Annotated in this window: 42 protein-coding genes, 2 tRNA genes and 1 other RNA gene; 21 read left to right on the top strand and 24 right to left on the bottom strand. The window is 57.3% G+C overall.

The annotated features are described in order from the left end of the window. Window positions 1–112: 112 nt before the first annotated feature. A complete protein-coding gene (locus AC4PR2_RS22855; protein WP_025303057.1) occupies window positions 113–766 on the bottom strand; it encodes an epoxyqueuosine reductase QueH in 654 nt (217 codons plus the stop codon). Window positions 767–941: 175 nt separating this feature from the next. Here AC4PR2_RS22855 and AC4PR2_RS22850 point away from each other — a divergent pair, with 175 nt between their 5' ends. Then, window positions 942–1,238 carry a YciI family protein gene (locus AC4PR2_RS22850; RefSeq protein WP_033634770.1) on the top strand — a complete coding sequence of 99 codons (297 nt, stop codon included), beginning with the start codon at window positions 942–944 and terminating at the stop codon, window positions 1,236–1,238. A gap of 71 nt (window positions 1,239–1,309) precedes the next feature. Here AC4PR2_RS22850 and AC4PR2_RS22845 read toward each other — a convergent pair whose 3' ends face one another. Beyond that, window positions 1,310–1,750, bottom strand: a complete 441-nt coding sequence (locus AC4PR2_RS22845) for a hypothetical protein (RefSeq protein WP_049199081.1) — start codon at window positions 1,748–1,750, stop codon at window positions 1,310–1,312. 391 nt (window positions 1,751–2,141) lie between these two features. Between AC4PR2_RS22845 and AC4PR2_RS22840 the strand changes: the two genes are divergently transcribed. Beyond that, window positions 2,142–2,405, top strand: coding sequence for a hypothetical protein (locus AC4PR2_RS22840; RefSeq protein WP_019452732.1), 264 nt, complete (start codon window positions 2,142–2,144; stop codon window positions 2,403–2,405). 46 nt (window positions 2,406–2,451) lie between these two features. On the opposite strand, the gene AC4PR2_RS22835 is transcribed toward AC4PR2_RS22840, so the two are convergent. Further along, window positions 2,452–3,003, bottom strand: a complete 552-nt coding sequence (locus tag AC4PR2_RS22835; RefSeq protein ID WP_060439804.1) for a TetR/AcrR family transcriptional regulator — start codon at window positions 3,001–3,003, stop codon at window positions 2,452–2,454. Window positions 3,004–3,129: 126 nt separating this feature from the next. Here AC4PR2_RS22835 and smfY point away from each other — a divergent pair, with 126 nt between their 5' ends. Together smfY and AC4PR2_RS22825 are read left to right on the top strand one after the other, a co-directional pair. Next, window positions 3,130–4,602, top strand: coding sequence for a multidrug efflux MFS transporter SmfY (gene smfY, locus AC4PR2_RS22830; RefSeq protein WP_038877262.1), 1,473 nt, complete (start codon window positions 3,130–3,132; stop codon window positions 4,600–4,602). A 200-nt stretch (window positions 4,603–4,802) separates the two neighbouring features. After that, a complete protein-coding gene (locus AC4PR2_RS22825; RefSeq protein ID WP_039565820.1) occupies window positions 4,803–5,294 on the top strand; it encodes a Dps family protein in 492 nt (163 codons plus the stop codon). Between the two features lie 45 nt (window positions 5,295–5,339). On the opposite strand, the gene AC4PR2_RS22820 is transcribed toward AC4PR2_RS22825, so the two are convergent. Beyond that, a complete protein-coding gene (locus AC4PR2_RS22820) occupies window positions 5,340–5,516 on the bottom strand; it encodes a YciY family protein (RefSeq protein WP_025159792.1) in 177 nt (58 codons plus the stop codon). A 242-nt stretch (window positions 5,517–5,758) separates the two neighbouring features. Between AC4PR2_RS22820 and cls the strand changes: the two genes are divergently transcribed. Together cls and AC4PR2_RS22810 are read left to right on the top strand one after the other, a co-directional pair. Continuing rightward, on the top strand, window positions 5,759–7,219 hold the full coding sequence (cls, locus tag AC4PR2_RS22815) for a cardiolipin synthase (RefSeq protein ID WP_038877257.1): 1,461 nt from the start codon (window positions 5,759–5,761) through the stop codon (window positions 7,217–7,219). Between the two features lie 56 nt (window positions 7,220–7,275). After that, the gene (locus tag AC4PR2_RS22810; RefSeq protein WP_004932139.1) at window positions 7,276–7,599 is read left to right on the top strand and encodes an HI1450 family dsDNA-mimic protein; all 324 of its coding nucleotides are present in this window, start codon (window positions 7,276–7,278) and stop codon (window positions 7,597–7,599) included. 73 nt (window positions 7,600–7,672) lie between these two features. Here AC4PR2_RS22810 and oppF read toward each other — a convergent pair whose 3' ends face one another. From oppF to AC4PR2_RS22775, 7 genes are all read right to left on the bottom strand, one after another. Further along, window positions 7,673–8,674 carry a murein tripeptide/oligopeptide ABC transporter ATP binding protein OppF gene (oppF, locus tag AC4PR2_RS22805; protein ID WP_025303071.1) on the bottom strand — a complete coding sequence of 334 codons (1,002 nt, stop codon included), beginning with the start codon at window positions 8,672–8,674 and terminating at the stop codon, window positions 7,673–7,675. After that, the gene (locus tag AC4PR2_RS22800; RefSeq protein WP_033634782.1) at window positions 8,671–9,687 is read right to left on the bottom strand and encodes an ABC transporter ATP-binding protein; all 1,017 of its coding nucleotides are present in this window, start codon (window positions 9,685–9,687) and stop codon (window positions 8,671–8,673) included. Before AC4PR2_RS22800 ends, oppF begins: the two co-directional genes overlap by 4 nt. A gap of 11 nt (window positions 9,688–9,698) precedes the next feature. Continuing rightward, entirely contained in the window at window positions 9,699–10,607 is a 909-nt protein-coding gene (gene oppC, locus AC4PR2_RS22795) for an oligopeptide ABC transporter permease OppC (protein WP_049199092.1), read from the bottom strand. Window positions 10,608–10,621: 14 nt separating this feature from the next. Continuing rightward, the gene (gene oppB, locus AC4PR2_RS22790) at window positions 10,622–11,542 is read right to left on the bottom strand and encodes an oligopeptide ABC transporter permease OppB (protein ID WP_004932150.1); all 921 of its coding nucleotides are present in this window, start codon (window positions 11,540–11,542) and stop codon (window positions 10,622–10,624) included. An 83-nt stretch (window positions 11,543–11,625) separates the two neighbouring features. Beyond that, window positions 11,626–13,263, bottom strand: coding sequence for an oligopeptide ABC transporter substrate-binding protein OppA (gene oppA / locus AC4PR2_RS22785; protein ID WP_049199093.1), 1,638 nt, complete (start codon window positions 13,261–13,263; stop codon window positions 11,626–11,628). A gap of 148 nt (window positions 13,264–13,411) precedes the next feature. Beyond that, window positions 13,412–15,049: an ABC transporter substrate-binding protein gene (locus AC4PR2_RS22780; protein ID WP_060439801.1), complete on the bottom strand. Its 1,638-nt coding sequence runs from the start codon at window positions 15,047–15,049 to the stop codon at window positions 13,412–13,414. A 696-nt stretch (window positions 15,050–15,745) separates the two neighbouring features. Then, complete coding sequence (locus AC4PR2_RS22775) at window positions 15,746–16,390, bottom strand: YchE family NAAT transporter (protein WP_015378089.1); 645 nt, start codon at window positions 16,388–16,390, stop codon at window positions 15,746–15,748. A gap of 531 nt (window positions 16,391–16,921) precedes the next feature. Between AC4PR2_RS22775 and adhE the strand changes: the two genes are divergently transcribed. Further along, window positions 16,922–19,594 carry a bifunctional acetaldehyde-CoA/alcohol dehydrogenase gene (adhE, locus tag AC4PR2_RS22770; protein ID WP_492175507.1) on the top strand — a complete coding sequence of 891 codons (2,673 nt, stop codon included), beginning with the start codon at window positions 16,922–16,924 and terminating at the stop codon, window positions 19,592–19,594. A gap of 119 nt (window positions 19,595–19,713) precedes the next feature. Here the strand turns inward: adhE and AC4PR2_RS22765 are convergent, their stop codons facing one another. Then, window positions 19,714–20,298, bottom strand: coding sequence for a thymidine kinase (locus tag AC4PR2_RS22765; RefSeq protein WP_492175506.1), 585 nt, complete (start codon window positions 20,296–20,298; stop codon window positions 19,714–19,716). Window positions 20,299–21,001: 703 nt separating this feature from the next. On the opposite strand from AC4PR2_RS22765, the gene hns reads away from it, so the two are divergent. Next, the gene (gene hns, locus AC4PR2_RS22760; RefSeq protein ID WP_004932170.1) at window positions 21,002–21,409 is read left to right on the top strand and encodes a histone-like nucleoid-structuring protein H-NS; all 408 of its coding nucleotides are present in this window, start codon (window positions 21,002–21,004) and stop codon (window positions 21,407–21,409) included. Window positions 21,410–21,589: 180 nt separating this feature from the next. On the opposite strand, the gene AC4PR2_RS22755 is transcribed toward hns, so the two are convergent. From AC4PR2_RS22755 to rssA, 5 genes are all read right to left on the bottom strand, one after another. Next, window positions 21,590–22,603: an NAD-dependent epimerase gene (locus tag AC4PR2_RS22755; protein WP_492175505.1), complete on the bottom strand. Its 1,014-nt coding sequence runs from the start codon at window positions 22,601–22,603 to the stop codon at window positions 21,590–21,592. Window positions 22,604–22,612: 9 nt separating this feature from the next. Then, window positions 22,613–23,956, bottom strand: coding sequence for a UDP-glucose dehydrogenase family protein (locus AC4PR2_RS22750; protein ID WP_038877243.1), 1,344 nt, complete (start codon window positions 23,954–23,956; stop codon window positions 22,613–22,615). Between the two features lie 43 nt (window positions 23,957–23,999). Beyond that, window positions 24,000–24,917, bottom strand: a complete 918-nt coding sequence (galU, locus tag AC4PR2_RS22745; protein ID WP_055312650.1) for a UTP--glucose-1-phosphate uridylyltransferase GalU — start codon at window positions 24,915–24,917, stop codon at window positions 24,000–24,002. Window positions 24,918–25,131: 214 nt separating this feature from the next. Continuing rightward, window positions 25,132–26,145, bottom strand: coding sequence for a two-component system response regulator RssB (gene rssB, locus AC4PR2_RS22740; protein WP_038877239.1), 1,014 nt, complete (start codon window positions 26,143–26,145; stop codon window positions 25,132–25,134). Between the two features lie 103 nt (window positions 26,146–26,248). Further along, window positions 26,249–27,151, bottom strand: coding sequence for a patatin-like phospholipase RssA (gene rssA, locus AC4PR2_RS22735; RefSeq protein WP_047730554.1), 903 nt, complete (start codon window positions 27,149–27,151; stop codon window positions 26,249–26,251). A 118-nt stretch (window positions 27,152–27,269) separates the two neighbouring features. On the opposite strand from rssA, the gene AC4PR2_RS22730 reads away from it, so the two are divergent. The 8 genes from AC4PR2_RS22730 to AC4PR2_RS22695 all read left to right on the top strand — a co-directional run bounded on the left by AC4PR2_RS22730 (window position 27,270) and on the right by AC4PR2_RS22695 (window position 31,506). Then, window positions 27,270–27,734, top strand: coding sequence for a YchJ family protein (locus tag AC4PR2_RS22730; RefSeq protein ID WP_084827712.1), 465 nt, complete (start codon window positions 27,270–27,272; stop codon window positions 27,732–27,734). Between the two features lie 68 nt (window positions 27,735–27,802). Then, on the top strand, window positions 27,803–28,651 hold the full coding sequence (purU, locus tag AC4PR2_RS22725; RefSeq protein WP_060423821.1) for a formyltetrahydrofolate deformylase: 849 nt from the start codon (window positions 27,803–27,805) through the stop codon (window positions 28,649–28,651). Between the two features lie 176 nt (window positions 28,652–28,827). Beyond that, window positions 28,828–28,912 (top strand) — tRNA-Tyr (locus tag AC4PR2_RS22720). 213 nt (window positions 28,913–29,125) lie between these two features. Next, window positions 29,126–29,210 (top strand) — tRNA-Tyr (locus AC4PR2_RS22715). 47 nt (window positions 29,211–29,257) lie between these two features. Then, window positions 29,258–29,385, top strand: a non-coding RNA gene (locus tag AC4PR2_RS22710) — RtT sRNA. 194 nt (window positions 29,386–29,579) lie between these two features. Continuing rightward, window positions 29,580–30,152, top strand: coding sequence for an LOG family protein (locus AC4PR2_RS22705; RefSeq protein WP_033647601.1), 573 nt, complete (start codon window positions 29,580–29,582; stop codon window positions 30,150–30,152). Window positions 30,153–30,253: 101 nt separating this feature from the next. Then, window positions 30,254–31,060 (top strand): exodeoxyribonuclease III, encoded by an 807-nt coding sequence (gene xthA / locus AC4PR2_RS22700; protein WP_033634797.1) that lies wholly within the window; start codon window positions 30,254–30,256, stop codon window positions 31,058–31,060. Between the two features lie 44 nt (window positions 31,061–31,104). Next, on the top strand, window positions 31,105–31,506 hold the full coding sequence (locus tag AC4PR2_RS22695) for a pyrimidine (deoxy)nucleoside triphosphate diphosphatase (RefSeq protein ID WP_492175510.1): 402 nt from the start codon (window positions 31,105–31,107) through the stop codon (window positions 31,504–31,506). Window positions 31,507–31,527: 21 nt separating this feature from the next. On the opposite strand, the gene AC4PR2_RS22690 is transcribed toward AC4PR2_RS22695, so the two are convergent. From AC4PR2_RS22690 to AC4PR2_RS22670, 5 genes are all read right to left on the bottom strand, one after another. Then, window positions 31,528–31,824 (bottom strand): YnjH family protein, encoded by a 297-nt coding sequence (locus AC4PR2_RS22690; protein WP_049271911.1) that lies wholly within the window; start codon window positions 31,822–31,824, stop codon window positions 31,528–31,530. Continuing rightward, window positions 31,821–33,746 (bottom strand): DNA topoisomerase III, encoded by a 1,926-nt coding sequence (locus AC4PR2_RS22685; RefSeq protein WP_084827711.1) that lies wholly within the window; start codon window positions 33,744–33,746, stop codon window positions 31,821–31,823. Before AC4PR2_RS22685 ends, AC4PR2_RS22690 begins: the two co-directional genes overlap by 4 nt. Then, a complete protein-coding gene (mnmH, locus tag AC4PR2_RS22680; RefSeq protein WP_077267504.1) occupies window positions 33,746–34,864 on the bottom strand; it encodes a tRNA 2-selenouridine(34) synthase MnmH in 1,119 nt (372 codons plus the stop codon). Before mnmH ends, AC4PR2_RS22685 begins: the two co-directional genes overlap by 1 nt. Then, a complete protein-coding gene (gene selD / locus AC4PR2_RS22675; protein WP_060439797.1) occupies window positions 34,864–35,907 on the bottom strand; it encodes a selenide, water dikinase SelD in 1,044 nt (347 codons plus the stop codon). The genes mnmH and selD overlap by 1 nt, the downstream gene beginning before the upstream one ends. Before the next feature lie 157 nt (window positions 35,908–36,064). Further along, on the bottom strand, window positions 36,065–36,616 hold the full coding sequence (locus AC4PR2_RS22670; RefSeq protein WP_060423835.1) for an NAD(P)H nitroreductase: 552 nt from the start codon (window positions 36,614–36,616) through the stop codon (window positions 36,065–36,067). Window positions 36,617–36,776: 160 nt separating this feature from the next. Here AC4PR2_RS22670 and sppA point away from each other — a divergent pair, with 160 nt between their 5' ends. The 4 genes from sppA to chiD all read left to right on the top strand — a co-directional run bounded on the left by sppA (window position 36,777) and on the right by chiD (window position 41,908). Beyond that, window positions 36,777–38,633, top strand: coding sequence for a signal peptide peptidase SppA (sppA, locus tag AC4PR2_RS22665; RefSeq protein WP_060439795.1), 1,857 nt, complete (start codon window positions 36,777–36,779; stop codon window positions 38,631–38,633). Between the two features lie 93 nt (window positions 38,634–38,726). Continuing rightward, window positions 38,727–39,743 carry an asparaginase gene (ansA, locus tag AC4PR2_RS22660; RefSeq protein ID WP_492175502.1) on the top strand — a complete coding sequence of 339 codons (1,017 nt, stop codon included), beginning with the start codon at window positions 38,727–38,729 and terminating at the stop codon, window positions 39,741–39,743. A gap of 22 nt (window positions 39,744–39,765) precedes the next feature. After that, a complete protein-coding gene (pncA, locus tag AC4PR2_RS22655) occupies window positions 39,766–40,398 on the top strand; it encodes a bifunctional nicotinamidase/pyrazinamidase (protein ID WP_492175501.1) in 633 nt (210 codons plus the stop codon). A 232-nt stretch (window positions 40,399–40,630) separates the two neighbouring features. Beyond that, the gene (gene chiD / locus AC4PR2_RS22650; protein ID WP_492175500.1) at window positions 40,631–41,908 is read left to right on the top strand and encodes a chitinase ChiD; all 1,278 of its coding nucleotides are present in this window, start codon (window positions 40,631–40,633) and stop codon (window positions 41,906–41,908) included. A 42-nt stretch (window positions 41,909–41,950) separates the two neighbouring features. On the opposite strand, the gene AC4PR2_RS22645 is transcribed toward chiD, so the two are convergent. Beyond that, a complete protein-coding gene (locus AC4PR2_RS22645; protein WP_033634809.1) occupies window positions 41,951–42,223 on the bottom strand; it encodes a YeaC family protein in 273 nt (90 codons plus the stop codon). 63 nt (window positions 42,224–42,286) lie between these two features. Next, entirely contained in the window at window positions 42,287–42,700 is a 414-nt protein-coding gene (gene msrB, locus AC4PR2_RS22640) for a peptide-methionine (R)-S-oxide reductase MsrB (protein WP_004932219.1), read from the bottom strand. A 348-nt stretch (window positions 42,701–43,048) separates the two neighbouring features. Between msrB and gapA the strand changes: the two genes are divergently transcribed. After that, window positions 43,049–44,044 carry a glyceraldehyde-3-phosphate dehydrogenase gene (gene gapA, locus AC4PR2_RS22635; RefSeq protein ID WP_004932222.1) on the top strand — a complete coding sequence of 332 codons (996 nt, stop codon included), beginning with the start codon at window positions 43,049–43,051 and terminating at the stop codon, window positions 44,042–44,044. Window positions 44,045–44,167: the final 123 nt, after the last annotated feature.

Genomic DNA, 44,167 nt, shown 5'->3' with positions numbered 1-44,167 from the left:
GCAGGTTTTTACAGGCAGAGCCAAAACCGAGTCGATAACCACGTCCACAGGACGTGGTTTTAAGTTAGGAATAAAAAACCCGCCGTAGCGGGTTGATTGCGGTGATTAAGCGTTATTCTTCATCACCATAGTAAAGCACGCCCAGCTTAATCAGCGGCCGCCCTTGCGCCTTGCGGTGCAGGTTGGTGTCGCGCAGCGAATAGACGCAGCCGCAGTATTCCTGCTGATAGAAGCGTTCGCGCTTGCTGATCTCTATCATGCGCGACGAACCGCCCTTCTTGCGCCAGTTGTAATCCCAGTACACCAAATCGGGATATTTTTCCGCCGCCCGGATGCCGCAGTCGGTGATCTGCTGCATGTTCTTCCAGCGCGAAATGCCCAACGAGCTGGAGATGGTGTCGTAACCGTGCTCATGCGCATACAGCGCCGTGCGCTCGAAACGCATGTCAAAACACATGGTGCAACGAATCCCGCGCTCCGGCTCATTCTCCATCCCCTTGGCGCGGGCGAACCAGTTGTCGGTGTCGTAATCGGCATCGATGATCGGCACCCCGTGCTGCTCGGCGAAGCGGATGTTCTCTTCCTTGCGCAGCAGATACTCTTTTTGCGGGTGAATGTTGGGGTTATAGAAGAAAATGGCGTACTCGATCCCGGAGGCCTGGATCGCTTCCATCACCTCGCCGGAACAGGGCGCGCAGCAAGAGTGCAGCAGCAGTTTACTTTTGCCCGCCGGCAAATCGAGTTTTTCCCTTACCAGTTCCGTCATATCCTCACCTCAATGGCATATCAGTTTAAGCGCGCCGCACTATACGAATAAAAAGTAGCGGCTTCAAGGCATAAGCGCCAATCCGCCGGGAAATTCGCCGCGCACCGTTCCCCTGCCGCGCCTTTTGCGCTACCTTGGTAGCACCGTTTTATTGCCATGATTTTAAAGGTGAAACATGCTTTATCTGATCTACGCGCAAGACGTCCCCAACTCACTGGAAAACCGTCTGGCGGTGCGCCCGGCACACCTGGCGCGCCTGCAGGCGCTGCGCGATGCCGGCCGCCTGGTGGTCGCCGGCCCTAACCCGGCCATCGACAGCAACGATCCCGGCGCCGCCGGCTTTACCGGTTCGACGGTGATCGCCGAATTCGAGTCGCTGGCGCAAGCCCAGGCCTGGGCGCAGCAGGATCCCTATATCGCCGCCGGCGTCTATGCCGACGTGACGGTGAAGCCGTTCAAGCAGGTGTTCTAATCTCCAGCCCTCCCAATACCGGGAACGCCCGTTCGCGCGCCGTTCCCGGTTTAATCGTGCGGCAAGCTCGCTCAACGCGCGGGATGTGCGATATTGGCGGCCCACAGCTTGATGCGGCCATCGATCACCAACGTAAAACCCGATTTCAAATGCGTATACAAACGGTTGACCACTTCACTCTCATGCAGCGTATAACTCACCACGCTGTGTTCTCCCGCCTGAACGCAACTCAGCGTCACCGCCAGGAGATCTTTATTGATTAGCAACGTCTTTATCGACTGAAATGCTTCACAGGATTCACGATGGGTGAGAGAAATCACCATATTCGCCCAAGGCGTCCCTGGCCCGGCGAGGCTAACCAGTACCGGTTCACTGAACTCATTCTGAGTCGCGCCGTACAGCACCCCTTCCTGATAGTGCCAAATATTGTATTCATTAGGGGTAAATAAAGCATTTGCGCTGCTAGCAAAGCAGAACGCGGCTAACAGCAAAGCTATCCGTGTCACCATCATTCCTGGACCCGTGGCAATGAGAAAAACCGCCCCGTACCCTACCCGTCTAAAATATAATGTCAATGAATTTTAGGGTCATACATTATTTAATCTCAATATTGTTAGATCGCGGAATGATTCAGCATCAGATTATCCTGCGATAAAACAAATCAATTGGGAGCAAGCAAAAAAAAGCCAGCACGGAGTGGCTGGCTTAAAGGTTCTTCGAGGGAATATCTTGTTCGATAAACATACGCCTTTCGCCGCCCCCTTGACTAACTATCAGTGTGATAGGCGCCACCGTCTGAGACTATTTTTTGCCGTTGCATGGTAAAGCGCTGCCGCTGACCTACACTTGAGCCGTAGTCAAAATGCAGTTACGGGTCGTTTTTATCTTCCAAAAGGAATAATTATGAAGGCAACTAAATATCTCTTGGCACTGCTGGCGTTCACCTCATTCTCTTCCCTGGCGGCAATTGAAATCACTCGGGAAGAGGCGGCGAAACATACCGAGATCGGTCCGGTGACCATTTCACAAGACGGCGACGACACCGTGGGGATCGACCATGCGCGTCTGTCGAAAGCGGTAGATGAAAAAGGCGGTAAGTATTACGTCATTATCGGTCGCGAGGGGAAAACCACCTTCGAAACCATCAATGCGATAGCCTATAAATAATCAGGCTTAGCCCGCGGCAGGCTGCTCCTGCCGCTTGTCCCTGCGCTTACTTGTCGCCGCCCGTCAATATCAATGCCTGCATATCGGCGAACATCGTTTCCCATTCCGCCTGGTCGATATCCATCAAACCAAAGTAACGCAGCATAAAGGCGCCTTCGGTGGCGAGAAACGCCAGGCGCGCGCGCTTGCCTTCTTCGGTCGTCAAATCCAAACCGGCGATGCGGCTGCGATACCATTCGCGCGTGCTCGCCAGATGCTCCGGCGTTTGAATCAACGTCGCCATCAGCCCGGCGGCCTTGGCGCTGGAGGTCTGATCCGAACTGTGGGTGGCCAGCATATGCGCCCGCACGGCGGTCGGCGGCGAAGGCTCGTCGCCGGCGATCGCCGTGAACAGCGTCTCGTAGGCACTTCCCCAGCGATCGAACATGGCATCGATAAGGGCGTCTTTGCTGCCGAAACAATACTGCACCCCGCCCTTGGAGATCCCCATCGCTTTGGCGACGGCGTCGATGGTCAAGCCGGCGGCCCCCTGGGTGGCGACGATCTCTTCGGCGGTGTCCAAAACCTTGTCGCGATCGATGCTGCGTTGACGTCCCATTAAGAAACCCTTCTTTTCAATACGAACGTATGGATATATATTATCATCAGTATACCACCCGGCATCGCCGGTGGGTTACCCCAATGGCGGCGCCTCCGCGCCGCCCACGTTAACTGGATATGAATTATGTACGCCAAGAACCGCTGGTTGATCCTGACGATGGTCGCCAGCGCCCTTTTCCTGATCGTCATCGATATGACGGTGTTATATACCGCCCTGCCGCGCTTAACCCAGGCGCTGGACGCCAGCGCCTCGCAAAAACTCTGGATCGTCAACGCCTACCCGCTGGTGGTGGCCGGCCTGCTGCCCGGCGCCGGCATGCTGAGCGACCGCATCGGCCATAAGCGGCTGTTTCTCGCCGGGCTGCCGGTGTTTGCCGTCGCGTCGCTGTGCGCCGCGTTCTCGCCCACCGCCGAGTGGCTGATCGCCGCCCGGGTGTTCCTCGCCGTTGGCGCGGCAATGATGATGCCCGCCACGCTGTCCATCGTGCGCCACGTCTTTACCGACGAACGCGAACGCGCGCTGGCAATCGGCATCTGGGCCTCGGTGGCCTCCGGCGGCGCGGCCATCGGCCCGGTGGTCGGCGGCCTGCTGCTGGAGTATTTCTGGTGGGGGTCGGTGTTCCTGATCAATGTGCCGGTCGTACTGCTGGTCTGGCCGCTGGCGTGGAAACTGATCCCGCGCTGCGGTGGCGATAACCCGCGCCCTTCGGACATCGTCGGTTCGGTGCAGATCATGATGGGTCTGGTCGGCGCCATCTATGCGCTGAAGGAGCTGAGCAAGCCGACGCCTGATGTGAGCGCCTTGCTTGTGGCGGCCCTGATCGGCGTGTTGTTCCTGGTGCTGTTCGTGCGTCGTCAGCAGCGCAGCGCCCACCCGATGATCGATTTCTCCCTGTTCCGCAACCGGCTGTTCGCAGGCGGCATCGGCGTGGCCCTGCTGTCGATGGTGGCGCTGATCGGCGTCGAGCTGGTGCTCAGCCAACGCCTACAGCTGGTGCTCGGCCTCAGCCCGCTGCAGGCGGCGCTGTTTATTTTGCCGATCCCGCTGGCCTCGGCGCTGGCGGGGCCCGTAGCCGGCCTGCTGTTGCCGCGCTACGGCGAACGCAGCATCATCCTCGGCGGCTTTGTCCTGACTACCCTCGGCATCGCCGGTCTTGCCGTGTGGTACCAGAGCGGCATGGCACCGCAATTGGTCAGCCTGGCGCTGGTGGGCTTTGGCCTCGGCGGCGTGATCACCGCCGCTTCTACCGCCATCATGCTGAACGCGCCGGAGGAGAAGTCCGGCATGGCGGCGTCCATCGAAGACGTCTCCTACGAACTGGGTGGCGTACTGGGCGTGACGCTGCTCGGCGGGTTGATGACGGCGGTTTACAGCCACAGCCTGGCGCTGCCGGCGGAACTGCCGGTCAGCGATTTGGCCTACGACAGCATCGACGAAGCCCTGCGGCTGGCGGCCGGGCTGGCGGCCGATCGCGCGCAGCAGCTGACGCAGCTGGCGCGTCTGGCCTTTGATCGCGCGTTTATTACGGTGCTGATCGCCGCCGCATTGCTGATGGCGCTGGGTGCCGGCGCGGTGAAACTGGCGCTACGCAAGTAACCGATAAAAGCGGCTTTTTTCGCCTGCGGATCCTGCGTAAACTGATTCGGCAATTTGTTCGACGGATTTATCGTCATCGGTTTTAGCGATGGCAATAATGCCTGTTATCGTGTTTAACCCTGCGATAAATCCGGTTACTGTAACAGCTATGGAAATTGATTCTGTCTACTATCGGAACAAATAATCAGGAGAAGATTATTATGGCAACGGCAAAGAAAGCAGCGAAAACCCATATCGGCCTCGACAGTAAACAATCGGCAAAACTCGCCGAGGCGCTGAACGCGCTGTTGGCGAACTATCAGGTGCTGTATATGAACGTGCGCGGCTATCACTGGAATATTACCGGCCCGCAGTTCTTTGAGCTGCACGCGAAATTCGAAGAGACATATAACGATCTGCTGACCAAGGTGGATGAGCTGGCGGAACGTATTCTGACGCTGGGCTCGCAGCCGCGTCACGCTTTCAGCGACTATCTGAAAACCGCCGACATCAAGGAACACACCAACGTGACCGATGATAAAGGCACGCTGCGCGGCCTGTTGGAAGGGTATTCAATCTTGCTGCAGCAGCAGCGTGAACTGCTCGCGGTAGCGGCAGACGCCGGTGACGAAGGCACCGCGTCGCTGATGAGCGATTACATCAAAGAGCAGGAAAAACAGGTCTGGATGCTCAACGCCTATCTGGGCAAATAACCCTGGCGCCATAACAAAACAGTCCCTCACGGGACTGTTTTCGTTTTACCACTCGCAGGATACCGCAAACAGCAGCGCGCGCCGATGCTGATCGTCCAGGCGGCGCCGCACCCGGATAATATGGCGATTGCTGCACGACTGGCGTTCCAGCCAGCGATGCCGGCGGCGTTGGCTCTGCCGCAACATGCGCCAGCGGCCCACTTCATTTCTACTGCGTCTCATAATTCCGTCACTCGTTCGTCTAATGCCAACCGCGGGCATTATAGCCCTTTCCGCCCGTGATCCAAGCCGCAGTTATCGGCGGCACAGCGGGCGCCACGCGGGCAAAAGCCGCCCTTTCATTTTCAGCAAGTGCCTTAACTTCATCATATTTATGTAACATAAGCGCCGATAAAAGGTTTCGCCTTGACCGATCTGTGCGTACACTCATCATTGGTGGTTTGCGAACGGGATTTTTCGCCTTTATGACAACATTTTATACCGTAATCAGTTGGCTCATGGTGTTCGGCTACTGGCTGCTGATCGCCGGCGTGACGATGCGCATTTTGATGAAACGCCGTGCGGTTCCCTCTGCCATGGCCTGGCTGCTGGTTATCTACATACTGCCGCTGTTCGGCATCGTGGCCTATTTATCGTTCGGCGAGCTGCATCTGGGCAAGCGCCGGGCCGAGCGTGCCAAGGCCATGTGGCCGTCAACCGCCCGCTGGCTGAAAGAGCTGAAAGAGAGCCGCCGCATCTTCGCCACCGAGTACAGCGAGGTCGCCGAACCGCTGTTCCAGCTGTGCAACCGCCGCCAGGGCATCGACGGCGTCAAGGGCAACCAGCTGCAGCTGCTCACCACCACCGACGACACGCTGAAAGCGCTGATCCGCGACATCGAGCTGGCGCGCCACAACATCGAAATGGTGTTCTATATCTGGCAGCCCGGCGGCCTGGTCGATCAGGTGGCCGAATCGCTGATGGCCGCCGCCCGACGCGGCGTACACTGCCGCCTGATGCTCGACTCCGCCGGCAGCCTGCAATTTTTCCGCAGCCCCTACCCGGCGATGATGCGCAACGCCGGCATCGAAGTGGTCGAGGCGCTGAAGGTCAACCTGCTGCGCGTATTTCTACGCCGCATGGACCTGCGCCAGCACCGCAAGGTGGTGCTGATCGACAACTACATCGCCTATACCGGCAGCATGAACATGGTCGATCCGCGCTACTTCAAGCAGGATGCGGGCGTCGGCCAATGGATCGATCTGATGGCGCGCATGGAAGGCCCGGTGGCCACCACCATGGGCATCGTCTATGCCTGCGACTGGGAGATTGAAACCGGCAAGCGCATTCTGCCGCCACCGCCGGACGTCAACATCATGCCGTTCGAGCAGGAAAGCGGCCATACCATTCAGGTGATCGCCTCCGGCCCCGGCTTCCCCGAGGAGATGATCCACCAGGCGTTGCTGACCGCGGTCTATTCCGCCCGCGAGCAGCTGATCATGACCACGCCGTACTTCGTGCCAAGTGACGATCTGCTGCACGCCATTTGCACCGCCGCCCTGCGCGGCGTCGAGGTCAGCATCATCGTGCCGCGCGACAACGATTCGATGATGGTGCGCTGGGCCAGCCGCGCGTTCTTCTCCGAGCTGCTGGAGGCCGGGGTTAAGATCTATCAGTTCGAAGGCGGCCTGCTGCATACCAAGAGCGTGCTGGTGGACGGCCAGCTCAGCCTGGTCGGCACCGTCAATCTGGACATGCGCAGCCTGTGGCTGAATTTCGAAATCACGCTGGTGATCGACGATGACGGCTTCGGCAGCGATTTGGCCTGCGTGCAGGAAGATTACATCGCCCGTTCCCAGCTGCTGAACGCCAAAGAGTGGCTGAAGCGGCCGTTCTGGCATCGCCTGGTCGAGCGCCTGTTCTACTTTTTCAGCCCGCTGCTGTAAAAGCCGCGGCGAGCGTGCTTTAATAGCGCCAAATCATTTGTTATCAGGATTTTTTTATGGATTTGAATAACCGCCTTACCGAAGACGAAACGCTGGAACAGGCCTACGACATCTTCCTCGAATTGGCCGGCGACAATCTGGATCCGGCGGATATTCTGCTGTTCAACCTGCAGTTTGAAGAGCGCGGCGGCGCCGAACTGTACGATCCCTCCGAAGACTGGAGCGAGCACGTGGATTACGACCTGAACCCGGACTTCTTCGCCGAGGTGGTGATCGGTCTGGCGGACAGCGACGGCGAGCCGATCAACGACGTGTTCGCCCGCGTGCTGATCTGCCGTGAGAAAGACCACAAGCTGTGCCACATTCTGTGGAAAGAGTGATTCGCCGTTAGCGCATCGGATAAAAAAAGCCCCGCTCATTCAGCGGGGCTTTTTGTTGCCGACTAGCGGCACATTACAACGGATCGACCTTCAGGCAGGACACCGCGTGGCGGAAACTGCCCTCCAGCAGCGGACGCGTCTTGGCGCACTCCGGCCCGGCTATCGGGCAGCGGGTGCGGAACACGCAGCCGGTCGGCGGGTTGATCGGCGAAGGCAGCTCCCCTTCCAACAGCTGGATCTGCTTCTCCTTCTCCTTGTCCGGATCCGGGATCGGCACCGCCGACATCAGCGCTTTGGTGTAAGGGTGCTGCGGGTTGTGGTACACCTCGTCATAGGTGCCCAGCTCCACCGCATGGCCCAGATACATCACCAGCACGCGATCGGAAATGTGCTTCACCACCGCCAAGTCGTGGGCGATAAAGATCAGTGACAGGCCCATTTCGCGCTGCAGCTGCTGCAACAGGTTCACCACCTGCGCCTGAATCGATACGTCCAGCGCGGAGACCGGCTCGTCGCAGATCACCAGCTTCGGCTCGAGGATCAGCGCGCGTGCGATGCCGATACGCTGGCACTGGCCGCCGGAGAACTCGTGCGGGTAGCGGTTGATCAGGTTAGGCAGCAGACCGACCTTCAGCATCATTGCCTTGACCTTGTCCTTCACTTCCTGACGCGGCATTTTCGGGTAGTAGGTGCGCAGCGGCTCGGCGATGATCTCGCCGATGGTCATGCGCGGGTTGAGCGACGCCAGCGGATCCTGGAAGATCATCTGAATATCGCTGCGGGTTTTGCGCCAGTCGGCGTCGCTCATGCCCAGCAGATCTTTCCCCAGCCAGGCAACGCGCCCGCTGGTGGCCTTCACCAGGCCGATGATGGCGCGCGCGAAGGTGGATTTGCCACAGCCGGATTCGCCGACCACGCCCAGGGTTTCCCCCTCGAACAGCCGCAGCGTGACGCCATCGACCGCTTTCAGGGTTTTCGGCGGCTGCCAGAACCACTGTTTATCGTCATGAATGTCGAAGTGCACTTTCAGATCGGCCACTTCGAGCAGCACTTTCTTGTCGGTTACCGCTGTCATACCAACGCCTCCACCGGTTTAAAGCAGGCGCGCAGGCGCCCTTCCCCAAATTGCTCCAACGGCGGAGCGCTCGCGCACTGCTCCATGGCGTACGGACAGCGCGGCTGGAACGGGCAGCCTTTCGGCAACCGCAGCAGGTTCGGCGGGTTGCCGGGAATGGTCAGCAACGCTTCGCCTTCGGCGTCGAGACGCGGCACCGCGTTCAACAGACCGATGGAGTACGGGTGGCTCGGCTGGTAGAACACCTCGCGCGCGCTGCCGTATTCCATGGTGCGGCCGGCGTACATCACCAGCACCTTGTTGCAGATGCCGGCCACCACGCCCAGGTCGTGGGTGATCATGATGATGGCGGTGTTGAACTCGCGCTTCAGCTCGTTGAGCAGCGTCATGATCTGCGCCTGAACGGTAACGTCCAGCGCGGTGGTCGGTTCGTCGGCAATCAGCAGCTTTGGCCGACACAGCAGCGCCATGGCGATCATCACGCGCTGGCGCATGCCACCGGAAAACTCATGCGGATACATGCGCATGCGCTTGCGCGCTTCCGGCATTTTCACCGCGTCGAGCATGCGTACCGACTCTTCAAAGGCTTCGCTTTTGCTCATTTTCTTATGCAGCATCAGCACTTCCATCAGCTGTTCGCCAACGCGCATATAAGGGTTGAGCGAGGTCATCGGGTCCTGGAAGATCATCGAGATCTCTTCTGCCCGCAGCTTGTTGAGCTGATTTTCCGGCAGGTTGAGGATTTCACGGCCGTTGAATTTGGCCGAACCGCCGATGCGGCCATTGCTGGCCAGCAGGCCCATCAGAGCGAACGCTGTCTGCGATTTACCGGAGCCGGACTCACCGACGATGCCCAGCGTTTCCCCGGCGCGCAGGTCGAAGTTCAGATCGTTCACCGCCGTCACGTCGCCGTCCGGGGTGGAGAACGTGACGCGCAGGTCTTTCACGTCCAGCAGCGGCGACGTTTTGACCCCGGCGCCGGTTTGCAGTTGAGGATGTTCAATGGTGCTCATGATTGCACTCCTTAACGATCTTTCGGGTCGAGGGCGTCACGCAGGCCATCGCCGATAAAGTTGAAACAGAACAGAGTGACAACCAGGAAACCCGCCGGGAACAGCAGCAACCACGGTGAAACTTCCATTGAGTTGGCGCCGTCGCTGAGCAATGCGCCCCAACTGCTGAGCGGCTCCTGCGTGCCCAGCCCCAGGAAACTGAGGAAGGATTCGAACAGGATCATGCTCGGCACCAGCAGCGACGCATACACCACCACCACGCCGAGCACGTTCGGCACGATATGGCGCAGCACGATATTGCGCGTGGAGACGCCGCACACCAGCGCCGCTTCGATGAATTCCTTACGCTTCAGGCCGAGGGTTTGGCCGCGCACGATACGCGCCATATCCAGCCACGACACCATGCCGATCGCCACGAAGATGAGCAGGATGTTCTGGCCGAAGAAGGTCACCAGCAGGATCACGAAGAACATGAACGGGAAGGAGTTGAGGATCTCCAGCAGGCGCATCATCACCGAGTCGACCTTGCCGCCCAGATAGCCGGACATTGCGCCGTACAGGGTGCCCACCACCACCGCCACCAGCGCCGCCGCCACGCCGACCATCAGCGAGATGCGCCCGCCGATCGCCACGCGCACCAGCAGATCGCGCCCGGAGGAGTCAGTGCCGAAATAGTGCCCCGATTCCACGCTTGGGGCGGCGGACATCATCGCCCAGTCGGTATCGTCGTAGGCAAACTGCGACAGCATCGGCGCCAGCGCCACAAACAGCGTGATCAGCACCAGAATAAACAGGCTGCTGACCGCCGCGCGGTTGTGCATAAAGCGCCGACGCGCGTCTTGCCACAGGCTGCGCCCTTCCACTTCCAGCTTCTCGCTGAAGTTTTCCAGAGCTTCGCTGTTCTTTTTAGTCAACATCATTCGCGTGCTCCAGATTAATAACGGATTTTCGGATCGATGACCGCATACAGCACATCGACGATCGCGTTGAACAGAATGGTCAGGGCGCCCACCAGAATGGTCAGGCTCAGCACCAGGGAGTAGTCGCGGTTCAGCGCGCCGTTAACGAACAGCTGGCCGATCCCCGGCAGACCGTAGATGGTTTCGATCACCATCGATCCTGTGATGATACCGACGAACGCCGGCCCCATGTAGGACAGCACCGGCAGCAGCGCCGGCTTCAGCGCGTGGCGGAAAATGATGCGACGCATCGGCAAGCCTTTGGCGCGCGCGGTACGGATGAAGTTGGAGTGCAGCACTTCAATCATCGAGCCACGCGTGATACGGGCGATGCTGGCGATATAGGCAAGCGACAGCGCCACCATCGGCAGGATGATGAATTTAGGCGCGCCGCCGTTCCAGCCACCGCCCGGCAGCCATTTCAGCGTGATGGCGAAGATCAGCACCAGCAGCGGCGCCACCACGAAACTGGGTATCACCACCCCGGTCATGGCGAACCCCATCACCGTGTAGTCCCATTTGGTGTTCTGATTCAGCGCGGCAATCACGCCTGCGCTCACCCCCAGCACCACTGCCAGCAGAAACGCGGCCAGGCCGAGTTTGGCGGACACCGGGAAAGAGCTGGCGACCAGATCGTTCACCGAATAGTCCTTGTATTTAAAGGACGGGCCGAAGTCTCCCTGCGCAAGCTGCGCCAGATAATGACCGTACTGTTTCCAGATCGGGTCGTTCAAATGATATTTGGCTTCGATGTTCGCCATAACTTCCGGCGGCAATGCGCGTTCCCCGGTAAATGGACTGCCGGGTGCCAGGCGCATCATGAAGAATGAGATGGTGATAAGGATAAATAGTGTCGGGATCGCTTCCAACAAGCGACGAAGTATAAATTTAAGCATTGCCCTAACCCTGTGCGACAGCCTGATGACGGCTTATTATTCTCAACATGGGCCGGCGGCCTGCGCCGCCGGCTCTTACCGTATCAATGCTTGATGATGTACAGGTTTTTGTCGTACACGTTATCAAGCGGGTCTTTGCCGGTGTAACCACCGACGTAAGGTTTCACCAAACGGGCGTTCACATAGTAATACAGCGGAACGATGGCGGAATCTTTGTCCAGCTGAACTTCCGCTTTCTGATACAGCTCGGCGCGCTCGTCTTTGGTCTTCGCGGTCAACACGTTGGCCATCAGCTTGTCGAACTCGGCGCTCTTGTAGTGCGGGGTATTACTGCTGCTGTCGGACAGCATCATGTTCAGGAACGAGCTCGGCTCGTTGTAGTCGGCACACCAGCCGGCGCGCGCCACGTCATAGGTGCCCTGATGACGGGTATCCAGGAAGGTTTTCCACTCCTGGTTCACCAGCTTCACGTCCACGCCCAGGTTTTTCTTCCAGATGGAGGCGGCGGCGATCGCCAGCTTCTTGTGCAGATCGGAGGTGTTGTACAACAGGGAGAAGGTCAGCGGTTTGCCCGGGCCGTAGCCGGCGTCGGCCAGCAGTTTCTTCGCCACTTCGTTGCGTTTTTCCTGCGTCCAGCCGAACCACTCCGGTGCGGTCAGCTTGGCACCGTCGGTGTATGGCGGCGTAAAGCTGTAGGCCGGCAGGTCGCCCTGGTTTTTCACCTTGTTGACGATGATGTCGCGGTCCATGCCCAGCTTCAGCGCTTCACGCACGCGCGCATCGGTGAACGGCGCCTTCTGGTTGTTGATTTCGTAGTAATAGGTGCACAGGTAAGGATCGACATGCACCTCTTTCGGGATCTCTTTCTTCAGCTTCTGGAACAGTTCGATCGGCATGTTGTTGTAGGTCATGTCGATTTCACCGGTGCGGTAGCGGTTAACGTCGGTCACTTCCGACGAAATAGGCAGGAACGTCACTTTATTGATGATGGTTTTGGCGTTATCCCAATATTCCGGGTTGCGTTCCAGTACGATGCGTTCGTTGACAATCCAGTCTTTCAGTTTGTAAGCGCCGTTGCTGACGTAGTTGGCCGGCAGCGTCCACTTCTCGCCAAACTTCTCTACCGCGTCTTTGTAAACGGGCTTCATGGCGTAGTGCGGGGTCATTTCAACCAGATAAGGCACCGGCTCGCTCAGGGTCACCTGGAAGGTGTGGTCGTCGATGGCCTTCACGCCCAGCGTCGACTTGTCTTTTTTACCGGCGATGATGTCATCGACGTTTTCCACATGGGCGTACTGCAGGTAGCTGGCGTAAGGCGACGCGGTTTTCGGATCCACCACGCGCTGCCAGCTGTAGACGAAATCTTGCGCCGTCACCGGCTTGCCGTTGGACCATTTTGCGTCTTTACGCAGGTGGAAGGTCCAGACTTTGAAATCCTTGTTATCCCAGCTTTCCGCGACGCCCGGCACGATGGAACCGTCCGGGCTGTTGTTCGCCAGGCCTTCCATCAGGTCGCGCGTGACGTTGTTTTCCGGCACGCCCTCGATCTTGTGCGGATCCAGCGACTGCACTTCGGAACCGTTGTTTTTGACGATTTCTTGCTTGTCGGCCAGCTGCACGCCCGCCGGGACGTCAGCGGCGAAAGCGCTGGTGGTTGCTGTGATACCCAGCGCGGCGATGACGCCGGCGGCAATGAGCGTTTTCTTCGTGATGTTGGTCATACTTATCGACTCCAGTTTTTTATTATCACAGGCTCTTCGTGGAACCCGCGTTGCCCGTAAGCGGACTTTGTTTTCCCGCCGCCGCGGAACGAATGCGGCGGCCGGCCTTCCCTATATTCCCCTGCCCCTCGGCGTGAGGAATACCCCTTTACTGCTTGATAATGTAAAGATTTTTAACGTCGGTATAGTCCAGCGGATCTTTGCCGGTGAACCCACCCACCGTCGGCTTGATCAAACGCGCGCTGACGCGGTAATAAACCGGGACCAACGCGGAGTCTTTGTCCAGCTGCGCTTCCGCCTGCTGATAGAGCGCGGCGCGCGCGGCCTCATCCGGCGCCTTCAGCGTGGCGGCCATGATGGCGTCGAACGCCGGGCTCTTGTAGAACACGGTATTGATGCTGCTGTTGGACAGAACCAGGTTCAGGAACGCGCTGGGTTCGTTGTAATCCCCGCACCAGGTGGCACGCGCCACGTCGTATTGCCCCTGATGGCGGCTCTCCAGCGAAGTTTTCCATTCCTGGTTGCGCAGCGTGACCTCGGCGCCCAGATTCTTCTTCCACATCGACGCGGCAGCGATCGCCTGCTGTTTGTTTTGATCGGAGGTGTTGTACAGCAGCGAGAACTTCAGCGGCTTGGCGTCGCTGTAGCCCGCTTCCGCCAGCAGTTTCCTGGCTTCGGCGTTGCGTTGCTCCTGACTCCAGCCGGCCCACGCAGGCTGAGTGAAGCTGGCGCCTTCCGTGAAGGTTGGCGTGAAGCTGTAGGCCGGGATTTGCCCCTGGCCCATGATCTTGTTGGCGATAATGTCGCGATCCAGCGTCATCTTCACCGCCGTACGCACGCGCGGATCGGTGAACGGCGCCCGCTTGTTATTGAGCTCGTAATAGAAGGTGCACAGATAAGGGTTAACGTGCAGCTGCTCGGGCATTTCGCGTTTCATCTTGACGTACAGGTACGGCGGAATGGCGCTGTTGGTGATGTCGATCTCGCCGCTGCGGAAGCGGTTGACGTCGCTGACCTCCGAGGTAATCGGCAGGAAGGTCGCCTGATTGATCACCGTTTGCTTGTTGTTCCAGTAGCTCGGGCTGCGCTCCAGCACAATGCGCTCGTTCACCACCCACTCTTTCAGGCGGTAAGCGCCGTTGCCGACATAGTTGGCGGGCAGCGTCCATTTATCGCCGAATTTCTCCACCACCGCCCGTTTCACCGGTTTGAGCGACGTGTGGCTCAGCATGCTGATGAAATACGGCACCGGTTCGCTCAGGGTCACCTGCAGCGTCTGGTCGTCCAGCGCCTTAACGCCGAGGGTCTGCGGGCTCTTCTTCCCGGTCAGGATGTCGTCGATATTCTCGACTTTGGTGTATTGCAGGTAGCTGGCATAGGGCGAAGCGATTTTCGGATCGGCCAGACGCTGCCAGCTGTAGACGAAGTCTTGCGCGGTCACCGGGCTGCCGTCGCTCCACACCGCGCCGGGGCGCAGGTGGAAGGTCCACTGCTGATAATTCTGGTTTTCCCAGCTTGTCGCCGCCGCCGGCACCACATGCCCGTTGGCGTCGGTGCTCACCAGCCCTTCCAGCAGGTTAAGAATGATATTGCTTTCCGGGACGCCCTCGACCTTATGCGGATCCAATGAAGCCACTTCGCTACCGTTGTTGATCACAATATTCTGCTGCTGCGCCAATTGGACGCCGGCCGGAACCTCTGCCGCCAAACTGCTATTTACGGCGCCGGCGCCCAGCGCGCCGCTAATCAACAAGGTCAAAGAAGTACGCTTCAGGGTTTGCTGCATAATCGAGGCTCCTTTTCACCGACAAGCATCGCTTATCGAAGTTTGTGAAGTGTTTATAAGAATTCTAAATAAACGGATACCAGCAAAAATCATTCCCGTTTTTGTGGCGCATTTCAGTTAATTGACCACGGGAAAGTTGCTCGGAAATTAGCAGAAGCCAAATTCCATAGCCAATAAATTTTACGAAAATGTTAAGCAATTCTCTTTTATCGCACGAAGCCCAATCCGGCCACCAAGATGGAAGGCAGGAAAAATCGAGATCATCAGTATGATTTTAAAGACAAAAAAGCCACATTCATTTCAATTGAAACCATCAGCACGATCTCACTGCTGCAAAAAGAAACATTCAGTTAACAATCTAACCATTCAAAGAACAAACACCTGCCTATGTGCGGTTAATCACTAATAACACCTGGATGAAAGTGAGACAAGCCCCACAGAATGATGTGACTAATTTAACAACAGCGTGACCGTTTAGCGGGGGCGAAATGGGCAGAAATGGGGGAGGAAAAGTGATTGAAATAACGCTTAGCGTTTTTTTTGAGCAACAACATGAGATTTATGCAACATAAGAGTGCAACCGCATAAATTTTATTCATCCTGTGCACTATAATAATGCGAGCCAATAAATAATTTAAACTTTAAAATTAATTTTAGCCGCGCTAACGCGAAAGGTGCGCGGCTAAACAAGGCGTATTACAACAGGCCGGGGAATATCGCCTTAATGCCGGTAACGATAAACTCGATGCCGAGCGCCATTAGCAGCAGACCCATGATACGGGTGATCACGTTGATGCCGGTCTGCCCCAGCAAACGCACCAACAGCGGCGCGGCGCGGAACAACAGCCAGCAGCAAAAGGCGAACAAGGCGATAGCGACCGTAAAACCGAGCAGGCTTTGCCAGTTGTGATAACGGGAGCTCCACACGATGGTGGAACTGATCGCCCCCGGCCCCGCCATCAGCGGCAGCGCTAACGGCACCACGCCGATGCTTTCGCGGATCGCGCTCTCCGACTTCTCCTGTTTGTTCTGTTTGTCTTCCCCCAGCTTGCCGCTGATCATCGACATGGCGATGGTCACCACCAGAATACCGCCGGCGATGCGGAACGAATCGATAGAGATGCCGAACATCCGCAGGATCCCTTCCCCCAGGAACAGCGAGGTCCACAGAATGATGGCGACCGACAGGTTGGCGGTCAGGTTGGTTTTATTGCGCCCCGCTTCCGCCTGGTAACTGGTCATGCTGATGAACACCGGCAAAATGCCCACCGGGTTGACCAGTGCAAACAGACCGACAAAGAACTTGATAAAGCCGGAAAGATCCAACAGAGATTGGCCCACAGATGGCTCCGCGTTAAGTACTATAAAAAGGTGTGCTGCCTATGCGCGCTAATGTAATGGAATTGCCGCGGGTAATCCATCCGGCCAGAGCAGCATTTTTGACTGTCAGCAAGTTATGCAGCGAAACAAATGCCCTTTGTTAAAGTGATGTATGGCCTTTTGATTTTTTATGTTGAAAAAAGAGTCATTGCTCACAGTTATCAAGAATGATTCCCAACACCCGCAAGCTGAAAGGTGTCAGCTTGCAGTTTTCATGATTTAGATCACAAATCAACTACCCAACAGTGGGTAAGCTCTTAGTCGTAGGCAGGGAGTAGAACAAAGTGGGTGGCCACATCGCCGATTCCGTTCTCCTCACGGTCTGCCCCTCCGGCTGGCGTAGGGTAAAGCTCTTTAAGCAAATCAGCAGCATGCGAAGAAATAACGCGGGAAAGCCCCGGTATTCTCATCACCGTTTATTCCCGTTAGGACTATACTAGTGGCTCGCACGGCTTATTTACTGAAAGAGTTTAACATTATCAGGAGAGCATTATGGCTGTAACGAATGTCGCTGAACTGAACGAGCTTGTCGCACGTGTCAAAAAAGCCCAGCGCGAATATGCCAACTTCACTCAAGAGCAAGTGGATAAAATCTTCCGCGCTGCCGCCCTCGCCGCTGCTGATGCCCGTATCCCGTTGGCCAAAATGGCCGTGGAAGAATCCGGAATGGGTATCGTCGAAGACAAAGTGATCAAAAACCACTTCGCTTCCGAGTACATCTACAACGCCTATAAAGACGAAAAAACCTGTGGCATCCTGTCTGAAGATGACACCTTCGGTACCATCACCATCGCCGAACCTATCGGCCTGATTTGCGGTATCGTTCCTACCACCAACCCAACTTCTACCGCGATCTTCAAAGCGCTGATCAGCCTGAATACCCGTAACGGCATCATCTTCTCGCCGCACCCGCGTGCGAAGAATGCCACCAATAAAGCCGCCGATATCGTGCTGCAGGCCGCTATCGCCGCCGGCGCGCCAAAAGACATCATCGGTTGGATCGACCAACCGACCGTCGAGCTGTCCAACCAGCTGATGCACCACCCGGACATCAACCTGATCCTGGCCACCGGTGGCCCGGGCATGGTGAAGGCCGCCTACAGCTCCGGCAAGCCTGCCATCGGCGTCGGTGCCGGTAATACCCCGGTCGTGGTAGACGAAACCGCAGACATCAAGCGCGTGGTCGCCTCTATCCTGATGTCCAAAACCTTCGACAGCGGCGTTATCTGCGCTTCCGAACAGTCGGTCATCGTCGTCGACTCTATTTATGATGCGGTACGCGAACGTTTCGCTTCCCACGGCGGCTATCTGCTGCAGGGTAAAGAACTGAAAGCGGTTCAGGACATCATCCTGAAAAACGGCGGTCTGAACGCGGCCATCGTGGGGCAATCCGCACCGAAAATCGCCGAGATGGCAGGCATCAAAGTGCCGGCCAACACCAAAGTGCTGATCGGCGAAGTGAAGCTGGTCGACGAGTCCGAGCCTTTCGCCCATGAAAAACTGTCGCCTACCCTGGCGATGTACCGGGCCAAAGACTTCGAAGACGCCGTCGCCAAAGCTGAAAAACTGGTTGCCATGGGCGGTATCGGCCACACCTCCTGCCTGTACACCGACCAGGATAACCAAACGGCTCGCATCGCCTACTTCGGCGATAAAATGAAAACGGCTCGTATCCTGATCAACACCCCGGCTTCTCAGGGCGGTATCGGCGACCTGTATAACTTCAAACTCGCGCCTTCGCTGACGCTGGGTTGCGGCTCCTGGGGTGGTAACTCCATCTCTGAGAACGTCGGACCTAAACACCTGATCAACAAGAAAACTGTAGCGAAGCGAGCAGAAAACATGTTGTGGCATAAACTTCCGAAATCGATCTACTTCCGCCGGGGCTCGCTGCCTATCGCGCTGGAAGAAGTGGCGACCGACGGGGCAAAACGCGCCTTCATCGTGACCGACCGTTTCCTGTTCAACAACGGCTATGCCGACCAGATCACCAAGGTTCTGAAGTCTCACGGCATCGAAACCGAAGTGTTCTTCGAAGTGGAAGCCGATCCGACGCTGAGCATCGTGCGCAAGGGCGCAGAGCAGATGAACTCCTTCAAACCGGACGTCATCATCGCGCTGGGCGGCGGTTCGCCGATGGACGCCGCGAAAATCATGTGGGTGCTGTACGAACATCCTGAAACCCACTTCGAGGATCTGGCGCTGCGCTTCATGGACATCCGTAAGCGTATCTACAAGTTCCCGAAAATGGGCGTGAAAGCGAAAATGATCGCCATCACCACCACTTCAGGCACCGGTTCGGAAGTCACGCCGTTTGCCGTCGTAACCGACGACACCACCGGACAGAAATACCCGTTGGCCGACTATGCGCTGACCCCGGACATGGCAATTGTCGATGCCAACCTGGTGATGAACATGCCGAAATCCCTGTGCGCCTTCGGCGGTCTGGATGCGGTCACCCACGCGCTGGAAGCCTACGTTTCAGTGCTGGCGAACGAATACTCCGACGGCCAGGCGTTGCAAGCGCTGAAACTGTTGAAAGAGTATCTGCCGGCCAGCTATAAAGAAGGCGCGAAAAATCCGGTTGCCCGTGAACGCGTGCACAACGCCGCCACCATCGCCGGTATCGCCTTCGCCAACGCCTTCCTCGGGGTCTGTCACTCCATGGCGCACAAGCTGGGTTCGGAGTTCCACATTCCGCACGGCCTGGCCAACGCGATGCTGATTTCCAACGTCATTCGCTACAACGCGAACGACAACCCGACCAAGCAGACGGCCTTCAGCCAGTACGACCGCCCTCAGGCGCGCCGCCGCTACGCTGAAATCGCCGACCACCTCGGCCTGAGCGCACCGGGCGACCGCACTGCGCAGAAGATTGAGAAACTGCTGGCCTGGCTGGACGAGCTGAAAACCGAGTTGGGCATCCCAACCTCCATCCGTGAAGCGGGTGTGCAGGAAGCGGACTTCCTGGCGAAAGTCGACAAGCTGTCGGAAGACGCATTCGACGACCAATGTACCGGCGCCAACCCACGCTATCCGCTGATTGCCGAGCTGAAGCAAATCATGCTGGATACCTTCTACGGCCGCGAATTCAGCGAAGCGGTAGAAGAGGAAGCGGCCGCTCCGGCTGCCGCCAAAGCCACGGTAAAGAAGTCCAAGAAATAACGGTTCCGTGAACCGATAAAAAAACCCGCCAAACGGCGGGTTTTTTATTGCGCCTGAGGCGCTGCATTTCGATTCACGCCGCCAAAACGCTTCAGCGGGCTCTGGCGGCGTTTTCACTCCTAATCCAGGGAGTGAATCGCCTCTTTATAATGCTTGCGGCAGACGGAGACATAGCTCTCGTTACCGCCAATCACCACCTGTTCACCGGCATGCATCGCTTTGCCATTCTCGTCCAGTCGCAGCACCATATTGGCTTTGCGCCCGCAGTGACAGATGGTTTTCAATTCCACCAGCTTATCGGCCCAGGCCAGCAAATATTGGCTGCCGGTAAACAACTCACCGAGAAAATCGGTGCGCAGGCCGTAACACAATACGGGAATGTCCAGTTGGTCCACCACATCGCACAATTGCTCAACCTGCGCTTTGGTCAGGAACTGGCTTTCATCGAGCAGCACACAATGCACCTGCTGCTGTTGATGCTCTTGCTGAATCATGGCGAAGAGCATTGAGTCGTTGGTATAGAGCTGGGCCTGTGAAGATAACCCGATGCGCGAGCTGACTTTGCCTACGCCATAGCGGTGATCGATCTCCGCGGTGAACACCAGCGTGCGCATACCACGCTCTTGATAGTTATATGAAGACTGTAGCAGCGCGGTAGACTTGCCGGCATTCATCGCAGAGTAATAAAAATAAAGTTGAGCCATGGCCCCGCCACTCCGATGGTATAAGAAATATTCAAATGTTGATTAGGACGGTGAGTGTACCATAACCCGCCCCCCGGCTCAGCCCAAAGCGAACGAATATTGCGTTCGCCGTAATAATGCGCTTTCAAGCGAAACATATCGTTCTGTCGGCATGTTCTATTTACAGCTATTTACAGGATAATGTATGCCTGTCATCACTATTAATTCTTGCTAATGGTTAGCCCCGGGCATTTGCCCATTAATGCATAGCCGCCCTTTCCCCTCCGCAGGCGCTGTAGCTGCGGCGGAACGCCTGTCTATTTATACGTGGGGCCAATAACGGGCATTTAATCGCCTTCACCGACGCCCCGACGTTACCTGACGCAATCTTTACCTATATACCCCTATTGTTTACAATGTCTGCCTTGCCATGGCGTGATTAAGCCCACAGAACCCATTGTAATATTGATATAAATTACGGCGATAACTTATCGATGAAAGCCTTGCGACACGCGCCCTTTAAAGCCTGTCTGCTGAAATTTTGACTTAAGCTCGATGAAGGTAATAGTTAACAGGCCTTCCTATTATTTGTCGGACTGATCCGATTAACGGTTTTTTTAAAGGTAAATTTGAGTATTCAAGTCAATTTGGCTATTGCAGAAAAGAAAAGAGCACTCTATTATTATCGAGACGCCCCCCACCAATATAATTTGAGACTAGGACAATGAGCGAAGCATTAAAGATTTTGAACAACATCCGCACCCTGCGCGCCCAGGCAAGAGAATGCACTCTGGAAACGCTGGAAGAAATGCTCGAGAAACTGGAAGTTGTTGTGAACGAACGTCGCGAAGAAGACAGCCAGGCTCAAGCAGAAATCGAAGAACGCACTCGTAAGCTGCAGCAATACCGCGAAATGCTGATTGCTGACGGTATCGACCCGAATGAACTGCTGCAAACCATGGCTGCCAACAAGGCTGCCGGTAAAGCAAAACGTGCAGCACGTCCTGCTAAATACCAATATAAAGACGAAAACGGCGAGCTGAAAACCTGGACCGGCCAAGGCCGTACTCCTGCGGTGATTAAGAAAGCTATCGAAGAGCAAGGTAAATCTCTGGACGATTTCCTGCTGTAATAGCGATTCAGTCCGTATCTGAAAGGCTCCCTGCGGGGGGCCTTTTCATTTTAAAGCTTATCGTTCTGTACCCGCCCCCCTATCCTTTTAGTAAATATCCTAATTCGCTTTTCCTTCGATCATGAAATTTCAGTGAAAAAAAAGGGACCCTAAGGCCCCCTTTATCGCATTTACCCACGTTCAATTATGAACCTGGTAGAATGCCTTATACCAGTCAACGAAGCGCTTCACGCCCTCTTCAACGCTGGTTTCCGGTTTAAAACCAATGTCACGATAAAGCTCTTCCGTATCTGCGCTGGTATCCATCACGTCGCCAGGCTGCATCGGCAGCATATTCTTACGGGCGGTCACCCCCAATGCCTGCTCCAACGCACGGATATATTCCATCAGTTTAACAGGCGTGTTATTGCCGATAGTATAAACATGATACGGTGCGGAACTGGTCGCCGGCGATCCCTGTTCAACGGTCCATGACGGATCCGCCTGCGGAATAACCGCCTGCAGCCGTACAATCGCCTCAGCGATATCATCAATGTAAGTAAAGTCACGGTGCATTTCACCGTGGTTATATACATCGATGCTCTCCCCCGCCAATATGGCCTTGGTGAATTTGAACAGCGCCATATCCGGACGCCCCCAAGGGCCATATACGGTAAAGAATCGCAGCCCCGTCGTCGGGAGACCGTATAAATGGGAGTAGCTGTGTGCCATCAGCTCATTGGCCTTTTTCGTTGCCGCATACAATGACACCGGATGATCAACCGAATCTTCGGTCGCAAACGGCAGCTTGCGATTCAGGCCATATACCGAACTGGAAGAGGCGTAGAGCAAATGCTCGACTTTATTATGACGGCAGCCTTCCAGAACGTTTAAATGGCCGATCAGGTTAGCATCCGCATAAGCCAACGGATTGACCAGCGAATAACGTACGCCGGCTTGAGCCCCCAAATGAATGACTCGTTGGAACTGATGCTCGGCGAACAATGCCGCCATCCCTTCACGATCGGCCAAATCCAGCTTGATAAAGCGGAATCCCGGCTTATCCGCCAGTCTGTCCAGACGGGCCGTTTTCAGGCCCACGTCATAATAGTCGTTCAGGTTATCAATGCCGACAACCTGATGACCGGCGGTCAACAAACGCTCTGCAACGTGATAGCCAATAAATCCTGCGGCGCCTGTAACCAGGAATTTCATGCCCACTCCTTAAATAACCGGTTTAATCGAGGCGCCGCGGCCAATCGCGTAGTAGGTAAAGCCGCGATTCTCCAAACGCTCCGGATCGTACAGGTTACGTCCATCGAAGATCACCGGCTGCTTCAGTTCACTTTTGATCACGTCGAAGTCCGGTGCGCGGAAATTCTGCCATTCGGTGCAGATCACCAGAGCATCGGCGCCGTGCAGCGCAGCCTCTTTGGTACCCATCAGCTTCAAGTCGTCACGCTGGCCATAGATGCGTTGGACTTCGTTCATTGCTTCCGGGTCGTAGGCTTGAACGGTGGCGCCGGCAGCCCACAGTTGCTCCATCAGCACGCGGCTGGACGCTTCACGCATGTCATCGGTATTCGGCTTGAACGCCAGGCCCCACAGCGCGAAGGTTTTGCCCTTCAGATCGCTGCCGAAGTAGTCTTTGATAAAGCTGTTCAGCTTATCTTTCTGTTGGTAGTTGACCTGCTCAACCGCCTGCAGCAGCTTCGGTTGATAACCGATCTGCTCCGCCGTGCGGATCAACGCCTGGACATCTTTCGGGAAGCAAGAACCACCGTAGCCGCAGCCAGGGTATATGAAGTGATAACCGATGCGTGAGTCGGAACCGATGCCCTGACGCACTTTCTCAATGTCCGCCCCCAGCATTTCCGCCAGGTTGGACATTTCGTTCATAAAGCTGATCTTGGTCGCCAGCATGCAGTTGGCAGCATACTTGGTCAGCTCTGCGCTACGGATATCCATCATGATCATACGATCGTGATTGCGGTTAAACGGCTCGTACAGCTCGCGAATAGGTTCGATCACATCTTTATTATCGGTACCGATAACGATGCGCTCAGGGCGCATACAGTCTGCTACCGCCGCACCTTCCTTCAGGAATTCCGGGTTAGACACCACGTCGAACGGCACGCTGCTGCCGCGTTTCGCCAGCGTTTCCGCCATCACCTGACGCACTTTGTCCGCCGTGCCGACCGGAACGGTGGACTTGTCGATCACCACTTTACGATCGGTCATGTGCTCGGCGATGGTGCGCGCAACCGCAGTGACATATTTCAGGTCAGCGGAACCGTCTTCATCCGGCGGCGTACCGACGGCGATGAACTGGATATTCCCGTGCGCCACGCCCGCTTTGGCATCGGTAGTGAAATGCAGACGGCCGGCCTCATAGTTTTGCTGCACCAGCGGCGTCAGGCCCGGTTCAAAAATCGGGATATTTCCTTTTTTCAGGTTTTCGACTTTTCGCTCATCGACGTCAATGCACATAACGTCATGGCCAACTTCAGCCAGCACGGCGGCCTGCACCAGACCCACATAACCAATACCAAAAACTGTTACTTTCATGTGAAAATCCTAGTTTTTCAAATTAAGACGAAAGATCACTCAATTATTTCTTGTCAGCGGCAACAACCTGTTGCAGCCACTGAGAAAATTCTTTACCGAGGCTGGCATGGCGCATGCCGTATTCCACAAATGCCTGCATGTAACCCAGTTTGTTGCCACAATCATGGCTCACGCCTTTCAGGTGATACGCTTCCACCGTTTCCTGCTGCATCAACATTTCGATGCTGTCAGTCAGCTGAATTTCGTCGCCGGCACCTGGAGGCGTTTTCGCCAACAGCGGCCAAATATCGGCGGACAGCACGTAACGACCGACAATCGCCAGGTTGGAAGGCGCTTTATCCGGCGACGGCTTCTCGACCACGCTGACCATCGGCGCGCTTTCGCCAGGTTGCAGATCGACGCCCTTGCAGTCGGCTACGCCGTAGTTTCCGACATCCTTATGCGGCACGGGTTCAACCATGATCTGGCTGACGCCGGTGGCTTCGAAGCGCTGCAGCATGTCGTGCAGGTTGTCTTTTTTCGGATCGGCGCTGTATTCATCGAGGATCACGTCCGGCAACACCACGGCGACCGGCTCATCGCCCACCATCGGGTAGGCGCACATGATAGCGTGCCCCAGGCCTTTGGCATTCCCCTGGCGGACTTGCATCACGGTAACGCCTTTCGGGCAGATCGACTGTACTTCATCCAGCAATTGGCGCTTGACGCGTTTTTCCAGCATCGCTTCCAGTTCGAAACTGGTATCAAAATGGTTTTCGATCGAGTTTTTGGAGGAGTGAGTGACCAGCACAATCTCGTTAATCCCTGCCGCAATGCACTCATTGACGACGTATTGGATCAGCGGTTTATCAACCAGCGGCAGCATTTCTTTTGGAATGGCTTTGGTGGCCGGTAACATCCGCGTACCCAAGCCTGCAACCGGGATCACGGCTTTTCTGACTTTGCGATTTACAGCAGGCATTATTTCCTCTCTTAAAGCTAAAACGCTCATTTTATGAGCTTGGGCTCGATATAAAAAAAACCTTCGGAGTATACCAGCTTATGCGCGCCGAGCATTAGCCAGAACACAAATAGAAAACATTTAGGACTATTACCCGTTCTGATAATCGGGAGAATAAATAAACGGTTTAATTACCGATAAGTGAATAGCTTAAGATCTCGCCGCTCGGCGCCCGTTATTCAGCGCTCAGCATCAGCCGCAATCGGCCCCCGCTGCCCCACACCTGACATTGCCAGGCGGTGCAACGTTGACTGATCTGGTTCATATAGGTCGCCCCCAGCGTCCCCAGCGGAACGCCGTTGCTCAGCTGAATTTGATTATCCCCGGTATTGACGTTGGCATGCAGCCCGGCGGAGACCAGAATCAGGTTCTTATTTTCGGCGTGGTAATATCCCAGCAACAGTGGGAATTGGCCATCTAATTTCCCCTGCCGCAATAATTGATTAACCTGCTTTAACAATGCTGACATTTGCGGCAGACGATGTTGTTGATTAGCCAGATGGTCTTGCAGCAACCCATTAAATAATGCGCGCAACAGCAATGCCGCCAATACGCCATTATCGCCGGCGCGCGTGACGTCCAGGCAATAGAATGCCAGGTCTTTTTCTGACAACGCGGCAATATCCAGCACCAGACCGGGATTTTCGCCCGTGGTTAACTGCCGATAGTTGATCCGGCAATGTGCAATGGTCTGCTGTACCGGCGGTTGCAGTTGTTTAAGCAGTTTGACGGCTTCGGAAGGGTTTTTGCTCAGCGCATCCCAATCCTGAAACAGCTCAACCTCTTCAATCGCCTGAGAGGTGAACATATTGGGGTATAAACACGCCAGCACCGCTTCACGCAGGCGATTGAGATCGGTCAGGGGCTTCAGCAGGACATCCTGTACGCCCAAGCGCAACACCTTGGCAATGTCGGCCATCTTGTCGGTGGCCGAGATCACCAGCACCGGGATCTGCCCCCCCTGCAAACGCAGGTGCTCAACGAATTCGATACCGCCCATTTCCGGCATCGCGAGATCGCACAGAATCAGATCGGGCTTGAAGTCATCGACGGCACTCAGCGCCTGCAAACCGTTGGTCGCCTCGCCGGTTTCAGCGCCCAGCGAGGTCAAATAACCGACCAGCACGGAACGAAAAACCTGTTCGTCCTCAACGATCAAGATGCGTTTGTGAGTGAGTGGTAATGCCATCAGCCGAGCCTCGTCCCTTTCCATAGTGTAATAGTGGCTCAAAAAGGTCACTTATGCTCGTCTGAATCAGACCGACCGCGCATTGCCAACCAAGAACCGAGAATTATCTATTTTTTATCAACGGCAACAACCGATCCAGTTGTTTTTCCACCGCCAGTAACCCTGCCTCGATCGCTTCATCGGCGCGGTGGAAATCCAGCGTCGAGATTTGCGGGCAAAAAGGTTGGATCAGCACGTCCGGCGGATCGCTCGCCATCCGGTTACGCTTCAGGCGATTTTCCAGCATCTGAATCGAGGTGCCCATAATCTCCATCGCCGTCGGCGCCGTCGTCGGTTTACGCTGTCGCATTCTGCCGACGCGCTCTCTCAGACGCCCGCGCCAGGTATCGGCAGGCGCATCGTCCGAACTTTCGTCCTCAATGCGTACCGAGAACAAATCCTGCTGCATCAGGTGCGCGTCATGCTGCAGATCGACCGCGATGACGATATCGGCACCCAGCGCCCGGCAGAGCGACACCGGCACCGGATTGACCACCGCGCCGTCCACCAGCCAATAGCCGTCGGCCCACACCGGCGCCAGCAGGCCAGGCATGCTGCAGGAAGCGCGCACCGCCTGATGAATATCGCCTTCGGTCAGCCACAGTTCGCGGCCGGTGCTGAGATTGGTCGTCACGGCGCCAAACTTCAGCGCGCATTCGGCAATATCGTTGATCTTCAACAGCTGTCCGACGGCGTTAAACACCCGATCGCCGCGCAACAGGCCACCACGCTGCCAGGAAAAGTCCATCAGACGAATCACGTCCCAATAGCTGAACGACCGTACCCACTGCTCCATCGCCGGCAGGCGATGGCTGGCGAACGCCGCGCCCACTAACGCACCGACAGAGCAGCCGGCAACGATATCGACCTCAATTCCCAGTTTCTTTAACGCATTGATCACGCCGATGTGCGCCCAGCCTTTAGCCGAGCCAGCTCCCAGCGCCAGTCCGATCTTGATTTGCCGCATAGCGCCATCCTCTCGGTAACAGGGGGTATCTGCTTTCAGGGTAGATTGTCACTGACGAATATTGTTAGGTAACATATGCGCTAAATTCATTTTCTGCCTCGTCTTCTCAGGAGTTATTTTGCCCGAATCATGCCCATGCGGCAGCGGACTGGCGTATAACGCATGCTGTGCCCCTTTTATCAGCGGCAACCAACCGGCGCCGACGCCCGGCCAGCTGATGCGTTCACGCTTCACCGCCTACGTGAATCATAACGTCGATTATCTGATCGCTACCTGGCACCCCGACTGCGGCGCCGAAGCCTGGCGCAATGCGATCGTCGACAGCTTTAAAAATACCGAATGGCTGGGCCTGACGATCGTGGAAGAGAAAACCGGCCATGAGCCGGACGAAGGCTTCGTCGAATTCATCGCCCGTTTTACCGATGGCGAAAGCGGCGAACCGCAGGCGATGCATGAGCGCTCGCGCTTCCTTCGTCGCGATCAACGTTGGTATTATATCGACGGCACCAAACCCCAGCCCGGCAGAAATGCGATTTGTCCCTGTGGCTCAGGGAAAAAATACAAGAAGTGCTGCGGGCGCTAGCCGGCCGGCGCTTCACGTTTACGCCTGCGCAGACAGGCCGTTCAGTATCAGACAGGATCCTCAAACCCATGCCACACCAAAATGTACAACGGAAAGTGTTACGCACCATCTGCCCGGACGCCAAAGGGCTGATCGCCAAGATCACCAACATCTGTTACAAGCACGAACTCAATATCGTTCAGAATAATGAGTTCGTCGATCACCGCACCGGGCGTTTCTTCATGCGTACCGAGCTGGAAGGCATTTTCAACGACAACACGCTGCTGGCCGATCTGGACAGCGCGCTGCCGGAAGGTTCGCTGCGCGAGCTGCACAGCACCGGGCGCCGTCGCATCGTGGTGCTGGTCACCAAAGAGGCCCACTGCCTGGGCGATCTGTTGATGAAAAGCGCCTATGGCGGCCTCGACGTTGAAATCGCCGCCGTGATCGGCAACCACGACACGCTGCAAACGCTGGTGGAACGTTTCGATATTCCTTTCCATCTGGTGAGCCACGAAGGCTTGACGCGTGAGCAACACGACCGCGAAATGACGGCCCAGATCGATCAATATCAGCCGGATTACGTGGTGCTGGCCAAATATATGCGCGTGCTGACCCCGGCCTTCGTGCAGCATTATCCGAATCAGGTGATCAACATTCACCATTCGTTCCTGCCGGCGTTTATCGGCGCGCGCCCTTATCACCAGGCCTATGAGCGCGGGGTAAAAATCATCGGCGCCACCGCCCACTACGTTAACGACAATCTCGACGAAGGCCCGATCATCATGCAGGACGTGATCCACGTCGATCACACCTATTCCGCCGAGGATATGATGCGCGCCGGGCGTGACGTAGAGAAAAATGTGCTCAGCCGCGCGCTGTATCAGGTGCTGGCACAGCGCGTCTTCGTCTACGGCAACCGCACCGTTATTCTGTAATCGCTCAATAAATCGGTGCATTTCGTTCAGGGATGCACCGCCAAGAATAAAAAAACGGCAAACGATTCATTTTCTGCATTTCAATGCTTTACACATCCGCTTCATTTGATATGATGCGCCCCGCTTACCGAGACAGCGCTCTCGCAAGCAAGGCCAGTTAAATAGCCATGTAATATGGTGGGGTTCCCGAGCGGCCAAAGGGAGCAGACTGTAAATCTGCCGTCACTGACTTCGAAGGTTCGAATCCTTCCCCCACCACCATCTTTTCGTTGCTGATACGCATTGGGTTAAAGCGAATCAGAAAGGGAAGGATAACGTGCTTTAGCGCGGCCCGAAGGGTGAGGAACGAAGTGACGAATAATCCTTCCCCCACCACCATCTTTTCTCCGCCAGGAGCGAAGAAGCAGTAAAGAAGCCGGCCAGGTTTCTTCCGGATAAAACCGGAGCAACAATTAGTAAATCCATGAATATCATGGTGGGGTTCCCGAGCGGCCAAAGGGAGCAGACTGTAAATCTGCCGTCACAGACTTCGAAGGTTCGAATCCTTCCCCCACCACCATCTCTTGCAAAAACTCCCTAAACCGACTTAAAGCACACCGCATCCATATTGCTCCGCACTGGGGAAGGATGAGAAGCTTCGACCAAGGTTCGAGTCTCACGCAGTGAGACAACGCGCTTCAGCGCGGCCCGCAGGGTGAGTCGCACAGCGACGAATCATCCTTCCCCCACCACCATCTCTTGCAGGACATTCTCAAATCGACTTAAAGCACATCGCACCCAATGCCCTCGTATCAATAAACTCAATTTATCCCCCCTTATTCCCCGCGTTCACCTCGATGTTTTATTTCCTCACTCCCAGCCGTAACTTGAACTCCGGCCGACAATTCGCTATACCACTGGCTTCTTTAGTGCAGTAAGGAACAGGTGGATGCGAAACAATATTTGCGTTTTTTGTGGTGCCAGCGAAGGCGTCAATCCCGCTTATGCCGAGCAGGCTCGTCAACTGGGGCAGCTGCTGGCCGCACAGGGGCGCCGTTTAATCTACGGCGGCGGCAAGAAAGGATTGATGGGGATCGTGGCAGATGCCGTGTTGGCGGCGGGCGGTGAAGCTGTCGGCATTATCCCCGAGCGCCTGGTTGAAGCGGAAACCGCGCATCGCGGCCTGACCGAACTGGAAGTGGTGCCTGATATGCATACGCGCAAAGCCCGTATGGCCGCGCTGGCGGACGGTTTTATCGCCCTGCCCGGCGGCATCGGCACGCTGGAAGAGCTGTTTGAAATCTGGACCTGGGGGCAAATCGGCTATCACAACAAGCCGGTCGGCCTGCTGAACGTTAACGGCTTCTACCGCCCGCTGAGCCAATTCCTCGAACACGTCGCCGATCAGGGCTTTATGCGCCACGACTATCTCGGCACCCTGCACATCAGTGAATCGGCGCAAACGCTGCTGCAACAGTTTGACGATTATCAACCCAAAAATTACGACCGCTGGGCGAAATAAACCCGCTGCGCAGCCAGCGGCCCTGCCGCTGTCTGCGTTACATTTCCCGCCAAACTCTGCTACTATCACAGCACATTTTTCTCGTGAAAACGGCACCGCTCATGAAGTTTGTCTCTTTTAATATCAATGGACTGCGCGCGCGTCCGCATCAGCTGGCGGCAATTATCGAACAGCACCAGCCCGACGTGATCGGCCTGCAAGAAACGAAAGTTCACGACGACATGTTCCCGCTGGAAGAAGTCAGCCAGCACGGCTATCACGTGTTCTATCACGGGCAAAAAGGCCATTACGGCGTAGCGCTGCTGACCAAAGCGGAGCCTCTGGCCGTGCGCCGCGGTTTCCCGACCGATGAAGAAGATGCGCAGCGTCGCATCATCATGGCCGATCTGGCGACGCCGCAGGGCACGCTGACGGTGATCAACGGCTACTTCCCGCAAGGTGAAAGCCGTGACCACCCGATCAAATTCCCGGCTAAAACACGCTTTTATCAGGATTTGCAAAACTACCTGGAGCAGCAGCTGTCGGCGGAATCCCCGGTGTTGATCATGGGTGACATGAACATCAGCCCGAGCGATTATGACATTGGCATCGGCGAAGACAGCCGTAAACGCTGGCTGCGCACCGGCAAGTGTTCCTTCCTGCCGGAAGAGCGCGAATGGATGGACCGCCTGCTGAACTGGGGCCTGGTAGACACCTATCGCCACGCCAATCCGGGGCGCAACGACGAATTCTCGTGGTTCGACTACCGTTCCAAAGGGTTCGACGACAACCGCGGCCTGCGTATCGATCTGCTGCTGGCCAGTACCCCGCTGGCTTCGCGCTGCATCGCCACCGGCATCGATTATCAAACCCGCGGTATGGAAAAACCTTCCGACCATGCGCCGGTCTGGGCGGAGTTTACGCTGTAACCCCATCACCCCGGCGCTCGCCGGGGTTTTACTCTGTGAAGCCAATGAAAATTATCGACGTGGTAGCCGCTATTCTGGAACAGAACGGCCACATTTTACTGGCCCAGCGCGGCACAGGCAGCGATCAGGCCGGTCTGTGGGAGTTTCCCGGCGGCAAGGTTGAAACGGGCGAAAGCCAGCCAGAAGCGCTGGCGCGCGAGCTGGATGAAGAATTGGGAATTTGCGCCCGTATCGGCGACTATGTGGGCAGCAATCAGTGGCAGCAAGGCGAACGCATCATCCGCCTGCACGCCTGGCAAGTCACGGCGTTCTCCGGTGAACTGCAACAACGCTGCCACTCGGCGTTGGTCTGGGTTACGCCGCAGCAGGCGCAGGAATACGCCCTGGCGCCCGCCTACGTTCCACTGCTGGCGGACTATATCGCCGCGCAAAGCGGTGCACGCTGAGCGCGGCGACAGGTTACATCGTCACTTCTTCAATCGCACCCAAATCAAGGGGTTGGTGCCGATGGTGTTAGGCTCACGCACGCACTGCAGCACTTCCCCTTCCACTTTAAGCACCGCGCCCTCGGAATAGTTTTGATTCTGGTAGACGCAACAGCGGTTGCAGGGCTGTGCCGGCGGTGGGTTGACGCCGCTTTTGGCCGTGCCCCAAATCTCCGGCGAAACCGGTAACACCACGTCCACATCGCCGCGATTGGCGACTGCCAGGCCGGAAAACATCAGGGCAGCGGCAGCCAATCCCCCACTGAGTCCACGCTTCATTCACTCTTCTCCTGCGCCTTGCCGGCGCTTTTCCTGCGTTTTTTGCCTCCGCTGGAGGGCGGCGGCGGCAATCCACGAAACGCCATGCTCGCCCGGCTCTGCTTAGCCTGATAAATCAGCTCTTGCAGCGTGCCGACCAACGGCTGCATAAAGTCCTGATAGCGGCAGGATTTCTCGCTGATTTGCGTCAGCGTGGCTTCCCAGTTGGCCGTCATATCAGGGCGCGCAGCAAGATCCGGCAGCGAGTGAATCAACGCGCGCCCGGTTTCGCTGGAGTGAATATAGCGTCCCTTCTTGTACAGAAACGCCCGCTTGAACAGCAATTCGATGATCCCCGCTCGCGTCGCTTCCGTTCCTAAACCATCGGTCGCCCGCAGGATTTTCTTTAACGCTTTATCTTGTACGAATCGCGCGATGCCGGTCATAGCCGACAGCAGACTGGCGTCGGTAAACGGCCGCGGCGGCTGCGTCTGGCGCTCCACCACTTCACCGCGTTCGCACAGCAGCTCATCGCCTTTGTCCACCACCGGCAGCGGTGCACCTTCGTTTTCCTCATCGCGCTCCTTGCTGCCCAACAGCGTGCGCCAGCCGGCTTCCGCCAGGAAACGCGCCTTGGCGATAAATTTGCCGCCGGCGATATCCAGCTCGATCACGCATTTGCGGAACACCGCATCCGGACAAAACTGCATCAGGTACTGGCGCGCCACCAGCCCATACACGTTCCGTTCATCCTGCGTCAAATTGACCTTGCCGGCGCGGGCGGTGGGAATGATGGCATGGTGCGCATCGACCTTTTTATCGTCCCAGCAGCGGTTGCGGCGATCGCTGTCGATCACCGGCTGCGGATACAGCTCGGGTTGGTGCACGCTGATGGCGTTCAGCACCGCGTGGCGGCCGGCAAAATGCTCTTCCGGCAGATAGCGGCAGTCGGAACGCGGATAGGTGATCAATTTGTGGGTTTCGTACAGCCGCTGGCAAACGTCCAGCACCTGTTGCGCGCTGAGGTTGTAGCGCCGGGCCGCCTCGATTTGCAGCGTGGAGAGCGAGAACGGCAGCGGTGCGGTATCTGATTCCCGTTTATCATTATAGGCCGTGACCAGGGCCGGCTGGCCCTCGATGCGCTTGACCACGTGTTCCGCCAACGGCCGGTGCAGCAAACGCCCTTCTTCATCCTGATAAGGTTCACAGGAGTCGCTGGGTTGCCACAGCGCCACAAAGCGTTCTTCTTTCGGCGTGACGATGTGCGCCTTAACCTCAAAGAAGTCTTTTGGCACGAAGTTTTCGATCTCTTCGTCGCGACGCACCACCAATCCGAGCACCGGCGTCTGCACCCTGCCCACCGACAGCACGCCGTCGTAACCGGCGTTGCGGCCCAACAGCGTATAGGCGCGGGTCATATTGATGCCGTACAGCCAGTCGGCGCGCGAACGCGCCAGCGCGGACACGCACAGCGGGATAAAGTCTCGGTTGTCGCGCAGGCGCTCGACCGCACGCTCCACCGCCTGCGGGTTGAGATCGTTGATCAGACAGCGGCGCACGTTCTGGCGCTTCTCCGCCGTCAAATCCAGGTAGTCCAGCACCTCATCCACCAGCAGTTGCCCTTCGCGATCCGGGTCACCGGCGTGAACCACTTCATCGGCTTCGAGCAGCAGCTTTTTAATCGCGTTGAGCTGTTTGCTGACCGAAGGCCGCGGCTGCAAGCGCCATTTTTCGGGGATGATCGGCAGATCCGCCAACGACCAGCGCGCATAGCGGCTGTCATAGGCGTCAGGCTGAGCCTGCTCCAGCAGGTGGCCGACGCACCAGGTCACCACGTCGTTGTTGCCACAGGCGATATAGCCGTCGCCTCGGCGATGCGGCTTGGGCAAGACGTCGGCAATGGCGCGCGCCAAACTCGGTTTCTCGGCTATGAACAGTCGCATTAATCACCGTTTTTCTGGCTGAACGTCATCAAGAATTCTCTTACTTCTGCATAGTTCCCACGGAAGACGATCCGCTGGGCTTTCTTTTCCAACTGATAGCAATACATCGGATCGTAGTACTGCTGCAACAGAGGCGCCAACCATTCGCGGTGCGCGTCGCCCTGGCCGCTGAGGCGCTGAGCCCGCAGCGCCGCCTCCAACCGCTGCGTCAGCTGCTGGAAGCGCTCCAGGCCCAAACGGCGGCGGATGGCGAACAGGCCGTGATGCAAATAGTCGTCGTACTGCCGCCAACCTTCTTCCACGCCATAGGCCTGTTCGAACTGTTCGCGCATACCGTCGATATATTCCGCCTGCAGGCGCGCCAGGCGAATGTCGAACGGATCGTCGATCACCGCCACCGGTGCCTGCTGCATGCCGTTGAACAACGGCAACGGCAGATTGTTGCTGCCGATGATCCGCCCTTCGTCTTCCAGCACCCAACGGCGGCTGCCACCATGCTGTTTTTTCAGCAATAACACAGCCAGACGATTCTCAAAATCTATCTGCGAGCTCTGTCCCGCCAGCGTTCGGCCAAAAGATGAACCGCGATGGCGCGCCGCGCCTTCCAGATCGACGCCGTCGGCCAGTTCGTTGACCAGCAGCGTCTTGCCGCTGCCGGTATTGCCGCCCACCAGGGCCATCGGCAATGCCGCGCTTTGCGTCAGTACACCGAGCAGATAATTGCGCAGTGCCTTATAACCGCCAGTGATACGCGGATAATCCACACCGGCCTCATGCAGCCATTGCTGCACCAGCTGCGAGCGCAGCCCGCCGCGGAAGCAGTAAATATAGCCTGCGGGCCGCTCTGCGCAGGCCGCCAGCCAGGCGGCGGTGCGCTGTTCGCGCAGTTTGCCGTTCACCAGACTGTGGCCAAGCGCGATCGCCGCTTGTTGACCATGCTGTTTATAGCAGGTACCGACCGCCTGCCGCTCGCTGTCGATCATCAGCGGCAAATTCACCGCCTGTGCAAAGGCGCCCTGCTGAAACTCAATCGGCGCGCGCACGTCAATCAGCGGCACGTCCTGCAAAAAAATGCGTTGATAATCGGCGCAGTCCGGTCTTCCTGGCATGTTGGACACTACACGACCTCGATTAGCGGCTTACCGGCTGATGCCACATGCAGCTCACCGATGGCCTCAAGCGTGATACCGTGCTGCTTGGCAATCGCCAGCACCTGCGCCTCCGACTCAGGCAATACCGCCAACAGCAAGCCGCCGGAGGTTTGCGGATCGCACAGCAGCTGGCGCTGCAAATCGCTCATCTCGCCCACCAGATGGCCATAGCTATCGAAGTTGCGCCCGGTGCCGCCCGGCACACAGCCTTCGGCAATATACGCCTCGACGTCCGGCAGCTTCGGCACCCGATCGAACCAGACCGTCGCCTGCAGACCGGAGCCCTGGCACACCTCGCTCAGGTGACCCAGCAGGCCAAAGCCGGTGATATCGGTCATCGCCGTGACGCCCGCCACCTCGGCAAAGTCGGCGCCCGGCTTGTTCAGGCGGCACATCACTTCCGTCGCCAGGCCCTGATGCTCAGGGCGCAGCTTGCTTTGCTTCTCGGCGGTCGTCAGCACGCCGATGCCCAGCGGTTTGGTCAGATAGAGTTTCGCACCGGCCTGTGCGGCGCTGTTTTTCTTCACCCGCTCGGTATTGACCACGCCGGTCACCGCCAGGCCGAAAATTGGTTCCGGCGCATCGATGGAATGGCCACCGGCCAGCGCGATGCCCGCCTGCTGGCAGGCGAAACGCCCGCCGTCGATCACCTGCTGCGCCACCTCCGGTGGCAGTTTGGCGATCGGCCAGCCAAGAATGGCGATCGCCATGATCGGTTTGCCGCCCATGGCGTACACGTCGCTGATGGCGTTTGCGGCCGCAATGCGGCCGAAATCGAACGGATCGTCGACGATCGGCATGAAGAAATCGGTGGTGCTGATGATGCCGACGCCGTTGCCGATGTCGTACACCGCCGCGTCGTCGCGGGTTTCATTGCCGACCAGCAGGCGCGGATCGACAAACTTTTCCCGCTCGCTGTGCAAGATGGTTTCGAGAACTTTCGGTGAGATTTTGCAGCCGCAGCCAGCGCCATGGCTGTACTGGGTTAAACGGATCGCTGGCGATGTCATAGTCCACTCCCTTCGGTAACGGCACTCAAGATATCATAGGGTAGCGCTTGCCGAGGGGATTGATAAGAGCGGGCCGCCGATATGCGAACGGCCTGCTCAGAAACCATGCAATTTTGCGGGGTTTGGCGCATTTTCGCCGCGCCCCGCGGGAGAAAACTCAGAAATAGCTGACGAAAGGCGCGCTGTCCGGCGGCGTCACCTTGGTGGCGGCCTTCAGCTGTGGCGTGCCCAGATAGAGGAAACCGACGATCTCATCCTGCTCGCGGCAGCCGAAGGCTTCGCGCACCAGCGCATGCTCGGTCCAGGCGCCGGTGCGCCAGATGCCGTTAAAGCCCTGCGCCAGCGCCGCCATCTGCATCGCCTGCACCGCGCAACCGGCGGAAACCACCTGCTCCCAGCGCGGCACCTTGGTCTCTTCAGTACAGTGGGCGATGACGGTGATGATCAGCGGTGCGCGGAACGGCGCCTTGGTGGCCTTTTCGATCGCCGCTTCGTCCAGTTGATCCTGCTTCGCCGCCGCCTGCAGCAGCTGGCTGAAGCGCTCCAGGCCCTGATTTTCGATCATCACGAAACGCCACGGCTGCAGCGCGCCGTGATCGGGCGCACGCAGGCCCGCGTTGATGATATTTTGACGCACTTCCCCCGCCGGCGCCGGTTCCGCCAGGCGCGAAGCCGAGCGGCGATTCAATAAAAGATCCAGAGCATCCATCGTAAACTCCTGATAACAATTTTCATTCCGGCCACGTTAACATAGCTAAACGACGAGTTACAGCCTCGGCGATAGCGTCTGCGTGCCACGATTTAAAGCTGACATTTACCCGGCCGCTCATTAGGATAGCGGAACATTCTCGACTCTTGTTGGAGAGCACATGCGCACATTGTGGCAAATTATTGCCGGCATTTTCCGGTGGACATGGCGTCTGCTGAATTTTATCAGGGAACTGATCCTTAACCTGTTCCTGGTCTTGCTGATCCTGGTTGGGGTCGGCATCTATCTGTCCTTCCAAAGTTCCTCCACCTCGACGGCCCCGGCGCGCGGCGCGCTGCTGGTTGACTTAAGCGGCGTGGTGGTCGATCAGCCTTCGGTAAACAACCGGGTGCGGCAATGGGGCCGCGAACTGTTGGGTGCCTCCAGCAGCCGCCTGCAGGAAAACTCGCTGTTCGACGTGGTGGACAGCATCCGCAAGGCCAAAGACGACAAAAACATTACCGGCATGGTGTTGCAGCTGAATGACTTCGCCGGCGCCGATCAACCGTCGCTGCGTTATATCGGTAAGGCACTGCGCGAGTTCCGCGACAGCGGCAAGCCGATCTTCGCCATCGGCGACAGCTACAACCAGACGCAATATTTCCTGGCCAGCTACGCCAACAAAATCTACCTGTCGCCGCAGGGCGCGGTCGATCTGCACGGTTTCGCCACCAACAACCTGTATTACAAGTCGTTGCTGGACATGCTTAAAGTCACCACCAATATCTTCCGCGTCGGCACCTATAAATCGGCGGTCGAGCCGCTGATCCGCGACGATATGTCCCCGGCGGCGCGCGAAGCGGACAGCCGCTGGATTGGCGGCCTGTGGCAGAACTATCTGGAAACCGTGGCGGCCAACCGCCAGCTGACGCCGCAGCAGCTGTTCCCGGGCGCTGCCGGCGTACTGAGCGGCCTGCAGGCGGCCGGTGGCGACACCGCCCGCTATGCGCTGGACAATAAGCTGGTGGACGAGCTGGCCTCGCGCACCGCGATCGAAAATCAGTTGGTCAAGGCCTTCGGCTGGGATAAACAGGCGAACGATTTCAACGCCACCAGCATCTACGACTACCAGCCGAAGCCGGACGCCAACCAGGGCGGTAAGATCGCCGTGGTGTTCGCCAACGGCGCCATCATGGACGGCCCGCAGACGCCGGGTAACGTCGGAGGTGACACAACCGCCGCCGAGCTGCGCCAGGCGCGCCTGGATCCGGCCATCAAGGCCGTGGTGTTCCGCGTCAACAGCCCGGGCGGCAGCGTCAGCGCATCCGAAGTGATCCGCTCCGAACTGGCCGCCGTGCGCGCCGCCGGCAAACCGGTGGTGGTGTCGATGGGCGGCATGGCCGCGTCGGGCGGCTACTGGGTTTCGACGCCGGCCGACTACATCATCGCCAGCCCGAGCACCCTGACCGGCTCCATCGGCATTTTCGGCATCATCAACACCTACGAGAAAACCCTGGATACGCTGGGCGTGCACACCGACGGCGTGGCGACCTCGCCGCTGGCCGACATTGCGGTCACCAAGGCATTGCCGCAAGAGTTCTCGCAGATGATGCAGCTGAACATCGAAAACGGGTATAAGAACTTCCTCGATTTGGTCGCCAAATCGCGCAAGATGACCCCGCAGCAGGTTGACCAAATCGCGCAAGGCCACGTCTGGCTCGGCAGCGACGCCAAGGCCAACGGCCTGGTCGATCAATTGGGCGATTTCGACGACGCGGTGAAGAAAGCCGCCGAGCTGGCGAAGCTGCAGCAGTGGCAGCTCGACTGGTTCGTCGATACCCCAAGCCTGAGCGATATGGTGCTCAGCCAGTTCGGCGTTTCCATTCACGCCATGCTGCCGGCGGCGATTCAGGCCATGCTGCCCGCCCCGCTGGCCTCGGTCGCCAACGCGGTGAAAGAACAGCCGGGCTTGTTCAATAACCTGAACGATCCGCAAAACCGTTATGCGATCTGTCTGACCTGCGGAGAAGTCCGCTAACAAATAATTCTGCAGCCCGGCCATCGCCGGGCTTTTTTTCTGCCGCCATGCCCCTATAATTCAGCCCATCTTATCTTTGTTAAAATCATGACCATGCAAAAGAAATCCATTTACGTCGCCTACACCGGCGGCACCATCGGCATGCAGCGTTCCGATCACGGCTATATCCCGGTTTCCGGCCACCTGCAGCGCCAGCTGGCGCTGATGCCCGAATTCCATCGCCCGGAAATGCCGGATTTCACCATTCATGAATATGCGCCATTGATCGACTCTTCGGACATGACGCCGGAAGATTGGCAGCACATCGCCGACGACATCAAACAGAACTACGATCGCTACGACGGCTTCGTGATCCTGCACGGTACCGACACCATGGCGTTCACCGCATCGGCGCTCTCCTTCATGCTGGAACACCTGGCTAAACCGGTGATCGTCACCGGTTCGCAGATTCCGCTGGCGGAGCTGCGCTCCGATGGCCAGACCAACCTGCTCAACGCGCTGTATCTGGCGGCTAACCATCCGGTGAACGAAGTCAGCCTGTTCTTCAACAATAAGCTGTTCCGCGGCAACCGCACCACCAAAGCGCACGCCGACGGCTTTGACGCCTTCGCCTCCCCGAATCTGCCGCCGCTGCTGGAAGCCGGCATTCACATTCGTCGCCAGCACGGCATCGACAGCCCGGCTTGCAACGGCGCGCTGCGGGTGCACGACATCACGCCGCAGCCGATCGGCGTGGTCACCATCTATCCGGGCATTTCCGGCGCGGTGGTGCGCAACTTCCTGTTGCAACCGGTCAAGGCGCTGATCCTGCGCTCCTACGGCGTCGGTAACGCGCCGCAAAAGGCCGAGCTGATCGACGAGTTGCGTGCGGCCTCCGAACGCGGCATCGTGGTGGTCAACCTGACGCAGTGCATCTCCGGGCGCGTCAATATGGAAGGCTACGCCACCGGTAACGCGCTGGCGCACGCCGGGGTGATCAGCGGTTTCGACATGACGGTGGAAGCCGCCTTGACCAAGCTGCACTACCTGCTGAGCCAGCCGCTGACGCCGGAACAAATCCGCGCCCTGATGCAGCAAGACCTGCGCGGCGAACTGAGCATCAACGGTTAACCTACTGATCTTTGGAGCGGCGATGAAAACGGCCCTGTTGTTGATCGATCTGCAAAACGATTTCTGCCCCGGCGGCGCGCTGGCGGTCACGGCGGGCGATACCGTCATCCCGGTTGCCAATCAGGCGATCGCCGCCTGTTTGGCGCGTGGCGAGCCGGTCGTGGCCAGCCAGGACTGGCACCCCGCCAATCACCGCAGCTTTGCGGTGAATTCCCATGCACCGGTCGGCACCCTTGGCGAGCTGGAGAGCCTGCCGCAGGTGTGGTGGCCGGTGCACTGCGTGCAAGGGAGCCACGGTGCCGATTTTCACCCCCTGCTGCAACGGCAACACATCAATGCCGTCTTTCGCAAAGGGCAGGATACGGATATCGACAGCTACAGCGCCTTCTTCGATAACGGCCACCGTGCGCAGACCGAACTGCACGGCTGGTTGCAATCGCAGGGCGTCCAGCGGCTGGCAATCATGGGCCTGGCGACCGACTACTGCGTCAAGTTCAGCGTGCTGGATGCGCTGGCTGCCGGCTATCCAACGCAGGTGATCGTCGACGGCTGCCGCGGCGTGAATCTGCAGCCGGACGACAGCGAGCGGGCGCTGCAGGACATGGCGCGCGCCGGTGCACAACTGGTTACCCTGTCACAATTCCTCGCCAACTAAATCCTCCGGGGCGCCACCGGCGCCCTCTCTGCGCGGCGGCGAAAATATCGACGCCGCTCACAATACCGCCCTTCTTCTTCCCCAACGGCTTGTGACCGGCAGGCGCTTTTGCTGTTATGGCTGCGACGCTTTTGGCGTCAATCGGTTATACGCATCCGGGGCCCGCTGAGCCCGGCTTTATTGTGACCGCCTCTGGCGGTACGGTCGGCCTTGCCGACCCAAGGAGAAAGACATGAAAATAACCCGAAAACTGCTGCCTTTACTGGCGGCGGTGCAGTTGGCTATGGCCGGCGCAGGCACGGCTCAGGCCGCTTATCTCTCCGTCGGCTACTTCAACGGCGGCGGCGACGTCACCGCCGGCCCCGGTGGCGACATCGACAAGCTGGACGTCACGCAAATCACCCACCTCAACTATTCGTTCGGCCTGATCTACAACGGCGAGAAAGACGAAGCCAATGCGGCGCTGAAAGACCCCGCTCGCCGCCACCAGATCTACCTGTCGCCGAAGGTAACGGCCGATCTGCAACGGCTGCCGGTGCTGCGCAAACAGAACCCCGAGCTGAAAGTGCTGCTGTCGGTCGGCGGCTGGGGCTCACGGGGCTTCTCCGCCGCTGCGGCGACTGCGGAAAACCGGGCGATATTCATCCGCTCCGCGCTGCAGGTGATCGCACAGTATCAGCTGGATGGTATCGATCTGGACTGGGAATATACGGTGAACGGCGCCTGGGGGCTGGTGGAAAGCCAACCGGCAGACCGCGACAACTTCACCCTGCTGCTGAAAGAGCTTCACCAGGCGCTGGGTAAAGGCAAGCTGTTAACCATCGCCGTCGGGGCCAACGTCAAAAGCCCGCAGGAATGGGTCGATGTGAAAAGCATTGCCCCTTACCTCGACTACATCAATCTGATGACCTACGACATGGCTTACGGCACGCAGTATTTCAATGCCAACCTGTACGATTCAAAGCGTTGGCCAACCGTGGCGGCCGCCGACCGTTACAGCGCCGATTTCGTGGTAAAGAATTATCTGGCTGCCGGACTGAAACCGGCACAGATGAACCTGGGCATCGGTTTCTACGGCCGGGTACCGAAGCGGGCGACCGAGGCGGGCATCGACTGGGACCAGCCGGACGCCGCCAAACATCCGGTGACGCAGCCATACTTCAGCACGCGCGAAACCGCCCTGTTCAACGCGCTGGGGCTGGATCTCAGCAAAGACACCTACTTTAAATACCACGATATCGTCAGCAAATTGCTCAACGATCCGCAGCATCGTTTTCGCGAGCACTGGGATGACGACGCCAAGGTACCTTACCTGACGCTGCAATCCGCCGCAGGCAAACCGCTGTTCGCCATCTCCTACGAGAACCCGCGTTCGGTGGCCATCAAGGCCGAGTACATCAAAAGCCAGGGATTGGGAGGGGCGATGTTCTGGGAGTACGGCGCGGACGATAACAACCGGCTGGCGCAGCAGCTGGCGGAATCGCTGGGTATCAAGGGCGAAAAACAGTGAACCGACGGGGCGATGGCGTCATCGCCCCGCTTTAGGGCAACCTTACTGCGGTTTGAGTTTGGCCAGCGGCTCGGCAACGAACTGCTGTTTCAGCTCTTGCTTGCTCTTCATCACGATCTGCCCGTCGGTGCCGATGCTCATGTGCTGCGGATCGACGTTGTTCATCGACTGCCACAGCATCACCGCCTGCAGGCTGTTTTCTTTTTGCTCCGGCGTCAGCGCCACGCCATCCGGCCATTTGCCCAGCTCAACCGCCTGTACCAGGCGCTGGTATATCTCGGGCGTCATCGCCGCAATCAGATCTTTCACGTCCATCAGAGCCCTTCTCGCTTACGGATGAATAATTAGCTGAATCGATTTTGTTGGTTAAATTACCACTTAGCCGGCCGTTTGGTCGCCATTTTCGCCATCGGTGAAACTCAGCGAGGCGGAGTTGACGCAATAGCGGTCGCCGGTCGGCTGCGGGCCATCGGGGAAAACGTGCCCCAGGTGCGCGTCGCAATGACCGCAGCGGATTTCAACACGGTGCATATTATGTGAATTATCATCAAGATAACGGATTGCATCGGCGGAAACCGGCTCATAAAAGCTCGGCCAGCCGCAACCGGAATCGTATTTGGTTTCGGAATAGAACAGCGGCTGGTTACAGCACAGGCAATGGTACACGCCCTCGCGCTTGTTGTGCAGCAATTTGCCGCTGAACGGCGCTTCGGTGCCGCGCTGTTGCGTCACATAACGTTGGATTTCATTCAGTTCCGTGACCGGATGACCGGGGGTTGTCTCTTTAGCCATTTGTGCTTATCTCTGAATGTGGATAATGTCAACGAAAACAATGATTAATAATAACAAAAAATTAACACCGCTGCAGGGGTTTTTGGCCTAAACTGTAGCCCATAAAGGCCACGTCACGATGATATGTGATAGCGATCACACTTCTTGCGTATGCTGACTTTATACTTGGCGGCTTGTCCCCATATAACGGATGAGGCCGAGCGCAAATGGACTGTGCAATAAGCGTGCAAAACCACCCTTCCGGTTTGACTTGCCGCAAGAATTGACACGATTCCGCTTGACGCTGGGTAAGGTTTTTGTAATTTTACAACCAACCTTTTATTCACTAACAAATAGCTGGTGGAATATATGACTATCAAAGTAGGTATCAACGGTTTTGGCCGTATCGGTCGCATTGTTTTCCGTGCTGCTCAAGAGCGTTCTGACATCGAGATCGTTGCAATCAACGACCTGTTGGACGCAGAGTACATGGCTTACATGCTGAAGTATGACTCTACTCACGGCCGTTTCAACGGTACGGTAGAAGTTAAAGACGGCCACCTGGTTGTTAACGGCAAAACCATCCGTGTTACCGCAGAGAAAGACCCGGCTAACCTGAAGTGGAACGAAGTGGGTGTTGACGTGGTTGCTGAAGCGACCGGTATCTTCCTGACCGACGAAACCGCACGTAAACACATCACCGCTGGCGCTAAAAAAGTCGTTCTGACTGGCCCATCCAAAGATGCGACCCCAATGTTCGTGCGTGGCGCCAACTTTGACAAATATGCCGGCCAGGACATCGTGTCCAACGCCTCTTGCACCACCAACTGCCTGGCGCCACTGGCTAAAGTCATCAACGACAACTTCGGTATCGTTGAAGGCCTGATGACCACCGTTCACGCGACCACCGCCACTCAGAAAACCGTTGATGGCCCGTCCCACAAAGACTGGCGCGGCGGCCGCGGCGCATCCCAGAACATCATCCCTTCTTCTACCGGCGCAGCGAAAGCGGTTGGCGTTGTTCTGCCAGAACTGAAAGGCAAACTGACCGGTATGGCGTTCCGCGTACCGACGCCTAACGTATCCGTTGTTGACCTGACCGTGCGTCTGGAAAAAGCGGCTACCTACGAAGAAATCAAGAAAGCCATCAAAGATGCCGCTGAAGGTTCTATGAAAGGCGTTCTGGGCTACGTTGAAGACGACGTGGTTTCCACCGATTTCAACGGCGAAGTGCTGACTTCCGTGTTCGATGCCAAAGCCGGTATCGCACTGAACGACAACTTCGTGAAACTGGTTTCCTGGTACGACAACGAAACCGGTTATTCCAACAAGGTTCTGGACCTGATCGCTCACATCTCCAAGTAATGGCATGATGTTAAGCTGATAATGAGGGCGACATTTTTGTCGCCCTTTTTTATTCCTAACTTAAAACCACGTCCTGTGGACGTGGTTATCGACTCGGTTTTGGCTCTGCCTGTAAAAACCTGC

It is taken from the genome of Serratia sp. A07 (assembly GCF_058725505.1).
This window is presented reverse-complemented; position numbering and strand designations above follow the sequence as displayed.

Coding starts and splice junctions, on each gene's coding strand:
- sppA (WP_060439795.1), top strand. CDS start 36,777: ATGCGCACATTGTGGCAAATTATTGCCGGCATTTTCCGGTGGACATGG.
- AC4PR2_RS22840 (WP_019452732.1), top strand. CDS start 2,142: ATGAAGGCAACTAAATATCTCTTGGCACTGCTGGCGTTCACCTCATTC.
- oppC (WP_049199092.1), bottom strand. CDS start 10,607: ATGATGTTGACTAAAAAGAACAGCGAAGCTCTGGAAAACTTCAGCGAG.
- AC4PR2_RS22835 (WP_060439804.1), bottom strand. CDS start 3,003: ATGGGACGTCAACGCAGCATCGATCGCGACAAGGTTTTGGACACCGCC.
- galU (WP_055312650.1), bottom strand. CDS start 24,917: ATGCCTGCTGTAAATCGCAAAGTCAGAAAAGCCGTGATCCCGGTTGCA.
- AC4PR2_RS22705 (WP_033647601.1), top strand. CDS start 29,580: ATGCGAAACAATATTTGCGTTTTTTGTGGTGCCAGCGAAGGCGTCAAT.
- AC4PR2_RS22670 (WP_060423835.1), bottom strand. CDS start 36,616: ATGGATGCTCTGGATCTTTTATTGAATCGCCGCTCGGCTTCGCGCCTG.
- AC4PR2_RS22685 (WP_084827711.1), bottom strand. CDS start 33,746: ATGCGACTGTTCATAGCCGAGAAACCGAGTTTGGCGCGCGCCATTGCC.
- AC4PR2_RS22765 (WP_492175506.1), bottom strand. CDS start 20,298: ATGGCTCAACTTTATTTTTATTACTCTGCGATGAATGCCGGCAAGTCT.
- selD (WP_060439797.1), bottom strand. CDS start 35,907: ATGACATCGCCAGCGATCCGTTTAACCCAGTACAGCCATGGCGCTGGC.
- adhE (WP_492175507.1), top strand. CDS start 16,922: ATGGCTGTAACGAATGTCGCTGAACTGAACGAGCTTGTCGCACGTGTC.
- AC4PR2_RS22780 (WP_060439801.1), bottom strand. CDS start 15,049: ATGCAGCAAACCCTGAAGCGTACTTCTTTGACCTTGTTGATTAGCGGC.
- chiD (WP_492175500.1), top strand. CDS start 40,631: ATGAAAATAACCCGAAAACTGCTGCCTTTACTGGCGGCGGTGCAGTTG.
- gapA (WP_004932222.1), top strand. CDS start 43,049: ATGACTATCAAAGTAGGTATCAACGGTTTTGGCCGTATCGGTCGCATT.
- msrB (WP_004932219.1), bottom strand. CDS start 42,700: ATGGCTAAAGAGACAACCCCCGGTCATCCGGTCACGGAACTGAATGAA.
- oppF (WP_025303071.1), bottom strand. CDS start 8,674: ATGACAGCGGTAACCGACAAGAAAGTGCTGCTCGAAGTGGCCGATCTG.
- AC4PR2_RS22645 (WP_033634809.1), bottom strand. CDS start 42,223: ATGGACGTGAAAGATCTGATTGCGGCGATGACGCCCGAGATATACCAG.
- rssA (WP_047730554.1), bottom strand. CDS start 27,151: ATGCGGCAAATCAAGATCGGACTGGCGCTGGGAGCTGGCTCGGCTAAA.
- AC4PR2_RS22820 (WP_025159792.1), bottom strand. CDS start 5,516: ATGAGACGCAGTAGAAATGAAGTGGGCCGCTGGCGCATGTTGCGGCAG.
- purU (WP_060423821.1), top strand. CDS start 27,803: ATGCCACACCAAAATGTACAACGGAAAGTGTTACGCACCATCTGCCCG.
- cls (WP_038877257.1), top strand. CDS start 5,759: ATGACAACATTTTATACCGTAATCAGTTGGCTCATGGTGTTCGGCTAC.
- rssB (WP_038877239.1), bottom strand. CDS start 26,145: ATGGCATTACCACTCACTCACAAACGCATCTTGATCGTTGAGGACGAA.
- AC4PR2_RS22850 (WP_033634770.1), top strand. CDS start 942: ATGCTTTATCTGATCTACGCGCAAGACGTCCCCAACTCACTGGAAAAC.
- AC4PR2_RS22810 (WP_004932139.1), top strand. CDS start 7,276: ATGGATTTGAATAACCGCCTTACCGAAGACGAAACGCTGGAACAGGCC.
- AC4PR2_RS22855 (WP_025303057.1), bottom strand. CDS start 766: ATGACGGAACTGGTAAGGGAAAAACTCGATTTGCCGGCGGGCAAAAGT.
- AC4PR2_RS22825 (WP_039565820.1), top strand. CDS start 4,803: ATGGCAACGGCAAAGAAAGCAGCGAAAACCCATATCGGCCTCGACAGT.
- pncA (WP_492175501.1), top strand. CDS start 39,766: ATGAAAACGGCCCTGTTGTTGATCGATCTGCAAAACGATTTCTGCCCC.
- AC4PR2_RS22755 (WP_492175505.1), bottom strand. CDS start 22,603: ATGAAATTCCTGGTTACAGGCGCCGCAGGATTTATTGGCTATCACGTT.
- oppA (WP_049199093.1), bottom strand. CDS start 13,263: ATGACCAACATCACGAAGAAAACGCTCATTGCCGCCGGCGTCATCGCC.
- AC4PR2_RS22845 (WP_049199081.1), bottom strand. CDS start 1,750: ATGATGGTGACACGGATAGCTTTGCTGTTAGCCGCGTTCTGCTTTGCT.
- hns (WP_004932170.1), top strand. CDS start 21,002: ATGAGCGAAGCATTAAAGATTTTGAACAACATCCGCACCCTGCGCGCC.
- oppB (WP_004932150.1), bottom strand. CDS start 11,542: ATGCTTAAATTTATACTTCGTCGCTTGTTGGAAGCGATCCCGACACTA.
- AC4PR2_RS22800 (WP_033634782.1), bottom strand. CDS start 9,687: ATGAGCACCATTGAACATCCTCAACTGCAAACCGGCGCCGGGGTCAAA.
- ansA (WP_492175502.1), top strand. CDS start 38,727: ATGCAAAAGAAATCCATTTACGTCGCCTACACCGGCGGCACCATCGGC.
- AC4PR2_RS22695 (WP_492175510.1), top strand. CDS start 31,105: ATGAAAATTATCGACGTGGTAGCCGCTATTCTGGAACAGAACGGCCAC.
- xthA (WP_033634797.1), top strand. CDS start 30,254: ATGAAGTTTGTCTCTTTTAATATCAATGGACTGCGCGCGCGTCCGCAT.
- smfY (WP_038877262.1), top strand. CDS start 3,130: ATGTACGCCAAGAACCGCTGGTTGATCCTGACGATGGTCGCCAGCGCC.
- AC4PR2_RS22690 (WP_049271911.1), bottom strand. CDS start 31,824: ATGAAGCGTGGACTCAGTGGGGGATTGGCTGCCGCTGCCCTGATGTTT.
- AC4PR2_RS22750 (WP_038877243.1), bottom strand. CDS start 23,956: ATGAAAGTAACAGTTTTTGGTATTGGTTATGTGGGTCTGGTGCAGGCC.